Below are 55653 nucleotides of genomic sequence, written 5' to 3'. Positions count from 1 at the left end.
TGGCCTTCGCGTTCATGGTCCAGGGCGGGCATCAGTCCCGCCCGTTCCTCGATGGCTTGTTGCTGGTCGGCGGTCCGCTCGGTCCACCGCAGGCCGGCGGCGCTGGCGGAGGCCTCGATGTCGATCAGTGCGTCCCGCAGGAGACGCGGGGTGGCCGAGACGTCGTCGACGATGACGCTGACGCCGAAGACACCGTGCAGGCCGACCTCGCCGAGCATCTGGCCCAGCACCATCTCCGGATGGGTCTGCCACCAGGTGTTGAGCCGCACCGGCTCGCCGTCCGCGGCCGCGCCGGCTTCCAGGCTCGACTCAGGCGTCGGCAGGACGACGGGCGAGGTTGAACCCCACACGTCGAACGGTCCGGGGGTCCGGTCGGGTTCGCGTCGACGCAGGATCAGCAGATCAGTGACCGCCTCGGTGCCGGCGGAACGACGGTGGGCACCCGTGGGGAGCCTGACGGCGCCGACCAGGTCACCTAGCTCGTGGATCGCGCGGCGTCCCGACGGGTTCTGCGCATCCATCGTGTAGCGGCTGGTCAGGACGGCGACGAGCCCGCCTGGACGGGTCAGGGCGAGGCTCTTGACGATGAAGTGGTTGTGCATGGGCAGCCGGCCGGCGTTGTGGAGCGGGTCGTGCAGCACGACGTCGGCGAACGGGACGTTGCCCACCACGGTGTCGAAGCTGCTGTCGGCAAGGCGGGTCTGGGCGAACGACTCCGCACGGACCTGGGCCTGCGGGTAGAGCGCTGCCGCGATCCCCGCGGTGACCGGGTCCAGCTCGACGCCGGTCATCTGCGCCGCCGCCGGCGCACGGCCGATGAACACCCCAGAGCCGCATCCAGGCTCCAGGACCTGCCCGCCAGTGAATCCCAGCCGTTCCAGACTGCCCCACACCTCTGTGACCACGCCGAGGTCGGTGTAGTGCGCGTTGATCGTCGTACGCCGTGCCGCGGCGTACTCGTCGTCGTTGAGCAACCCTCGAAGGGTGGCTCGGTCGCCGGCAAACTCGGTCCGGGACTCGTCCAGGACCTGCGCCAGCCCTGTGGCGCCCCACGAGCCCCAGCGGGCGAGGGTGCGTTGTTCCTCAGCGGTCGCGGCCCTGGACTCGTCCTGCAGCGTGCGCAAGACGCGGATCGCGGCCACATTCGCCTGGAAGCGTGCCCGCGGCCCGGACGGTGCCAGGTCGTCCTGCGATGACGGTTGGAAGCGGGTGGGAGGTTCTACCTGGGTTCGTTCGTCGGTGGGCTCGCGTGGTCGGTCGTCCAGTACGTCACGCCGTGCAGGATCTCCCACACCTCCGTCAGGTCGTCCCGACCCGGATCCAGGCCCAGGTCCTCCGACTCCGCTTCGTCCTCTCGGATCTCCAACGGCGGAATCAGCAGTTCCTCCCTGACGATCTCCTCCGCGCGAAGCTTCGCGTTCTCGATCCGGCCGACCTTCTGGAAGTAGGTCTCCCCTGGGACCTCCGGTCCCGTCAGCTGGATCGTCAGATCCACCACCTGGCCCTCCGCTTCCTCCCCCAACGTCGAAAAGTGACGGTTGGGGTCCTCGATCGCGGCCAGTGCTGCCGGGGCGAGTTGCTGCCACATCTGCATCGCCTGGGTGCCGTACCTGTTCATCCCGGACCTCCTCCGGCTCAGACCACCAGTCCTCCAGGGTCGGCTGATGATCGTGACCGCGTCGACGTCGAGCCATCCCACACTCCTGGAGGAGAAACTGTGGTGCTCACCATAAAGAGTCTGCGGTTTCACGAAGCACCCCTTCCCCCAGACTGCCAACACGCTTCGGTCACGGCAGAGGAACCTCAGACGTCGCCCACCTCAAGACATCGAGGGATGCATGACGGGTTCAGCCGCCGTTCTCAGCGGTTGGCGGGAGGGGCGTGAGCTCGCCGCGTTCGCTCAGCCAGCGGTAGTCATACGTCGTATCGATCTGCACGCGATTCGCCCACGGAAAGAGGCTTGCTGCCGCACCCTTCACCAGTCCCTCGAAACCGGCGATCGCCGCCTCAACCCGCTTCATGCGGATGTTGGACGCCAGGCCCGGCTGGACGTGGAAACTGACATTGAACGACAGCACCCGCGGGGTGGCGTATGGGTTGGTCTCGGCTATATCACTCTGGTCAGTTGCAGACATGTCAGTGACATTACACGATCTCAGCGAGATAGCCTGATCTCGCCGATATTTTCGGAGCCGGGCGCTGGCGGTTTCGCGGGGCGACCCTTCATCGCGAAAGTCATCCAGGCTCTCCGGTGCCGGTTGCGGGTGACTACGGGCGCCCACGGGCGGCGATCGGGCAGCGATCTTCATCGAACTGCGTCTGTGGCTCGCTACTCCAGCGGCAGTCATTGCCGCACCTGAGACACAACTAGGGTTCTGGGCATGACTCTCCAGCCCGAGCCGGTCCGCCCTGAGAGTGGGCTGCACATGCACTGGCACGGCCGGCGCTCCTACCGCAGCCGGGTCCCGGCGCCCCGCGTCCTCGAGTCCGTGCCGGAACTGTCGCACGGTCCCGCATCGGGGAACATGGTGATAGAGGGCGACAACCTGCAGGTCATGCTCTCGCTGCGCTCGCAGTACAGCGACAGCTTTGACGTGGTCTACATCGACCCCCCGTACAACCGCGGCGGCAACGATTTCCGCTACAGCGACGCCCGGTTCCACGACCCCGACGCCGACCCCGACGACGCCGAGTACGTCAGCAACGAGGACGGTGAGAAGCACACCAAGTGGCTCAACTACATGGCGCCACGGCTGGTCGCGATCTGGAACCTGATGGCCGACAGCGGTGTCATCTTCATCTCCATCAACGACGTCGAGCTGGGCCGGCTGATGATGCTGGCCGACGAGATCTTCGACGAGACCAACCGCATCGGAGTGATCGCGTGGAAGGGCTCCTCGGACAACAACCCCTCGCGCATCGTCATCGAGCACGAGTACGTCGTCTGCTACGCCAAGAACATCAAGAAGGTCCCGCAGCGCTGGCGCACTCCAGAGGACGAGGTGAAGGAGGCCCTGCTCGAGCAGTACGACGAGCTGAGCAAGGAGACCCCCGACCTGGCCGCCCGCGCCACCAGGTGGCGCGCGCTGCTGCGGGCCAATGAGGAGTCCCTGGGGCGCCTTAAGGCCTACAACCTGCTCGACGAGAAGGGCCCGTACCAAAGCGCCCGACGCGTCCACAACCCCAAGCCGGGCGGCTACCGGTACGGCGTGAGCAAGCGGGGCGTCGTCGAGGCGTCAGCCAAGACCGCCTACGCGATGCCGCTGAACGGCTACCGGTTCCCGCCCGAGACCATGCAGCGTCACATCGACGAAAGCCGCGTTGTCTTCCCCGACAAGCTCAGTCAGATCGTCCAGATGAAGGACCACCTGGTCGACTATCGGGGCTCGCTGCGCAGCGTCATCGACATCGACGCACGTGCCGGGGCCTACCGGCTGAAGGCTCTGTTCGGGTCCGATTTTGAGGGCTTCCGGTTTCCCAAGCCGATGGAGCTGATCGAGCTGCTGGTCGGAGCTGCGGGCGGCAAGGACGCCCTGGTCCTGGACGCCTTCGCCGGCAGCGGTACCACTGGGGACGCCATCCTCCAGTTGAACAGGAAAGACGGCGGTAACCGCCGGTTCGCTCTTATCGAGGAGGGGAACGGCGAGGACCAATACGCTCGGACCCTGGTGGCTGAGCGCTTGAAACGTGCCATCGAGATGGACTCTCTCGCCACGGGCTTCACCTTCATGCGCACCGGCGCGCAGCTGGACCGCAAGGCGATCCTCAGCCTGGAACGGGAGAAGATCGCCGCCGTGATCTGCCAGACCGACAGGTCAGGCGCACGATCGGGCATTCGTGCGGTCACAGGGAGCAAGTTCATCATCGGCAGCAACCAGCGCGGCGAGGCGATCGCGCTGCACTGGCTCGGCCCGGTGGACAGCGAGGTCAACATCGACATCATCAACGCCGCCATCACTGAGGCGAAAAGCCTCGGCCTCAAGACCCCGGTGCGGATCTACGGCACGACGTGTCGGCGCAGCGAGACCAAGTCGTTCGTCTTCTGCCAGATCCCCGACGAGATCTTGGCCCAGCTCCACATCGAGGAAGAGGAACTCCTCGAGGCGGTAGAGGCATGAGCACCACGATCCGACTCTTCGACTTCCAGGAGCAGGCCGCGAGCCAGCTCTCCGAGGCGATCGAGGAATGGGTGCAGATCTGCGCCGAGCACGGGCCCCCCACCCTCGGCAGGACCCCGATTCCGTTCGTGGGCCACCTCAAGGCGGTCACGGGCGCCGGCAAGACTCCGATCCTGTCCACTGTGGTCGGCGACCTCAAGCACGGCCTGGTCCTATGGACATCTAAGTCCAGCGCCGTCGTGGATCAGACCGCCCGCAACCTGCTCGGCAAGTACCGCCATCTCCTCCCCCGCGACACCGTCGTCCTGCGTGAGCGGCCCAGCAAGAGCGAGTGGGAGCAGCTCATCGAGAACAAACACGGCCTCACCATCTGGGTGACCACGGTGGGGTCGTGGAACGAAGCCGACGCCGCCGAGGCCGGCGGCAGGGCCGACGCACGCCTCAACATGCACCGGCCACAACAGGACTGGGGAGGCGACCTGTCTCCCTGGGAGCAGCTGCGCACCACACTCCAACGACCCCTCTACGTCGTCTACGACGAGAGCCACAACCAGACCCCAGCCCAGCTCGACCAGCTCATCGGCCTCAACCCGGTGGGGTTCCTCATGGCCTCCGCCACCCCACCCGAGGGCCGCTTCGAGCAGTTCGCCGACGTGGTGCGCAAGGACGAGCTGCTCGCCGACGTCGCGGAGAAGGCCAACGTCCGGGTACAGACCCGCGACGTCGTCGAGGCCCAGCTCCTCAAGCACACGATCTCGGTGGAGAACTTCGACTCCGACGCCGACACCCTCCTCGCCGAGACCGTGGCGCTGCACCGTCAGCTGGTCAGCAAGGCCGAGGCCGAGCAGCTCGACGTGAACCCCAAGGCGCTCTACGTCGTCGAGCGATCCAATCCCTCGGCTGCCAAGGGCGAGGTGGTCTCGCGGCCCGAGGCGATCTGGCAGTTCCTGCGCGCCCATGGTGTGCCCGCTGAGGAAATCGCGGTCTACACCCAGACAAAGGTGCTGCCCGACGACGCCGTGCGAGTGAGCTCGCTGGCTCAGCTGCAGCCCCACCACCGCCACATCATCTGCAACCGCGCTCTGCAGGAAGGGTGGGACGACCCCGAGGCCTACATCGAGTACTTCGACGACGAGTCGAACTCGTTCGTCCGGATCTCCCAAGTCATCGGGCGAGCACTTCGGCAACCCGGTGCCGGCCACTTCGAGGACGACGACCTGAACACCGCGACCCTCTTCGTGCGCGTCGCCAACACTCAGTTTGAGTCCATCGTGGAGGGGCTGAAACGCGAGCTCTCCTTGTACGCCGTCGACGACGAGAACGGCGGGTCCAGCCCCGCGATCAGGCTCCGCACCCGCAAGGAGCCACTAGACCCCATCGCGGTCAAGCCCGCCCTAGTAGGCAAGCTAACGCTCCCGGAGTACCAGCTGGGCGACGCCTCCCTCGACGACGAGCTCGCCGAGATAGGCATGACCTCACGACGCACCTACGCCGACGTCGACCTCGAGGCCCCCGGTGCGCGCACCACACGCCTGATCTCCCTGCGGGGCAACGACGACGTCACCCGGTACAAGGAACTCGCCGCGAGCATGCGGCGACCCAACGGCGAGTACCTCCGCCGACGGATCGTCATCGGCAGCAGGCACTGCGCCCACCTCATCGAGCCCACCACCTTCACCGGTCCGGCGTTCGAGCAATGGGCCTGCGCAGGATCGAACGCTCAACGCCAGCTGGCCGCCCTGGCCGACAGGGTCGTACGCCAGTTCGAAGCCACCGTCGACCTCGTCCCCAACGAGATCCTCGGAGAGGAGACCTGGCAACCACGGGCTCACGTCCCTAGCAAGAGCAACATGGAGTCCTTCGGCAACGCGGTCCACCCGACCTACAGTCGAGCTGCCTTCAACGACGAAGAGTTCGAGTTCGCGAAGACGTTGGACGCGCTCAACGAGGGCACCTGGATGCGAAACCCGGTCCGCGGCGAGGGCTATGGCATCCCCCTACCGATGAAGGTTGGCGGCTCCAGCACGTTCTACCCAGACTTCCTCTGGTGGGTCGCGGGAACCTGCTTCGCCCTGGACCCCACCGGCAAGCACATCCTCGACGAGAAGGTCCGAGGCAAACTCCTCAGCATCGACCTGCCGAAGATCGTGCTCCTCATCAAGGGGCGCCTCGCCCCGGACCTCGTCACTCACGAGAAGAGCGATAACGTGACGATTCTGAGGCCCAGGGCTGGCCGCCCGTCGGCACCAGAGGTCTACCCCGACCTGACGACCGCACTCAAGCGCATCGCCGGCCTCACCTGACTTCACCACGTTCCGCCCTCAGTTCGGCTATGGAACGATCTTCGCCATGACGAGCCCAGACCCCCTCCCCACGACGGTGACTGCTGTCGCCCAGCTATATGCCGCCGAGCGGACAGCAGGTCAGGACACCCAGCGTCTCGACTTCATGATCTTCAGCATCTTGCTCGCCTACATCGGCGTCGTGACGGGCTGGTTCGTCAACGCCGGCGCCCTGCCACCACTCGTCTACGCTGTCGTTCCTCTCCCCGCCGTGGGCCTCGTCGCCTACCTGGTCCAGCTGATGGATCTCGCGAAGGTACGAAGCACTTCGATCGACTACCTGGAGAGTCGTATTCGCGCCTATGCCCAGGTCGACGTCGATGCGGCGGCACCGGCCATCGGCTCTGCGGCAGAAAAATCGGTCACCGACTTCGGCAAGGTCGACGGGGGCTTCGTCGTCAGGCTGCTTCGGCGCGGCCAGGCGGTCGTGCTTTACGGCGTCGCCATTGTGGCATCGTCCGCCTGGGTCGTCGGGTGCCTCGTTTACTTCCGGCAGTCGGCAGCTGCGCAGACCGCGCAGCCGTCTCTGCTCGCAGCGCTGGGGGAGATCTTCTTCTGGCTCACTGTCGCGCTCGGCGGGCTTACCGTCCTCAACATCATCCGTGTGACAACCATGTTCGGGGGGACAAGGCACGTTGACGGCGCGACACAGGCTGATACCACTGCGCCGGCTGGGTCGACACCTGACGGTACCGACCAGGCTGCATCTGGCGCACCAACCGGGTCGGGCTAGGCGGTGCGGGAGGACACACCTCGAGCTGCGTCTGGATTGCGTCAGACCCTGTCAGAAGACCTCGGTACATCCCCGGCGGCGTCAGGGCGCATCGAGGCCTAGCTGGTCAATGTAGGGAGGCTCCCCTATGCGAGCACCCTAATCGTCTTCTTCATCCTCGTCATCGTCTGGGAACCTCTTGAAGTGCCGCTCAAGTTCTTCAAGGGTGACTTGTTCATCCTCAATCTGTGCAATGAGGTACTGGAAGAACGCCTCGTCCGCCAACCGAAGATCTCGCACGGCCTCGCCGAGCAGCGGTAGCTCTTGGCTCGTGTAGTACGTCAGGACGTCGAGAGTTGAGGCGACCCAACTTGCCTTCCGGTAGAGGTGGAGCGCAACTCCGATGGACGGTGCGTACATTCGGGCATCGATGGGCTCAAGGATGGCGAACGCTGACGCCTCGAGGTCGCGGTCAGTGGAGATAGTTCGCATGGCGCAGATGACGGCCTCACGGATTGAAAGCAGATCCCGCACTCGCTCCGAGGTTGTGACCTGACCACAGAGCGTGGTCCACGTGTCGAGCGTGGTGACGTCTGTCTGATCGTTCCAGAGGACGTCGAGATGTTCGTATCGACCAGCACCGCTCGCGAACCGTTCGAGAGCCTCGGTAAGAGTTGGATCTAGTTCATCGTTTGGGCGTTCGACCGGCGGCGGGTGGATTTCCGAGGCCTTGCTGAGGGTGCTGAGGTCCAGGTGCTGCACCGCGTCCAGCAATCCGCCAATTTTGTGGCCAAACGGCTTGAGCGCTGGGAAGGTCCCCGTAGCCACGAAGCCGTGGCAGGCGATCGTGAGCTTGCACAACCGTTCCAGCCCGCTCGTGTAGGAGTGCATGCCAAGGTGAAGCGGGTAGGTCTGGTCGTGGCTCACTGGCCAGGGCCAGTCGCCTTGGACTGGCACGGTGGAAAGCTTGCGAAGTCCCGCCACTACCAGCTCGGTAGCGAACTGGGTCTCAGCGACGAGGTAGTTCCATCGGTCCGGCATCAAACCTTCATTTTGTGACGATCGTGACGCTGCACGGTTCGAACTGTACGAGTGACCGCTGGCGGTCCGACAACAGGGACGACTGAGCGGCGGCCAGCATACGAGCGGACCAGGTGCCGATACCGTCCCGCGTGCATCGCCCGGCGAGAGAGCGTCACGCGGCACTTCTATTGCTGGTAACAGCACGTATTCGAGAGGGGCGAATGCTCCCTCGGCGGAGTGACTGACGCATCGGCCGAACCGCCTATAGGAGATCCGGCGACGGTCAGCATTGCGCGCACGCCAAAGCGCTGCGCCGCCGGGCCGCCGACGCTACGCTGACGTCACGCTGGGCCCGGGTGGACAGGGCCCACCTCGCGATATCTCACGGGTGGTCGATATGGGTGGTCGGTCCGAGCCGGACATGTTCGGCGAAGGCGTCAGGTTCTACGACGAGTCCGGCAAGTACGTCGGACGGTCCCACCCCGACAGCTGGGGAGGCACCAGCTACTACGACGACGGCGGCCAGTACATCGGTCGCTCTCGTCCTGACTTCTGGGGCGACGGGACCTCCTACTTCGACTCCTCCGGACAGCACGCTGGCCGTTCCTCGACGGACTTCTTCGGAGATAGCCAGACGTTCTACGACGCATCCGGTAGCCGAGCAGGCCGCACCAGCGATCAGATGTGGGGCGATGGCACCAACTTCCACGGATCCGGCGGTTTCTACGGCTTGGCCGGTGGTGACCCGCCCGAGGCATGGGCACCGGTCGCACGAAGCTATGGCTACGTCGGTTACCGATCCCGCGTCAAACGCAAGGTCCTGGGGTCCAGTTGGCCAGACACGGCTCTCGGGATCAAGATTGCGATTCCTCTCGGTCTTGCCCTCCTAGCTTGCTCCTTCTATTTGATGTACTTCGATCAAGATCCCGCAACCAAGGTGGCTTGGATCTTCTCGCCTGATTGGGTGAAGGGCATGCTGCAGATCCTTCCAGTCCAGCCCACGGTCGGCACACTCCTGCTCGGTACTCCCCTGTGTCTCGCGGTGACGATCGGTTTCCCGGTCTCAGCGGTCGCCATCATCGCGCGCCGCAAGCCCAAGCGCTGGCTACTGATCTATGGAGCGGTGGCGATCGTGGTATCGGTGGCGTCGTATGGGGTCGCGTCGCTGCTGTGACGAGCCGGCCGGCCCCCAACGCGTGGCCCCGTGTCGATCGCGACTCGACAGCTCGCCGCGAGTCGGAACTCCGACGACCGCGGCCACCGCCACCCTGCTCCACCAACTCAATCTGCACTGCCGTATTGCTGGTAACGGCACCTATTCGAGGATGGCGAATGCTCGTCCTTCGGGAGGGCTGGCGCGCGGTGCGATGGTTAGGCAGTGGAACCAGATCTGAGCGACAAGCTGGCAGAGTGGACCGCCTGGCTTCCCTTCGCCGAAGCGGTTGCCAACGCACCGCGACTGCCAGGCGTGTACATGGCACGAGACGACATTCAGGTCGTCTACGTCGGCATGGCTGCTGAGCGCCGCGGCCAGGGCATCCGTGGGCGGCTCACCGTCTACAGCCGGGGCCGGGCCGCGGTGTCCGGTCTCGGTGAGGCCGCGATGGACCGCGCCTTGGCAGACCCAGACTGGCTGCGCGCGCGACTGGCGCGGGTGGAAGACGGCACTGTGTGGCGAACCCGGGATTGGGCGACTGCGGCGTTGGACCGTGCCCAGTTGCGCGTGCGGTGGGCCACGACTGAGACGGGACTGCAAGCTCGGCAACTGGAACGCACGGTGCTGGCTGCCATGTCGAGTGTGGAACTGTGGAATCGAGCCCGATAGTCGAACAAGCAGCGGTCCTTGCGTCAGGGGGTGGACGCCATCGCACGGAGGAGCACCTGGGTCTTCCGGAGCTCGGTGTCGATCATGCCGAGGGTCGCCGTCGCCGGGATCTCGAATCGCGCGCCGAACAGGCTTGAGCGGGTGCTGCGGGCAACCTTCATGCCCCACCCCTGCCCGAGCCACCGCGGGGCACCCGACTCCACCATTTCCAGCCAGTTCTGCTTGTCGACGGAGTCGCTCGGTCTGGCTGACGTCGTACGCCAGGAACGTCCGTCGGCGGGTTGTCCGGTGTCGTCGAGGATGTGCTGGACGAACATGCGATGCAGCAGAGGCCAGTCGAAGCCCTCAGAGGTGTCGGGTCCGTCTTCCCGCAGGCCCACCAAGACAACGGGGCCTCGGACTCGCTCGCGGTAGGGCCGGGTTGGGTCGTACCGCCACTCGTAGGCCGTCATGCCCTCCTGCATCTCGGCCGTGACGAAGTGACCGGGCGAAGTTGTTTCGTGCCACATCCGCACAGCCCAGTTGCCACCTCCTGAGGACTGGGCGCTGTCGTGGGGGAGGGTGCTCCAGGCATGCATCTGTGCCGTCAACCAGCTCACTCGCGCACGGAGGGCGAGTTCGAAGTCGGCCGGTTTGTCTGGGACGTCGTTCCACACGGTGTCGGCGTCGACGGGCGGGACCAGCTCACCGAGCTGGTTCAGCCATGCCCGCGCGGTGGCGTTAACCCAGAGGTGGTCGCTGGCCGCGTAGGCAGCGAGTGCATCCTCCCAGGCCAGTGATCGCCACGGGTCCGTGTCCTGGACGTTCACGGGTAGCGAGGCGAGATGCAGCACGAAGTACGCCTCGAGGTTCGGGAAGGCTGCCTGGTACCGGGTGAGTTGGTCGACGCCGAGGTCGGACAAGACCTTGACCTCGACAGCTGCCACAGCAGCCCCCGCGCGGGTCAGAAGCAAGTCCAAGCGATCGGACTTCCTGGCTGCCGCCGCAACGGCCACCTCGCGGCGGACGTCGTCAACGCGAAGGCCCAGCACACGCCCCATGGGTGTTGGGTCGGTGGCGATCAGAGTGGCCAACAGATCACTCCACCTGTTCTCAGCCCAGCCCGGCACGACGAACCGAAGATCCGGACTGGAACTCAGACCAGAGAGCGCCGACGGATGGTCGAGAGAGCTCAACGAGACCGCCGTGCTGATGACCTCGCCGCCTGCCAGATCGCGTGGTCGAGCTGGCTGTCGGGCACGCTCAGCTCGGCGGCGGCTGCCGACACCAGCGCCTCCGCTTCGGTCGGGGTCACCGACCGTCCGACGGCGTCTCGGACGAACCGTACGATCCAGGTATCGGCCTTGACTCCACTCACGCCGAGCAACATCCCGAAGTACGTCCACGTCACAGGCCCACTCCCGCGGACAGAGAGGTACGCCCGGCGCTGGTCAGGATGACCCGTGAAGTCGGCTGCATGGATCAAGCCGGCATTCGCCAAGGCGCCGGCCGCTTCGACGACGATGGCCGCCTTCAGTCGTCGGCTCGCCTTCGCTCGGTTGCGCACAATGTCGGCCACAGCCTCAGGATCGGCTGCAGCAAGCTCGGCGAGATCGTCGACCTGTCCGCCGCGGTGATCACGCCACCGCGCCACCACCGCGCGCACACCCGTCGTCGAACCACCGTAGCGAGCCTGCATCGAGAACACCGCGTCGAATAGAGCGGCCTCGATCTGCCCTGGCCAGCCACCTGGCCACGCCGGAAGGTCCTGACCGACCCTGCGGTCAATGCTCGCCAACAACCGATCAACGTCGCCATCGCCACCCACCACCGGAGTCTCTCACTGACCGGCTTCTCATCTGATCGAACTCGTTCCTATTGGTGGTAACAGCACCTATTCGAGAGAGGCGAAAGGTCCGCCCGACGAGTAGGCGTCGACCTGCCCTCTCGGCTTCAGGTGGTCTTGTCAGGGGTGCCAGCGCCTCCGCGCTGGATCGCGCGGTACACCGTCGCACGGCTGACGGAGAACAGCTCGGCCAGTTCAAGCGTGGAGTGCTCGCCACCTCGCCAGAGCTTGACCAGGTGCGCTTCCTGCGTGGGCTTGAGCTTGGGCGGCTTCCCCCGCAGGCGGCCCTTGGCCTTGGCGACGGCGAGCCCCTCGCGGGTGCGGGCCCGGGCGAGGTCGGCCTCGATTATGTGGACAACTCTGGCCTGTCAAGCCGCATGAGGGGAACTGACCGTATTCAGGCCGTGGTGTGGCCGGTCGCGGGGAGAGTGCACCCGAACCAGTAGTTTCGCGCGGAATGCCGCAGATGAATGCGGACGATGGGCGCACATCGGGCTATGGTCGCGCGTGCCCGTATCCCGTCAAGATGAGGCCGAGTCGTGACCGATCGCCCTGAAATCGTCTGCATCTGTGGCTCGGCGCGATTCATGGCCCAGATGCGGGCGGCGAACCGCGACTTGACCGTCGCCGGAGTCATCGTTGTGGCCCCGAGCGAAGCGGACGAGTCGCCCACCCCCGAGCAGAAGGCTGTCTTGGACGCCCTTCACCTGCGCAAGATTGACCTGGCCGACCGGGTCTTGATCGTCAACCCGGGCGGGTATGTCGGCGAGTCGACGCGCAGGGAGATCGCTTACGCCCAAGCCGTCGGTAAGCCGATCACCTTCACTGATCCCATCTGACGACATGGGCAGCGCTCATCTCGCCCATGTTGGCACGGATTGGCTCCGGCGTTCGCCGGCATATCAACAAGGCGGCAGGTGTCAGCCGAGGTCGAGGAGGAGCTGCGTTAGGCGCCGTTTGGTTGCTTCGTGTCGCTCGATCTCGCGTGGCCAGTCGCGGGCGGTAGCGTCGTCGATGAGCTGCTGCTCGACCTCCAGGCGCGAGCGCAACCTGGGTGCGTAGTCGCTGGTGGTGAGGAACTTCGAGCAGGTGAGCATCAGGTCGCACTCACAGGGTCCCTCGGCGGGGGTGCGGAGGCAGTGGCCGAGTTCGAGTTCGGTCTTGAGGAAGTTGGTCTGCAGCCAGGACACCGCTTCGGGGTCGAGGCGGTGCTCACGGAGGGCGTCGGCGGCCGGCCCGGCAAGGTTGACTTCGGGCCCGAGATGTCGATCGAGGGCGTCGTGGTACTGCTGCTTGACGGTCGGGTCGGACAGGGTCGCGTAGATGATCGACATGTTGGGCGTCGTGTGGCCGAGGACGGCCATGATGGTCTGGATCCGGGCTCCGCCTTCGGCGAGCTGGGTGCCGATGGTGTGTCGGAACCGGTGCGCGGTGATCGTCGCTTTGCCGGCCGAGTCGACCAACCCGGCCGCGGTGCAGGCTTCGGCGAGGGCCATGTCGAACAGCAGCGACTTGGATAGCAGCTTCCCGCGCATCATGAAGATGTGTTGGACCTCCCGTCCTGCGCTGGAGTCGTAGCGTCGGCGGCTGCGTTGTTGTCGGGCCAGGTCGATCAGAGGTTGCAGCGCGTTAGCGGCCTGGGGATGTAGAGGGATGCTGCGTTCTGTGTATCCCTTGCCGACCGGGATCCGCAGCCGCGGGTGCCCGTCAGGGTAGGTGTCGAGGCAGTCGACGGCGAGTCGGCGGATCTCGTCGCGGCGCGCGCCGCTCCAACGGGCCACGATCAGCGCCGCCCGCTGGAAGGGGTTAGTCAGCTGGTCCACGGCGGTCATCAAGGCGGCGAGCTCGTGGTCGGGGATGAAGCGGGGCAGCGGCTTGTTGATCTTCGGGATGTCTGCTCGGGTGAACAACACCCGGGCCGGCACGTCGTCCCAGTTCCAGGCGGCGGTCTCGGTCACGAACCGGGTGATCAGCGTGACCACGGATCGCCGGTAGCTGACGCTCAACGGTGCGCCTGTCTGCTGATTGGTCCGCGTGCCGAGCCAGCGAAGGAACGCCTCAGCGTGCTCGCGATGCAGGTCGGCAAGGCTGGTCATCTCCGGATGGGCTTGGGCCATCCAGGTCACCAGCCGGCGCAGCGCATCCCGGGCATGGCGCACGGTCTGCGGCCGGTCGAGGTTGGCGTCCAGGTGCAGACGCAGGTAGCGCTCGAGGACGGCCCGGATCCTCGGAGGCGCATCGGACGGGGCGAGCTGGTCCATCCAGCCGCCGGCGGTGACTCGTCCGCTGGGTTCTTGGTCGACTTGGCCCAGATCGAAAAGCAGCACGTGCACCGCGTGCAGACGAGCGATCGCCGAACGCAGGTAGCCGTCGGCCGTCACCTCAGGCGGCCGCTCGACCGGTGCGCGGGAGTAGAACTCTCGCAGCGGATCCAGGCGCAAGCGGGCGGTGAAGGTATTGATCGCAGCGCGCAGACCTTCGAGGTCCTCTACGCTCAGCGCGGTCAGGTCCGGATCGCCGCGGTGCAACAGCATCCGCCCGAGCGTCCACACCAACTGGGTGCGGGCCGTGGTGTAGCCGAGCTCAGTCAACCGAACAACGTGTCGGTCGAACAGGTCCGCGTCTACTCCAAGCCCGCCGTGCCGGGCCTGGTGCTTGAACGGGCTGGTGAACGTCCGAGCCAGCAGCACCGGATAGTCCAGACCGACGCCGTGGACCAACGACAGGTAGCTCAGGTAAGGCATGATCACACTCGCACCGCCGTGCGGCTGTTGCCCGCGGACAGCATTCTCCTTGTCCAGCAGCCGCAGCCGCAGGGGCGCGTCGAACCAGTCCTGCAACAAGGGCCACCGGTCGACGAACCGGTCGTAATCGTCCAGCCTGGCCCAGCGCACCGCGTAGCTGCCACAGTGCTGATCGATCCAGGCCTTGTAGGTCGCTCGGTCGGCGTGCACGCGGCGGACCACGGCCCGTGCCGGCACCCGCGCAAGCCTGATTGGTTGCGACGTGATCATGGCCGGTCCCGAAGTGCGTGGTCGTAGTCGGCGAGTACCTGCTCATCCGAGACCCGGGTGTAGATCCTGATCGATTCCGGCGAGGCATGCCCGAGCCGCTTCTGCAGCGCCAACTCCCGCATCCCGCCTTCCCACATCGCCGTCGCGTGCGTGTGCCGCAAGGCGTGCGGCGTCGTCTCTGGCGTGCGGATGCCCAACCGGTCCAGCCGGCGAGCGAAGCCCCGGGCGAGCGCCGGATAGCTCAACGGCTCACACCGGCGCGTTCCGCGGCCGCCGACCAGGAACACGAACGGGCTCTCGGTATCGATCGGACGTTCGTGCAACACGTACCGGTTGACCGCATCCAGAGTGCGCGGCTCGTGCAGATCCACAACCCGCTCATGCCGGCCCTTCGCCCGGGCACCCCGCGGATGGTCGTCGCTCTTGCGGATCGTGACACGCCGGCGACCGTAGGAGACGTCGGGCAGTTTGAGGCAGAGCACCTCCCCCGGACGTAGTCCGCCATCGAGCATCAGCAAGTAGATCGCCAAGTCCCGCAAGCTCGTGATGCTGGCCAGCAGTGCATCGACGTCCTGGTCCGCCATCGGCCGTGGCAGTCGCAGCGGAAGCCGCACCCGCACCGTGCGGCGTACCGGCTGCTGTCGGCTCGCCGCGCCGACGAACGGTTGATGTCGATCCGGCACCTTGCCCAGCGCATGATCGACCCGGCGCTGCATCGGATTCTCTCCCGCCGTGTACTGCTCGGCCGCGATCGCCCACTCGAAGAAGCTCGAAGTCGCCGCCAATACTCGCTGCACCGTTGCCGCCGACAGCAACCTTCCCTGCACGGCGGCGACCGTCAAACCGAGGCGCTGCGCCGGCCGGCGGGACGGCACCCGCCGCAAATACGCCAGAAACTCCAACGACGTCGGCGGGCGGAAGTCGTTCCATTCAAGCCCACGCTCATCGAGGAACACCGCCAGGTGGCGCAGGTCGTAGGCGTAGGCGCAGACCGTGTTCGGGCTGTAATTGGAATCGATCAAGTGCGACAGGAACCGGTCCACCGGAACCACCACATCACCGGCGCCGTCGAGCACCCTCACCCGCCGAACGACCCCATCCTCGAAGTCCTTGGCCACCCGCACACCGGCTCCCTTCGCCGGTGCTCACTGCATCAGGCAGCAGCCCTCACATCGGGGAGGCAAGCATCACGGCGTGTCCAGATAACAGAGAACTCGGCGATCATCGACAGCACAGTGAACAACAGCCGGCCGATCGGATCGGTGGGGTCGTGAACCGAGCCGCCGACGTTGAGCCGGACGCCACGGTTGGTGAGTTCGTCGACGATGTCGCGGGCGTCTGGCACCGAGCGGGCGAGCCGGTCGAGTTTCGTGACGACCAGAGTGTCGCCTTCCCGGCAGGCGGCGAGAGCTTCGCGAAGTCCGGGTCGTTCACGGTTCGTGCCGGTCAGGCCGTGGTCGACGTAGACCCGCTTCTCCTCGACGCCGAGAGCAGCAAGGCCGGCCCGCTGGGATGCAAGGTCCTGATTGACGGTGGAGACTCGCGCGTAGCCGATCAGGAGTTGCGTCACGAAAACCCATTCTCACATGAACCCCTTTGACCGGGCATTTTCCCGTGCGGGTCTTACGAGAATCCATCTGAGCGTCTGGTCGATGCGCTTCTGCTCAGTGGGCGCGTTGTCGGTGGACGGACGCTCAATGGCGACGAACAAAACGCGCCGCGCCCGCCGTAGCAGGCCTGTGTCGGCAGCGTCGGCAAGGATCACCACCATGCCGCTCCGGATCGCGATCACTCAGCCACCTGCAACGTCGAACCCTCAGGAGAATGGTCGGGTCGCACGCCAGCTGATGCGAAAAGCCGCGACCCAGAATGCTCGTCTGATCGTGTTCCCCGAGGGCCACCTGTCCGGCTACGCCAAAGAACAGGTTCCTGGCTGGGACGACGTCAACTGGGCGCTCGTGCGCGACGAGCTCAAGCTGACGTGTGAGCTGTCCCGTGAGCTAGGTCTGTGGACGGTCCTGGGTTCCGCGCATCGCCTCACACCACCGCGCTGGCCGCATAACAGCATGTACGTCATCTCCGACCAGGGCAGGATCGTCGACCGCTACGACAAACGATTCTGCTCCAACACCGAGGTCAGCCACTGGTACACGCCCGGCTCGCAACCCACCGTGTTCGACCTCGACGGGTACCGCTTCGGTGTTGCCACCTGCGTCGAGATCAACTTCCCGCACTTGTTCAGCGAGTACGCCGACCTCGGCGTCGACTGCCTGCTGCTACCGACCTACCCCGTTGATTCGATCTTTCGGACCAAGGCCGCCGCCCTCGCTGCCATCAATACCTACTGGATCGCGGTCTGCTCGGTCGCTCAGCGACGAGACCTGTTCGCCTCAGAACTCATCGCTCCCGATGGCTCATCGCTGGGCACAACCGAGCATGAACGCCTTCCGTTGATCGGCGAACTTGACCGTGACGACCCGGCCTTGACGGGTGCGTTGCAGTACGCCCGACCGTGGCGAGCCCGCGCCAGAGAAACTGCGATCTACAACCACCACATACCCGTCGACGATCCAAGATCCCTGGACAGAACCAGCCTGTAGACCGCGCCTCCAAGATCATCTCTCATGTCCCACAAGTCGGTCGTTCACTCAACGCGGCTGGCCGTCGTCGCTCGACGGTAATGACTCTGGTGGACTAGCGCCGTGGATTCAGCGACAACGCAGGAGATGATGAGGGAACGCGACCCGAGCGCGGCTCAGGCAACCGGTGCCAACTCCGGGGCGGACTGGGTGATCGCGCCGCGCGAGTATGCGCGGATGGAATCGCGGCGCGGCCGCCGCCACGCCTACCAGCAGCTCACGCCACGCACGACAGCGCTGGTCGTGGTCGACATGGTGCCGTTCTTCGTCGACGCCAACCCGCCCTGCCTCACTGCGGCCGAAGGTATCGGCCACCTCGCGGCTCAGCTGAGACACCTTGGCGGCACAGTGGCTTGGGTCGTGCCGTCGCTCGGCGAGCCGACATCGCACGCCATCGGCTTCTACGGACCCGACGTGGCCGCCCTTTACGCAGGATCGGGCGGATCCGGCGAAGCCCGTGGCCGGATCTGGTCCGGCTTCGACATCGATACCGACGACCTCGTCGTGGAGAAGACAGCGTCCAGTGCGTTCTTCCCCGGACGGTGCGACCTGCACCTCCAACTCATGGCACGCGGGATCGACACGGTTTTGATCACCGGGACCGTCACCAACGTGTGCTGCGAATCATCGGTGCGCGACGCCTCGACGCTGGGCTACCGGGTCGTCATGGTGGCCGACCTCAACGTCGGCGGCGATTTCGCCACCCGAAGTGCAACATTCACCGTCGTCTACCGCTCCTTCGGTGACATCCGGACGTCCTCCGAGGTCTCGAACCTGCTCCAGCGCGGACAGTAGCGGACGACGCCCTTCGAGCGATTGGCAATCGCACTCAGTCGACGGACGTCCTACGACCATTGAAGTACGTCCCGAGATTGAGGCGCTTGGCACACATGCCAGGTGGGCGGTAGAAGATGAGTGCGTGAGCGAGCGTCAGGATCTAGCCAAGGACATTGACCAGGCTTGTCGGCTAATCGGCGAGTTCGAGCTCCGCTCGGGACAGATCGCGAGGGAGTACTTCGACAAATATCTGTTTGAGACTCAGCCAGCCCTGCTGCACCGAGTCGCCCAGGCGATGGTCCCTCTACTTCCCGAGGACGCAGACCTTCTGGGCGGGCTTGAACTGGGTGGCGTACCGATCGTCACCGTCGTCAGCGCCATCACCGACCGGCCAGCGTTGTTCGTGCGCAAGCAAGCCAAAACCTACGGCACGTGCAAACTCGCCGAAGGCGGTGACGTCCACGGCAAGACCGTCGTCCTGATCGAAGACGTCATCACAACCGGCGGCGCAGTCCGAGACGCCGCGCTAGCCCTTCGCGGGCTGGGCGCAGCAGTCGAGGTCGCCATCTGCGCCATCGACCGCAGCCCAATCGGAGTGACGCCGCTGGCAGACTTCGGAATCGAGCTCAGATCGGTCCTGACGCGAAAAGATCTCGACCTGGCGGCCGCCGCTGAGCGATGATACCGCGATCCATCGCCCGCGTTCTCGATCGAGGTCCTCCTACGGCGACGATCTGCCTCGCTGAGCGGTCTCTTTATGATCTCGGCGGGCGGAGTGGCCGCCCCGTGGTACCGGCTTACGTTGTCGGCGCCTTGACTCCCCACCGGTAGCCGTCTGGATCGGTGACGATCGCGTAGGTCTGCCCCCAGGGCATCGGTCGCGACTCGGCCACAACGGCGCCGCCCGATCTCTGGACGGCCCCCAAGAATTGGGCAGCCTCACTCGGATCGTCAAAGGTCAGATCCAAGGTTATCGATCCGGGTGCAGACTCCGGCTGAGATGAGTCCCACCAGCTAGCGAAGGATCGGCTGTGCAGAGTCACCGGAGCTGGACCGCTGGTCGTTAGCCACGCCTGAGGTTCATCGCTACCAGGAAAGGTGATCGACCGCAGCGTCCAGCCCATTGCCGTGTAGAAGCTGCGACTCACCGCCAAGTCCTCGACCACGAGATTGATCTCCGTCAGCATGTCGACAGTCAAGCAGGCCCGACAGGCCTGGATCGCCGCTGAGGGTCCTCTTGGGGCGACGATCAGCCTCGCTGAGCGGACGGCTTGCGGGACACCGACGTGGGCCGGAGTTGATGCCTTGGAATAACCTTCTCTCTCATGAGGTTCACCGCACGTGAAGTTCTTTGACGTCGTGGTGGGGTACGAGATCGCGCTGTGGAACGCTGTCGACGAAGTGCTGGCTGCCCGAGGGATGGTCCGGCTCGGACATCTGCATGCACTGCGAGTGCTCGACGCCCACGAGGGTCAGGCGCGGGTGCAGGAAGTCAGCGAGGACGTCGGGATCACGGTCGGGGCGGCGAGCAAGCTGGTGGACCGGCTCGAGCGTGATGGCCTGGCGGAACGCCAGCCGAACCCCGCCAACCGGCGGTCGTCCCTGGTTCGTCTAACTCCCTGGGGGCAGCGTTCGCTGGCCGACGGGATGGCGGTGGCACAGGAGGCTCTTGACCAAGCGGTCGGTGATGAGGACGTCGAGCAGGTGGTGGCGGTACTGGAGCGGCTCCGTGCCCGGCTGGCGTCCGGTGCAGTGGCCAGGAGTGCGGCATGACCGGCGGGATGCGTGCTGTTGTGATCGACCGGCCCGGTCCACCGGAGGTGCTGGAGATCCGCGACGTGCCCGCGCCCCAGCCAGAGGTGGGGGAGGTGCTGGTCCGAGTGAAGGCGTTCGGCCTGAATCGTTCAGAGCTGCACTTCCGCTCGGGCGCCGCGTCGAGCGGGTCGTTCCCTCGGGTGCCGGGTATTGAAGCCACCGGAGTCGTCGAGTCAGCCCCCGGTAGAGAGTTCGAGCCGGGGACGCAGGTCATGACGATGATGGGAGGAATGGGACGGGCCTTCGACGGCGGCTACGCCGAGCAGGTCGTCGTCCCTGCCGGCCAGGTCATTTCGTTTTGCAGCGACCTTCCGTGGGAGCAGCTCGGCGCGGTGCCCGAGATGCTGCAGACGGCGTACGGCTCGCTGGCCGTCGGCGTCCGCGCGGAGCCCGGCGACACCCTCCTCGTCCGCGGCGGCACGTCCTCGATCGGCCTGGCGGTCGCCGTGCTGGCCAAGCAGCAGGGAATGACGGTGCTGTCGACGACCCGACGCGAACAGGCGAGGGCCCAGCTGGAAGGACTCGGCGTCGATCACGTGCTTATCGATCGCGGCGACCTGGCCGACCGGGTCCGTGAGATCGTCCCGGATGGCGTCGACGGCGCGGTCGAGCTGGTCGGGGTGAACACGCTGCGCGACACCTTGCGGTCGATGAGGTCCGGCGGGACGGTGTGCTTCACCGGGATGCTGTCGGACCAGTGGACGGTCCCGGAGTTCTACCCGATGGACTGGCTGCCGAACGGCGTCCGGCTGACGGCGTATTCCGGTGAAGCGGCCGACCTCACACCGCCTGTGCTGCAGGCCTTCCTCGACGCCGTCGCCGCCGGCCGGGCCACGATCCCGCTGGGCCGGGTCTACCGGCTCGACGACATCGTCCAGGCCCACCGCGACATGGAGGCCGGGACCGTCGGAGGCAAGGGCGTCGTCCTGCTGTGACCTCCCGACTAACAACCCCCCTGACCTTGTGGAAGGACCTCCCATGATCACCATTCACCACAGCCTCGCCGACCTGCCCGACGGAGCTCGGCCCCATCGGGTGACCGCCCGACCGGCCGCCATTGAGGGACGCCCATGCGTTCGGGTTGAGCTGCCGGACGACGTCACCTTCCACGGTCAGCCCGGCGTCGACTACGTCGACCAGCCGACCTTCCTCGTCGTGCCGGGTGGCTTCACGACCGGCACCCTCTCAGTTGACGTGTGGAGCCGGTTGAACGGCAAAGGACCTGCCGACGCGCGCGCCTTCGCAGGACTCGCCTACCGCATCAACAAGCAGAGGGACGCGTTCGAGAGCGTCTACCTCCGGCCGCTGAACGGCCTGAAGACCGACCCGCCGCCGCCGCGCGACCAACGAGCGATCCAGTACTTCTCCTACCCCGACTGGCCATTCGACCGCCTGCGGGAGACCTATCCAGACGGTCGCTACGAGGCCGGCCTCGACATCGGCCCAGAAGAGTGGATCACGCTCAAGCTCAGCGTCACGGCCGACACGATGACCGCGACCGTGAACGACAGCTACGCCCTCACAGTCGACCGCCCCCTGGGTAGCCATCCAAGCGGCGACATCGGCCTGTTCGTCGACATCGGCACCGAAGCCTTCTTCGCCAACCTCACTGTCACTGCCAGCTAGGCCCGCGCGTACAGGGGTCCGCTTGCGGACGGCCCTGAGGCTGGCACCGGCACCCGCGCCAACGGCCTGTGATGCCGCCACGTCGCACATCACCAGATCCGGCGCCTCAGAGCGTGCGCTGAGGGGACGCCCTACGGCCCACCGTGAGAGAGCCTCCCGTGGACTTGATCTCGCGAACGGCTGCGGGTGGCAGCTTGGGACCATAAAGTCGCCGTGTGGGGTTCGAGGAGGAGGTTCATCATGCGCAGGAGATTGACGCCGCGAGACGACGGAGAGCCGGAGAGCCTGACCTGATCCCACCACTCCCAGAGTGGCATCTCATCCTGGTGTCGGAGCTGGTCAAGCACGGCATTCGCAAAGTGCCGATCTTTGTCGTCGTGAAGAGCCGCATAAAGAAGACCCTCCGGTTCGAAAGTCACACTACCGACTGGTTTACGCGCGTCGACGAAGCATGGGCAATCGACCTCCGTCAGCCCGAAGAAGGCGGCACCTTTTCCTATTTGTTCTTGATCAGCCCTGGGTCGCTGACGAGAGGATCGTGGATAAGCGCACAGACGAGCGACGTGACGAGCGGCGGAGCTCGGTACAGGCGCGTGACGCACGGGCTTCCAGGTCGCGGCGCATTCGGCGCAGGAGCTCGCGTCTTGCCCGACGACCCGGAGGCAATGTCAATGGCTATCGCTGCCGTCGCCTCGCTGCGATCGCGTGGTGCGCAGTGGACTCCCAGCGAGTCTGGGAGCTACACCGTGGATGGCCCAGGCAAGTAACTCGAGAGCGGTACCTAGCTCTCGAGGCCCTGTGATAGTCCGAGCCTGAGATGTCTCGCGATGGATGTTTCTGTGAGCGGTCCCCTTACGGTGACTCGACCGTCTTCGCGATGTTGCGACCGGCGGCGCCGGGGTAGCTGGCGTAGTCGGCGCCGGCGAGCTTGGCATGACGGGCGGCGGTGCCGCGTTGCGCGCCGAGTCCGTCGGCGAGGATCGCTGCGGGTGCTTGCTGGACCATCTGCTGCCAGGCGGTGTTGCGGGCTGCACGGGCGGATACTCCGATCTCTTTCAGCATGCCGGCGGCGCTGAACACGTGAAGGGGCTGGCCGGGCTGCAGGCCAGGGAACAGCCACCGCGGCTCAAGGTGCCCGGCTTCGTTCCGGTGGTCGGTGATGTGCGCCAGGTGATCGTGAACGACTGCCTCAACCTCGGGAGGAAGGTCGAGCGCGTGACGACCAAGCCGCAGGCTGGTCTGGCCGTCGGCGACGGCCACGGCGTCGCGGGGGAGACGGACAACTCGCGACAACGGTTGCCCGAACATCAAGACCAGCAGCCCGATCAGTCTTGGTGTGGCCGGCAGGGTGCGGTCGTGGAGCAGTCGGTTGAGCTGGTCGAGTCGTTCACTTTCGGTCATGATCGGCCCGGCGTTGTGCGTGAGCCGCGGCTGATCGATCCGGATGAGGTGTTGTTCTTGAGCCCAGCCGAGGAACCGGGAGGCGTGGTGTCGGGTGCTGGGCCCGTTCGCGTACCAGGCGTCGACATCGGCCTGGGTGACGGTCTCCAGTTGGCGGCCGCGGCCTGTCAGCCAGTTGAGGAAGTTGATCGCGACGGTGGTGGACTGCTTGGCGTTGAGGAACGCGCCGGCAGGGATGGGTTCACGCTTGGCCCGGTCGCGGAGCTGGCGGAGCAGATGCCAGCGGGCGAACGCGTCGATGTGGCGACGGGCACCAGGATCGGGGATCCGGTCGAGCTTGGTCGGCAGCCAGTTCTCGAATGCGGCGAGGTAGCGGTCCCGGCCAGGTAGGCAGCCGTGCTCGACCAGCAGCCCACGGAGGTACTCGGTGGTGCGTCCGGGCAGCTGGTCGAAGGTGGCGTGGTCGAGCGGCGCCTCGCCGGTGCCGAGCCGGCGGAGGGTGGTCTGAACGGCGGTGTTGCGGCGGATCCAGACGTAGGCGATCCGGGGCTGCGGCAGCCCGAGGAGAGCGTCCACGAACGGCTGCAAGGCCGGCCGGATGACGCCGTCAGGGTCGGCCAGGAGAGCGGTCAGCTGGGCCTGGAGCTGGCAGCGCCAGCAGGTGACGGCGAAGCCCATCGGCGCCTCTTGTCCGCATCGCCGGCAGCGGACGTCGACCGGGACGCTGCTGCACTGGACGCAGGCTGGTTGGTCGTCGATCAGGCCGGGCACGACGCCGTGGTGGCCGCAGCGAGCACAGGTGCCTTCGCGTTGCTGGGCGGCGCGTTTGCAGTAGCAGCACACCCGGCCTTCGGGCCAGGCTGAGGCGTCGCGGTAGGCCTGGCCGCAGCGTACGCACGGTGGCCAACGGTCGGGGTCGGCCGGAACCTTTCGGGCGCGTTGCTTGCGGGGGCTCATTCGTCGTCGACGATGCGGGCGCGTTCGGGTCGGTAGTCGGGACGGACGTCGATTACGTTCGTCTCACCGGCGGCGAGCCTTCGACCGCTGGACTCGACGTAGGGGTCGATCAGGTCAGCGGGGGTGCAGGACAAGATGTCGCACAACGCGGCCAACGTCTTCATCGACAGCCGGTCCGGCTTGTCACCCACCAGTCGGTAGATCTGCGCGGGCGACAGACTCACCCCGCGCTCGGCCAGAAGGGGGATCAGGTCGGTGGTCTTCCACAGGTCGTGGGCGGCCATCAGCTGCCGGAGGTTCCAGTGGAAGTTGATCTTGCGGGCCATCAGGTCTCCTTCGGGCCGGTCCGGGCTCGGGCGTCGGCGATCGTCTTGTCCAGCATCGTTCGCAGGGTCTGGGACCGGTAGTTGGCCGACACCGATGTGTAGAGCGCCGTGGTCGAGGCGTAGGAGTGGCCGACCTGCTGCTGCACGAACAGCGGGTCGTAGCCCGCCTCGATCAGGTGGGTGACGTAGGAGTGCCGAAGCGAATGCAGACTCAGCTCGACAGGCAGGTCGAGCTCATCACGGTAACGGCTGAACCGCGCGCTCAGTGCGACCTCGCTGAGGCGGCTGGACCGTTCGGTGGGCCACAACCATCCGGTCTGCTGGGCATGGTCGAACAGATCACGGTACTCGGTGACCCACTGCTGCAGCACCCGCACCGACCAGGGGAAGACCGTCAGCACGCTGCGGCGACGAGGGGCGCCGCCACGGCTGGCTTTGCCCCAGCGGATGTAGAGGACTCCGTAGGTGCCGAACTCCGGTGCCTTCGGGTTGCTGCCGATGTCGGCCAGCTCGAGCATCACTAGCTCACGGCGTCGGAGGCCCCAGGCGTAGGCGACCTTCAACGCGGCCGAGTCTCGCAGGGCCGCCAGCCAGCCCTTCCGTCCGGCGGTCCGCGCGGCCGCGACCTGCTCGTCGGCGTGGTCGAACAGTCGTTGCAGCTCCACCGGTGTCAGCGACCTTCTGGCGGGTCTTCCCTCATAGTCCGCCACGTGCACGACGGTGTTCCACTCGAAGCAGATCTGAGTTGGGTGGGTGGCGAACAGGCGGTCACACACCGTCGACCACTCGTATCGGGGATCGGCAACGAAGTCCAGGAACTGGCGCAAGGCGCCCTGATAGCTGCGCACCGTAGCCAGGCTCTTGCGATCACCCCGAAGCTCGGACGTGAACTCCTCCAGGTCCACAGGCCGCCACGACCACGGCCACTCGGCGGTGAACCGCTGAAATCGGCGTACGGACAGCAGGCGGCCGTCAATGGTCTCCGTGCGGAGGCCACGCGAGCGCTGCTGTTCTGACCAGCCCTCCAGCATGGCCTCGAAGACCTGCTCGTCGGCTCGCAGCAGCGGCGCGACGCCGGCCACGAACAGCGACGGCGCCGAGCCGGGACCGCGCCATGACCCACTCACTCTCACCTCCCAGGTGTCGCATCAGATGAGAGAATCAATCATCTGATGAGAGTGGCAGCATCGTGCCAGGTCAGAGCAAGGTTGCGGAAGACCGTTGACAGCATCAGCTGCCGCTACACCTCGGTTGGGCGGAACGAGCGCCTAGTCAGCGCCACTTATCATCAGAGTCAGAGTCTTCTCACCGGATGCAATTCGTTCTGTATTATCCGCGATAATGAACAGAATCATGAGTAATAGAGGGCGATTCGTTACGCTGCACGCATGGGTGCACTCGACGACGCGTACCGCCGCCGCGACGAGGCCGAGCACTCTCGACAGCAGCAGGTAGCGGAGGAGGCACGCCAAGCCGCCGCGGAGCTCGACCTCGGGAAGCAGCTCGCTGACGACTTCCTCCGCCGAACTCACAAACTTGGCCTGGCACCCGAGTCCACGGTCTACGACATCACCTACGAGGTGGTCACCGACATGGTCCGAGACGTTCTCGGCTCGGGCAAGCGAACCATCCCCGCGTCATCTTCTCCAAGCGAAGTTGGCAGGACCCCTGCTGGGAAGGCATACGACCTCGGATGGGGCCACTTCCATTTCTGGCTCTCCCCGACGGGACGACGTGTCGTTACCCGTAGAGGCGAGGAGCGGACCAGGCACTCGATCCTCGGAAAGCGCACTACGACCCGTTACACCGAGCACTGCACCGAAGACCCACTGCTGCCCGTCTACACGTTGTTGGACCAGTGGGGAGACGACATGGGGTTCTCCGTCGCCGACGCGATGGTCCGCTACCTGGAGAATCGCGGCCGGCGGTGACTAGTGATGGGCCACGCGACCTCATGACGGCGAGCACAGACGCAGCTGAGCTCCTCGGCGATGCGCCTCTTTCTGCCGCTGAGGCCGGATACGTGCAGGCCGCCCGGGCAGCAAACACGCTGCGCGGCTACCGCTCGGACTGGACCGAGTTCTCCAGCTGGTGCGCAGAGCACGACCACGAGCCTCTCCCCGCGGCCGCCGCGGCAATCTCGGCCTACCTGACCACCCTGGCCGGCCACGGCGCCAAGGTCGGCACCATGAGCCGCCGCCTCTCGGCAATCCGGTTCGCCCACCGGCTCCGCGACCTGCCCGACCCCACCGAGAACGCCCGCGTCGTCGCCGTCTGGGAAGGCATCCGCCGCACCCACAACACCCGACCCGAGCAGGCCGCCCCCCTCATGCCGCCGCAGTTGTGGGACGTCCTCGACGCCTGCCCCACCACCAAGACCTGGAAAACACCGAACCGACCCAAGGAACCGCACCTGGCCGGCCTCCGCGACCGAGCCCTGATCCTGGTCGGGTTCGTCGCCGCCCTCCGCCGTAGCGAACTCGTCGGCCTCGACGTCGCAGACCTGGCCGAGCACCCCAACGGCATGGTGATCCAGCTGAGCCGGTCCAAGACCAACCAGCGCGGCGACGTCGACGAACTCGTGGTCCTCCCCCGCGGCACACTCCCCCGACGCTGCCCCGTCGCCGCCCTGCAAACCTGGCTCGAGGCGGCGCACATCACCGATGGGCCTCTGTTCCGGGCCGTCAGCAAAGGCAACCGCGCCCTCGAGCGCCGGCTCACCGCCGGCGTCGTCAACACCGTGGTCCAGGCCGCGGTCGTCCGCGCCGGGCTGGTCGACGAGGCCCAGGCTGGCGGCTACTCCGCCCACAGCCTCCGAGCCGGCTTCGTCACCTACGCCCACGCCCGCGGCGCTTCCGACCGCGCGATCGCCCACCAGACCCGGCACCGATCGCTGCACACGGTCGGGACCTACATCCGCGTCGACACCGCCTGGGACGACAACGCCGCAACGGCACTCGGGCTGTAGGCCAAGTTGGGACTGTAGGCCGATGAATCGGCGAGTTATCGCGCGTCGAAGATCCACCGCTCTCCCGCCACAAGACCGTGGATCGGCCGCGGCGTGGGCATGTGGGCCATCCGGTCGTCACTTGGGTCTTGCACGGTCGTTCGGGGATTTCACACGGGAGTCAGATAGAGGGGGCTGCCGCGGCAAGTCAAAGCTGGCACATACGTTATCTCAGTGCCCCCCAAGGCGTCACAATGGTGCGTGTAACAACGACTACTGAGAGCGGGGTACGAACGGTGACTCACACCACCCCTCAACCGCCTCCCGCTCTGACACAGCAGGAGACCATCGAGGATCTCTTGACCCAGTCCAAGCGAGAATCTCTCCCTATCCGCAAGACCTTCCTCCAGAGTGGGCGAGGGAAGACCACGATCCCAGGACCGCTCGCAACGTTCGTGTCTGCTCACGATCAGCGAGGGCTTGATGCCTACCTCATCGTGCACGCTCTAGCTAGCGCGAAGCCATGGAACTGCGACTACCCCTCGGGCACCTATGTCCGTGCTCTCGATCTCGGCAGCGATGCCGAGCCTGCATCCGCACGCAGTGCCGTCTCAAAGGTGATGGGCCGACTGGAAGACCGAGGTCTCGTCAAGCGGTCCCGATCGGGTCGCATCTCCTCGATCACTCTGCTCCGAGAAGACGGCAGCGGACAACCCTACGATCATCCGCACGATCAAGGTGAGACGTGGTTGCAGCTGCCCTACTCCTACTGGACCAAGGGCTGGTACAAGAAGCTCAGCTTGCCAGCGAAGGCCTTGCTGCTTGTGGCACTTAGCCGACCTGATGGTTTTGTGCTGCCAGCCGAACGGGGACCCGCTTGGTATGGCATCTCACCTGACAGCACTGAACGCGGCCTCCGCGAGCTTGCCAACCACGGGATCCTCGACTACGGCCAGGGTTGGACCAAGAACCAGCGATCAGAAACCGGCTGGATCGAGCAGCGGCAGTACCGTCTGCTGGGGGACTTCTCCGCTGGGGCCCGCAAGGCTCTCAGCGCCAAAAGCAAGCGGAGCAGGACTCCATCCGATCAGGGCAGTGCGTCATGAGCACTCAACCACAACCCGCTCACCCAAAGCCGCTGCTCTCGCTTCGATCTTTGGTGCTGATCCTGGTGGCTCTACTCATCGGCGGTGCAGCCACCACACTCATGATCATGACTGGTGGGATTGTTTCAGTGGCAGTCTTTGCTGGTGCTGGTGCCTTCGCCGGCTGCTTGAAGCTCCTGCACGATCTCGTTGAGTAGACCGGGTCACCGAACTCGTCACCGAAACCTCTGCTCAACGCCTTCGCTGACGACGGGTGGAGAGTCCCAGAACGAACGATTCCGGTCGACTCTGTGTCACTCAAACAGCTCAGCCCAGAGTCAAACGGGGCGGCAGCCGTAGTCGGGTCCGCGTACCGACATGCACTGCCAGTCTTGCTGCCTTGACGACGTGAAGTCAGCGCTTCTGAGCTCGTACGTCCAATCGCGCGTCGTCCCTCCGCAACCGACGCTGACGGTCCAGTCCAGTCGTCGAGGCAGATCGCGCTCGAAAGAGGCTGTGGAAGGCGAGCCGGCCCTCACCCATCTGGCGAACCCCGACTCATCGGTGCCAGCCTTGACCCAGATGCCTACGACATCTTCTCCATCGACACAGGTCACCGTTCCCCGAACGGTGCGCGGAAACCCGACCACGGCGCCGTACAGCGTCGCTGAAATCAGCAGAGCGGCCAGTACCCCACCTACTACCCATCTGACCAGTCGGGCGTCGAGCCTGAATGGACCGCCCCTCCGCTGATCCGGATACGCACCTTCGACTGCTACCTGCTCGAGCAAGTCGTCTGCCGGCTCCGATGCATGTTCTAGTGAGGGATGGGCGGCGTCGGTGGCATCCTCGGTCCGCTCTGAAGCTCAGGTGGGGTCGCAGTAGGCCTCCAAGCGCGGGCCCTGTCATACCGCCCCTGCCACTCTCTCGGCCGTCCACCGCAAGCCAGAACGTATGCCTCGAGGGTGTTCCACGACGGGCAGCGATGACCTGCAGCGGCAGCGCTGAGCGCCTTGGCCTGTCGCGGGGTCGACGTGGCCTGCGTCCGGGACGCGAGCTCCTCGTAGGTAGACACCCCCGCTGATCGACGAAGCTGTCGCAGGTCTTGAGCCAGCGCCTGGACAGGGTCAGCCGCAGGGTCGATCCGCCGTTCCGGACGCCCCATCGGTCCCCCTTTTCACGCTCAGTTCTCTACGCAATTCTCCAGTACTCCACAACTTGCAGAGGTCAACGACGGCGACCTCTACAACGAGACATGGGCTCGTGTGGAGCTGCCGAACCGACGGCGGCGCGAGTCAGCAAAGGAGTACAACATGCAGAACATCGGTACCGAACCGACGCGGGCGCGGCGCCGCCTGTTGGCGGTGATCGCCACGCTGGTCCTGGCGATCGCGGCGGCCCTGCTGCCGGCTTCCAAGGCCGCCGCCGTCCCGGAGATCACCGGCAACGTGGTCGAGCACTACCAGTGGTGTTACAACCGGAAGCCGATACCTTCCTGGGCCGGGTCGTCTTGGTACATAACCGCGGTCGGCTCCAGTGGAGGCGTGACCTGCCAGTGGTGGGTCATGTACGACAACAAGTTCGTTCCCGTACGGGTCGACACCTGGTATACGTGGGACACCGTCTGCCGCAGCCTCGGCTGGCGCGGAGGCTACTGGAACGGCGTCGCCCGCTGCTACAGGTAACTGCTGGACCCGGGCAGGTGGGTCACGCGAATGCACGGACGCCTGCCCGGGCGAGTTCCTCCCGACCAGAGCCGTCCACGTTGGAATCAACCGTCTGGCTGGCGTCAATGCCGAGCAGGGTCAGGCCAAGGTGAGCTTCGGGCGGGTGTCCCCCCCACCAATCAGGTCGTGGATGCGGTCAGGCTGCCAGCGGAGTTCCGCGGCCAGTTCGCGGGGGCCCACTCCGACCCGTTGGGTCAATGCGATCGCCCGACGCAGCATCGTCGGCACCTCACCCTCATAGCGGTGAATGGGACTAGTGCCCGCAAGCTCACGTACTGCGTTCAACCGCACGTACGCCCGGCGGATGGTGACATCGGAAACCATCCGCAACTCACTCATCCGACGGATCAGAGAGTCGGGCGAGACACCCCAGGTTTGCGCGAGACGGCTGAGGGCCGCAAGATCCATTCGCGAGGGGAGCAGCGATCGCATCGCCCCCTCGGGCGTGAGAAACTCTGCGGCAAACTCGTCTGCCTGCCTTTCAGCGGCAATGTTTTCGGCCGGCTGGCCCTGGTGCAGGACCAGGTGCCCCAGCTCGTGTGCGCAAGTGAATCGATGGCGGTACACGTCGTTGGACCGGCGGGGGGTGGAAATCACGATGGGACGATCAGCGATGACAGTGGAGAAGGCATCGACCCGATCGATGCCGCTGTCCTCATGGGAGAGCACAACCACAACACCATTGAGTTCCATCGTCGCAACGAGATGCTTGACAGGCCCTCGGGGAAGGCGCCAATGCTTTCTGACGGCCTGGGCAGCGGCACGCGGCGTAGCGTCAGACACATCCGAGGGCAGGTTCACCTCGGGCAGATGCACGTGCCGCTCGAGCGCGCAGACCAGTTCCCATACCTGCTCGGCAGTGGCCAAGGCACGGTCTCTGTCGGCCGCCCGTAACGATCGCAAGCTCCGAAAATGGGCGTCACCGGTGTCGACCCGGGCGAGCGGTCTGCCGCCAGCAAAGAACCTCACGTCGTGACCCAGCACACGCGCGAGGTCCAGGAGCAGACGGGGCCGAGGATGCGTCAGACCGCTCTCGTACTGGCTGACCGCCGTTGGCGATACCCCCACGGCTGCGGCCAGCTCCTTCTTCGTCATGCCGGCCAAAACCCGCGCCTGGGTAAGCCGTGCAGGCTCGAACAAGGTGACGACATCCGCGGCCGCTTCCTCAGATTCACTGAAGAGGCTGCGCTGGAAATCCCCCGTCACGGGCCGACACGTTCATTCACGGCCGCGCGGAGAGCGATGCGTGGAGCTGGCGGGGTGCCGTGGTGGAAGTCGGCCGAGCCGACGGCGATCAACTTCGTTGATGCAACGTCGTCGAACAAGACCTCGTGGCTCAACCAATTGACCATGCCGTCGACCAGCGAAACCTCGCCCCACTCGATCCGCCGAAGCCGCTCGGCACTGGAGGTCATCGCCACCAAGACCACACGGAGGTGCCGCTCGGAAGCCTGACCGAACGCCTCCTCCACCTCTGCATCAACAGCCTCCGGCGGGGACGACGGCTCGAAGTTAAGGAGGTCTTGGGAGAGTGAGACCGACCAGAGACCCTGCCGCGTAGGAGACGTCCCGAAAGACACCTCAGACGGTTCGTGGCCGCCGGGAGGGCGCCATGGGAAGAGCAGCGCATCACCGATGACGAACACGTCATAGGGGGCTCGTCTGAGCTTGATCCGCTGGACGTCGAATCGGGCACCCAACCGGGCGCCCAACGACAGCCACAACGACCGCCAGATCAGGGCGTAGACGCCGGCACCTGGCTGCTTAGAAACGGTTTGAGCTGCTGCCAGATCCTCATGCGCCTCGGTCAACGCCTCCACCAACGAGCGGGCAAGCTCGCGCTCCTCCTCCACGTCAATGTTCAGCACGGAAGCGCCCCGATCCGCCATAGCAGTACCCTCCGAATCTTCATTCACAACCGCTACGGTAGCACCAGTGCTTCACTTTTTGACGAGTATCGATCATCTCACCAAAAAGGCTAGGCGCTAAACGCAGCAAGCGCAACCATCATACGAAAGTTGCGTTTAAGGAGAGAAGCGATGGCTACGGTGGCGCTCAAGCAAGAGACCTATCTACCCGACGACGAAGGTGATGTGGGTCGCGTCTACGACTTCCTCGCTGCTCGCGAGCGGGCAGGTATGGATCAGCCCGAACCCCGGTGCCTCCTCGCCGGTCCTGATCCGGACGATCATGTCGAGCTCCCAGCCCACGTCTATCAGGTCCTACGCCAGGTGGTCGAGGCAATGCGCGAGAACCTTGCTGTGACCGTAGTTCCTCAAACGCAGACGCTGACCACCCAACAGGCTGCGGACCTTCTAGGCGTGAGCAGACCCACGGTCATCAAGCTGCTCGATGAGGGCAAGATCCCGTTCGACAGGGCTGGTACCCATCGTCGAATTCTTCTCCACGAGTTGCTGACCTATCGAGCTCAGCGACGCGAGGAGCAGTACCAGGCGCTGGCTGCCATGGCGGCAGATCCCCTCGATGAGGATGATCCTGTCGCGGTCATGGACACACTCAAGGCGGCTCGCGAAGCTGCAGCCGCAGCCCGGCAAAAGCGATCGGCAGAGAAAAGTTCGGTTTAGGCATCTAAGAATGGCGGAGCCTGCAACACTAGCCCGGTGTTTGCCGCCGTCTTGGACACCTGCGTGCTGTGGCCGAGCCTGCAGCGGGACATCCTGGTCTCTTTCGCCATCGAGGGGATCTACCGCCCGCTGTGGAGCTCGGCCATCCTGGATGAGCTCGAGATATGTGAAACCGCGAAGCTGGTTAAGCGAGGAACGCCGTCACAAGATGCGGACCTGAACGCACAGAACCTGATCAAAGAGTTGCGGCGAAACTTCGACGACGCCGAAGTGGAAGGATGGGAGAAGCTGGAGGGCACCTTCGGGCTGCCTGACGCGAAGGACGAGCATGTTGTTGCCGCTGCTGTGGTCGGCGGCGCGGGCGCAATCGTCACTTCGAACCTCAAAGACTTTCCCCACGCTACATCACCACCGCCTCCCACCTTGGTGCCCCGCAGTATCCAAGTGATTCCGCCGGATGAGTTCGCATTGAACACGGTCAGTGTCGATCCGGTCGGTTCCCGGAGAGCGATCTATGAGGTTGCTTCTCGAAGCGGTCGGCACGGGTCGAAACTCACTGTCGACATGATCTTCGATCAAATGGAGCGCGTCTACAAGATGGGCGATGCTGTCGCCGTGCTGAAGGGGATCTGACCCCGCGCCGACGTGCAATTGATGGACGCAAAGACGGGTCGTCGACTGACTGGGTGCTGATAGGCGAACCTCGGTTGTGTCAGCAAGAGCTAGTGCACGTCAAACCCTAGAAGGGTGGCTGCCTTGTGGTCTAGCATCGGAAACGGATTGCCCCGTGCTTCGCGTGCGGGGCAATCCTTACCGCCAAGCAGGTTGGCTTCGGGTGAAAGTGACATGCCATGGGTGGAGTCCGCTCGCCGATGAATCCATCCGGTCGACCACTCTCTCGGCGGAGTCCAATACATGCCGCCGTGGCTGTCGCTGTGATCATGATGTTCGGTCTGACGCTCACCAGCTGTGCTTCCGCAAACGAGGTCACCGGAACATCAGCTGAGCTGGCTGACCACAAGCTGAAAGAAGAGATCCGGAAGCTCAAGTTCGAAACCGACCGAGCATCCAGTCCGCTGGGAGTTGTGATCGCAGTCGGCCCCTTCGTGACGGTCATCATCGCTGCCCTGACCTTCGGTCTGGCCGTCTTCAAGCAGGCCTCGGACCGTGACAAGGACCGCCTGGCGCGAGTTGACCAGCAAGACAAGGACAGGGAGTCCAGGGAAGACCAGCAGGCGAAGGACCGGCAGGCCCGGTTCGATGCCCAGTTCACCACCGCAGCAGCCCAGGTCGCGGCCACCGAAGAAGGCTTGCAGGTAGCTGGTGCGGCATCCCTTCTCCGGCTGCAGGACTCCGCTGACGATCAGATGCAGAAGGAGATCGTGCTCTACTGCGCGACCCAGCTACGGATCGGCACAACGCCGAAGGTGGGACCCATCATCAAAGAAGTCCTGGCTGCCGCGTTGCGTCGACTAATTACCGACCCGGGCGATCCTCAGCGACTGAAGGCGCTGAACCTCGAGGGTGCGAACCTGAGCGGGATCGACCTCAGCGGAGTGGATCTTCGGAACGTTCGGATCAACTTGACAAGGGCCGACCTGAGCGACGCCAACCTCAGCCGCGCTGATCTCAGACGGACCCGTGCCCCTCGCACCGTTTTCGTGGGAGCCACGTGCGAGAACACGAACTTTGGCCCCGCCAAGCTCGGCGGAGCCGACTTCCGCCGAGCACGATTAGGTGGGGCCCGGATGGCGTCGGCCAATCTCCAGGGCTGCGATTTGTCAGGTGCCAGCCTCCGCGGGGCCGAGCTGCAGTCAACGCACTTCGAACGAGCGATCCTGAATCCCACAGACTTTGCCCACGCTAACGTCAACGACGCCTACTTCTCCGGCGCCATCATGGCGGCCGCGACCCTCGAGAGCTTGAAGACAGTCAAGAACAGAGACAAGGCTCACGGGCTACCTCCTCTCGGCGGAGCAACCCCCTAGCTAAGTCGAATCCGAACCTGCCGCACGCCACGATCGCTCTTTACCTCAGTGCTGCCCCGGCCCGTTGAGAGCGCCTTGGACGGGCGTGGCGGGTCGCAACTCGGAAAATCGGGTCTCCCACATCTCACTTACCCGCCGAGGGAGCAGCAACTCCGGCCACACCACGATCAGCTGGTCCCGATTGAGGATCTGCACCAGGTCCTCGACGGTCCCCTCCGCCAGGACCGCACGGTAGGCCAGCCCGCGACCACCTGGCTCGTCAAGATCAATGCCTGCCCCACTCGGCGCCCACAGCACCGAATGGGGCAGCTTCACCACACCGCTTGCCGGTCCGCGCAGCTGGTTCAGGTCGTCGACTATCGCGTACGGCTTGATGTCGCGGAAGAACACCCGTCCGTCGCTCGGGGTAGTGCTTGACTCACTGGTCACGGCGGATCTCCTCCCCCTGCCTATCGGAAACGCTATAGATCCGGTTCTGGAGCCAGGGGATCAGGGCAGTTCTTCAACGGTGACGACTGTCCCTGGCGCGACCGAGCCCAACGAGTGGGCTGGCACCTCTAGGAGGGCATCGACGGGGCTGGGTGAGGTCCAGCGGGGGCATGCGCTCTCGCCGGCTTCGGCGCAGGTGGCGAGGGTGTCTCTTGCTACAACTCTGCCGTCAGCGATCCAGGCGATGTCGAGGGGGAAACGCATGCCAGCCATCCAGACCTGCTGTTCGCTGAGACTGCCGAACTGGAAGAGCATGCCTGTGCCGGCGGGCAGGGTCTGGCGGTTGCCGAGCCCTGCCCGTTGTTGATCGGCGGTCTGGGCGAGTTCGACCCGGTATGTGAGCGACCCAATGGTGACGGCGGCGTACGTGGTCTTGGCGCTGGCCGGGGAGCATCCGACAACAGTCAGCAGGACGGCCAGCAGGGCAGCAGCCGCCATCCGTGAATATCGCTGCACCGTTTCCCCAATCCCCCACCGCCGCTGGTCAGCGGCGTTTGCGGCCGGCGCCTTGGTGCTCGTTGCCGGTCTTGCGGAGCTGGTCGACGATCTCGTCGGCGGTCATCGTGGCGGCGAGCCGTTCGAGGGCGAGCCGCACGATCGCGCTGCGAGAGATGGCGATGCGGGGCCGGCTGGTCTTGCCGGCGTGGGTGATTTCCTCGAGGTACAGGTCGTCGCTGGCCTCGAGGTAGATCGACATCTTGATCGTCGGCTCCTGCACAGTGGACTCCCCCGCAGCGGGCTTCTCCTTCGCCGCCGGCGCGGGCGTCGGCGCTGGCACCGCTGCAGTCGTCGTCTCCGGCTCGACGGCCGGCGCCGCGGCCTCGACCGGCGCCGACGGTGCGAGCTCGGCGACCTGGACGGGGGTGGAGCGGGGTGGGTTCCGCGGGCTGGGGATGCTGCGGCTGCGGCTCTTCCGCTTCTCGTCGAGCATGCTGAGACCGTCAGGCATTGACGTACTCCTTCACGAAGGCGGCGAGGGACTGCATGGCGGTGGCGACGGGCTGGAGGGCTTTGCTGGGTGGGTCTTCGCTGGTGATGGCCATCCGCTTCTTACGGGTTCCCACGGCGAGGGCGGCGGGGATGGGGGCGGCGACCTGGACGGGGGTGCCGGCGATGATGCTGCGGAGCCGGCGCACCTCGGCAGCAGGGGGTACGGCGGGCACGAAGTTGGGGACAAGGACGACGGGGTAGTCGGCGAGCTCGTTGACCATGTGCTCGGTGCCGTCGAGGTCGGAGTTCCGCAGCGGGACGGGGGTGACGATGACGTTGGCGATCGACAGGGCCCCGTTGGTGATCTCGCTGGCCCCGGGATGGGTGTCGATGACCACCCACTCGCGGCCCCACTCCCCCGCCCACTTCGCCAGCGCATCGGCGGTGTCTTCAGCGGTCGGCTGCATGCTCTCCAGGTCGGGGTGGCCGGGCAGCAGGTCGGGCTTGTTGAACCCCTTCAGCAGCCTGGGCGGGGTGCCTTTGGCGAATGCGGTCAGGATCGGTGAGGTGGCGCGGTCTTCGTACCGGTAGCCCCACTTGCGGGTCACTCCCCCGGACTCCCATTCCAGGTCGACCAGCGGCGCGTTCAGCAGCCACGCCAGCTCGTAGGCGACGGTGGACTTTCCCACCCCGCCCTTGCGGGAATGGCAGACGACGAACTTCGTTCCCATACGCCTGATTCTCAGACGCCACGGCGTTGTGCAGCTGCAGGCGCGCAGCGTTGGGCGTGTCGAACGCTGAAACGCTTGAGCGGTGTAACCGCGCAACGCTTTGCTGTTGAAACAGCAGAGCGTTGAGGAGTTGTCGACGTTCAACGCTCCAGCGTTGTGGCGCTGCGGCATTTGAGGAGCGGAGCGTTTTGCCGTCTGGCGGTTTAAGCCCTGCGACGCTTCACAGTTGCGCCTCCACAGCGCCGTAACGTTTGGTCGTTACAGCGTTGTGCTGTTGTAGCGCTATAACGCTGTCAGTCAAGGAGGCGGTCGAGCTTGTCTGGGGTGGTTCCGCGGGAGGGGTCGCGCCAGCGGAGGTCGACGGGCCGGTGGGTAACGCGGGACCAGAGGGCGGCCGCTCGTCGGAGTCGTTGGATCATCGTGTCCTCCACGTGGTCAGGGTAGGGGAGTGGGCAGCGTGTGGGCGGGGGTGGGCTCGATGCCCCTCCCGTCCGCCAACCGCCACTGGGGGGTGAGAGTGACGCGGTCTCACCCTCCGGTGTCGGGTCAGGGTTTGGTCAGGTGTCGGGGCCTCCGGCGCAGTCGGCTTCCCACCAGGCGTCCATGCGGTCGGCGTAGGTGGGGGAGGGGTCGTCGTGGGTGTCGGCGTGCGCGGCGCTGGCGTCGTGGGCGTCGCGGCGGTTGTCGGCTTCGGCGGTCCAGTCGCAGACGTCGCAGTCGGCGTAGTGGGTCCAGTTGTCGCGGTACGGCATCGGTGCGTCCTTCCTGGGGGTGTGGGGGCTGGTGGGTCCGGGGTGGGGGGCCTGTGGTCATCCCCCATCCCCGGACGTCTGACGGCGGCCTACAGGTCCCGCCGCAGGTCCTCCCACAGCGACGGGTGGACCTGCCGGATGAGGAGTTCGGCGGCGAGGTCGCGCAGGCTGGCGCCGGGTCCGTCGCCGAGGGACCGGGCCCGGTCGAGGGCGACGTTGGCGAGGGCTCCGTCTCCGGCGATCCAGGCGGTCAGGCCGAGGCAGGCCAGGACGGGGAGGGCGTCGTCGTCGGGGGTGAGGGCTGCGACCGCCTGCCACATGGCGGCCATGGCGGCACCGTTGCCCCGGTTGACCAGGGTGAATACGGCGTCGCGGGGCTGGACGAGGCGGATGCGGGCGGCGATGTAGGCGGCTTCCTCGGCGATCACGGTGGTCGGCTGCTGTAGGTAGGCGGCGATCCAGCGGACGACGTCCTCGGTCAGGGTGACCGTCTGCTCGGGGGTGGGGTGAGCGGGGATCGGGTCGAGGGACCGGCCGAGGGCGTAGTCCTCGGTGGTGGCGGCGTCGGGGGCGGCGATGCTGTCGGCGAGGTCGGCGCGGGTGCCGAGCGCATAGGTGCCGTGCTGGGCGAACTGGGCGGCGACGGTGCCGGTGTGGGTGGGGTAGGGGTTGGTCCAGTTGATGGTGTGGGGCTGGTCGGGGTCGACGGTGGTCCAGCCGGGCAGGGTGGCGAGGACGGCGAGCCGGACCTGGGTGGGGTCGAGGTGGCTCAGCAGGGCTTGCATGGTGGTGCGGGCCTCGTCCTGGTCGGCGGTGTAGAGGACGAAGACGGCGGCGTGGTGGCGGGTCAGCATCTCCACGATCTGGCTGGTCATGGTGTGGCTGTCTGTGGGGGTGTCGGGGAGGTCGAACCGGGCGGTGACGGCGAGCAGAGTGCCTGCGGGGGTGTGCTCGAGGAACAGGCCGACCAGGCTGTCGGTGGGGTAGAACCGGAGCAGGGCGGGGACGGCGTCGAGGACGTCGGTGGGGGTGGCGATGCGGATGTCAGCCATGAGGGGCTCCTGGGGTGAGTCGGCAGGGGAACCGGTGTCGGGTGCTCTATCTCGCCCCGCCCGTTTTTTTCCCCTTCTGGGTGGCTGTGAAGTGCCCGGTGAGGCCGGCGGAGGCCACCCTCGAAGACCTGGAGCGAAGTTTCCGGGGCGGAGCCGGACCCGGAGGGCCGGAAAGTTCGTGGAGGGCGCGGAGCTCGCGGAGCGGGGTTGCCGAGCCGGCTGTCCGGGCACGATGGAGACGCCAGAAGGGAAAAGGTCAGCTCTGTGACAGCGCCGGCCGTGGCCGGCTCGATGTCCGACGCGTCAGCGTTCGGTGGTCTGTTCCGGGGGCCGCCGACTCACTGGCAGGGGCGTGCAGCTGCAGCTGCAGCTGCACGCCACGGTGCGGGGACGGTCGGCGGCCGCCGTGAAACCCGCTGTGACCAGGGAGGGAGTCCCGGTAGATGGTCCGGGACTTCCCTCCGCGGCGGGGCTAGTCGGTCGGGTCCTCGTCGGGGCTGGTGAGCATCCGGTCTTCGAGGTCGCTGGTGGGGTAGCCCCAGTCCTTGAGCCGGGCGAGGGTGTCGAGGTCGTGGCTGCTGGGGTTGCGCCAGGTGTTCGGGTGGGTGCGTTCCTCCCACATCGCGACGGCGACGGCGAGGCCGATCTGGAGGGCTCGTTTCGGGCTGGCGGTGCCGGTGGCGTCGGCGGCGGCGGCGCGTTGTTCGCTGGCGGCGGTCCAGCTGGTGGTGTCGTCGCGGCCCGGGAATCCGGCCAGGGTCAGGGCCTCGTGGCTGGCGGTCTCGTGGCCGTGTCCGCCGATCAGGACGCGGGCCAGGTAGGCCTCGGCGCCGGTGGGGGCGGTCTTGCGCTGGGCGAACGTCGTGATCCAGGTGCGGCGGACCTGGGTGGCGGCCTTCCACGCCTTGTTCGACTCGATCACGTTCCGTCGGGCGGCGGTCGCGGCTTCCCGTTCGGTGTCGGTCATGTCCGCAACGCGCTTCGTCCCGGACGGGCTGGCGTTGGTGCTGGCGTAGCGGTCGTGGTGGCCGTGGGCGGCGAAGTCGGTGCACACGTACCCGGCGACCAGCACCTGCACCTGCTGTGGCCAGGACTCGTCCTCGTCGCCGTCCTGGTTGTCGTCCTGGTCGTCGACGTCGTCGGCGGGCTCTTGGTCGTCGGTGGTGGGGGTGCGCCAGGCGGTGGTGATGTAGGCGGCGTGGCCGGGGCACTGGGCGTGGGTGTCGGGGGTGAGGTCGGTGCCGTCGTCGTCGGTGAGCCTGCTGAGGCGGCGGATGGGGGTGGTGTCGCCGTAGCCGGGGTCGTCGATGACGGTGAGGCTTTGGTCGGTGAGGACGGCGGCGAACTCGGCGCGGTGGGCCGACTCGGCGCGGTCGTCGCGGAGCCGTTGGGCGAGGTGGTCGAACCGTCCGGTCGCGGCGGCGGCGAGGAGGGCTTCGACGGCGTCGGGGTCGTCGTCGAACTCGGTGAGGGCGGCGGCCTGGTCGAGGGTCAGTTGGTCGGCGTACTCCCTCAGGGCGGGGGCCTGCGCGGCGGCCTTGGCGGCCTGGACGGTGGCTTTCGGGGTGGCGGTCCGCTTGGCGATCTGGTGGTCGGAGAGTCCGGCGAGGGCCATCTGTTCGATGGCGGTGATGCGTTCGCTGTTGGTGAGGGGCGCGCGGTGCTCGTTCTCGACGTACTGGTCGACGAGTCGGTCGGTGTCGGCGGGTGGGGTGTCGCTGACGAGGGCGGGGATGGTGTCGCGTCCGGCGGCGCGGGCGGCGAGGGTGCGGCGTTGTCCGACGAGGACGGTGAGGGTGCCGTCGCCGTCGCGGTACAGCAGGACGGGCTCGAGGACGCCGCGTTCGCGGATGGAGGCGACGAAGTCGGTGTCGAGGCGGGGGTCGAGGCGGACGTTGTCGCCGATGGTGATGTGGGTGGGGTTGATCTGCTCGTAGGTCTGGGTCACGGGTGGTTCCTTCCGGCACGTGGGGGACGGTGTCGGTGGCTGTGGTTGCCCCGCCCGTCGTTTTCCCCTTTTGGGTGATCGGGTGAGGGCCCGGTGAGGCCGGCGGAGGCCACCCTGGGACACCCGGAGGGGAGTTTCCGGGGCGGAGCCGGACCCGGAGGGCCGGAAAGTCCCTGGAGGGCGCGTAGCGGGGTTGCCGCAGTCGGCTGTCCGGGCACGATGGAGACATCCAGAAGGGGAAAGGCCGAAAGCCTGGGAGTGGCTGTCCCGGCGGAGCCGGGTCCCTGCAGGTGGTGTGACCGCTGGTCAGCCCGGTAGTGCCGGCGGGCCTGGTTCTACCGATGGGGGATCGGCCGGCGTAAGGGGATCGTCCGGTGGGCTGGCGTGGTCGTCGGGTCGGGTGTGGTGGCGGAGGCGGTCGCGGAGCCGCCGGAGGTCGTTGAGGGCTTCGGCGACTTCGTCGGCGAGCTGGTCGGCGTGGGCGGGGTCGAGGTGGTCGATGTTGACCCGGCGGGAGGAGTGCGCGTTCTTGACGATCTCGGCCAGCAGCTTCTCCACGCTCTGCCAGCCGTGGGACCGGCCCGGGGTGCGGGGGACAGCGGCTTGGCCGGAGGCGACAGCGTGCAGCTGGTCGGTGTCGTCGAGGTCGGCGTCGGCGCGGGCGAGGAGCAGGAACTGGACCTTCCGACCGTCAGCACGGGGGCTCCACAGGTGCAGAGCTTGGACGTTGCTGCTGCGGGCGTAGGTGTTAGCAGCGCGGTGGGCGGAGTTGAGTTCAGACCGGGTCGGTCGGCGGCCGACGTGAGCTTCGACGACCTGACTGACCGCGATCACCGGCCTGCTGCTCAGGGCGTCGTCGAACACCTCGTACCACGACACATGCACAACAGATGAGCCTAGAGGTGTTGTCCACTCGCCCTGTTGGTGCGGGCAACCGAGAGCAGACCGGTCCCATCATCGATTTCCTACGATTCACGAAATCATGGCGGGTGATGTCCTACTGTGCGGTCATGACACAGACGCCTCAGGATCCTCGTTCAGCGATCTGGCGACCCGGTGATGTGTGGGTCGCGGTCGGGAAGCCGCTGACGGGGATGGGTGCGCACAAGGTGCGTCTGAACGAGGAGTTTCTGTTCTTCGAGAAGGGGACGCTGCGCACTGACTCCCAGCAGGTGCCCTTGGCGCAGATATGGGACGTCGACGCGATGCAGTCGATGGTGCAGAAGAGCCGGGGTGTCGGCAGCATCCGCGTGCACGTCGGTCGAGGCAACCGGATGGAGTTCGTCCTCTTGGAGGACTTGCCCGACTTCCGGGAGGGCGTCGACAAGATCAACGAACTGTCTCGACGTGCACGGCAGGCGGAGCAGCAGCGGCGGAACACGCAACACATCACCTACCAAGGGCAGCCCGCCCACCAGCCGTACCCGTCGGCGCCAGCACCAGCGGTCGAGCCAGCACCCCAGAAACCGTCGTCAGAGGAGATTTTCGGTCAGCTGGAGCGGCTCGGGGATCTTCGCGACAAGGGCTACATCACCGACGACGACTTCAACGCTAAGAAGGCGGAACTACTCAGCCGCCTCTGACGAGTCGCCGGCGCGGCGCATGAGGACCAGATACCGGCTCGCCCGGTCGTGCCAGGTGAGCAGCTGGTGGTCCAGGGTGGCGTCGCCGGCACGGGCGAGATCGCGAGCAGCTCGGCGGGCGGCGTGGGCCTCGTTGCTGGTGGGCCGGCGGCCGAGGTGGTCGGCGGCGGTGGGCAGGACTGCAATCGTCGGTTGCTGCTCGAGGGCCTGCAGAAGGACGTGATGCCAGGGTCCGCGCCGGGTGAGGCCGCGCTGGGACCGGATCTCGTGGTAGCGGGTGCGGGCAGCGTCGGGATGGATCCCGAGGCGGGTCGAGATCTCCTCGAAGCTCACCCCGGCCTCGTACAACTTGGCGATCGCCTCCGACGACACGGCCAGGCGGGGCCGGCCGGTAGGGCGGATCGGTTCGCCGGCAGCGTGGAGGATCCGTCGGATCGTGTGGCGGGAGGTGTGGTGCTGGTCGGCGAGCGTGAGCATCGACGCGCCCTGGCGGTAGCGGGCGATGATGGCGTCGACGTCCACAGCGCGGAGCCTAGGACGCGGTGAGCGGGCGGTCGACGCGGTAGGCGGTGACGATCCACCCGTCGCCGAGCTGCTCGTGCACGGCTTGGCGGGCACGCTCGTAGGTGTCGGCATCGACTTCGACCTGTTCGAGCTCGTCATTGTCGGGTCGGCGGATGGTCGCAGTCAGGTGCAGCACGACTTCAGTGTAAATCGTACATCTGTTCTACTTCGGTGGGTGGGTGGACGGTCGGGCTGGAGTCAGCAGAAGCGGGACCGGATCCTGCAGGCGGAGTGCCACGGCGAGGCGTGGCGGCGGGTCGTCAACGGTGAGCCGATCGCCGAGATCGTGGCGGAGGTCCGTCGCCTCGTCGGGGACCGCGGTCGGGTGCTAATCGAGACGGCCGGCATCGGGGTGGGGGCCTGGTCGGCGCGGCCGAACCGGCGGTCCACGGAGCTGCTGGTGGCGGGGATCCTGCTCGAGGCGGCCGAGGGCCGGGGGTATGAGGAGCTGGCGTACTGGGTGGATGTCGGCCGGGATCGGGCCCTGCAGCCGCCGCATACCGCATCCGCGGGAACAGAACCCATAGGTGAGCAACGAATCGATGTATCAGGCGGCGCTGATCGCCCTCCTCCCTGACCCTTGACCTGAGCCGGAGGAGTCGGAACGCATGACGTGGATAGAGACCTTCGAGAACCCCTCCAAGAGTTGGTTCGCCACCGGAGGGGCCGGATTCGACTACGGCAAAGGCTTGGCGTTCGACGGGAAGGGCAATGGGTGGATTCGGGGCAGCAGCGGCTGGAACGCGCTGAACCTGTTTCACCTGGTCAAGCCGAACACCGACTACCAAGTTTCCGCCCTGCTCCGGCTGTCGCCAGGCCTCACCGACGGGTACTTCTCAGTCCGCGAAGCTCGCGAGCTCGTCGGCAACGGACGGATCCTCAACGAGGTCAAACTCGTGGGGCCGTCGCCGTACAACACGTTCAGCTTCAAGTTCGCCACGGGGAACGTAGACCGGGTGTTGTTCTACATCGGCTTGTGGGGCGTCGGTCGCGACGTGTGGATCCAGGTGGACAACTTCGTCCTCGATGAGCGCGGCGGGTCGTCTTCCTCACCGGGCGGGTCAGTCCCTTCGTGTGGCGTGGAAGTCACCAACGCCGGGTTCGGTCAGTCTGCGGAGGTGCGCGTGTACGGGCAGGGCTTCTCCCCGGGAGAGGGTGTCGAGATTCTGCGCAACGGCCAGTTCGCGTCCTCCGGCTTTGCCGACAGCGGGGGTCGGTACTCGGTGACCTATGGCCAGGCGGCGACGGCACCGCCCACGGCGTGGACGGTGTATGCCCGGGGGACGCGGAGCCAGAAGAGGTCCAGCAGCGCCGGTTACCAGCTCTGACATCCGGGCTGGGGGTGGGGTGGCCACCCCCAGCCGGACCGGGTTACTGGTCGTCGACGGTGTCGGTCTTGGTGTTGCGCTCGAGCCCGGTGACGCGGGCGAAGGTGAGTGAGGCGCCAACGGACTGGGCGAGGACGCGGTCGGCGTAGCGGTTCTCGCCGGTGGTCTTGTCCTTCCAGGTGTCGGTGACGACGGTACCGGTGACCAGGAGCCGGTCGCCCTTGTTGAGGTTGGCCATGTTCTCGGCGGTGCGGCCGGTGATGCGGACGGCCCAGCGGGTGGCGGGTCGGTCCTTGCCCTGGTTGACCAGGACCACGGCGTCGACGTAGAGGCCGCCGGCCTGGTTGGCCTTGATCTCGAGGTCGGTGGCGAGGTTGCCTTCGAAGGTGATGGTGGTTCCGTACATGGCTGGTGCCTCCTGGCTGTGGTGCCGGGGGTGGTTCCTCCCGGTCTGTCCCTGTCTGGGATGGCAGGCGTGGCTGGCGGGCCGGGTGAGCGGTCAGGGCCTGGAGCCGGGGGAGCGGAGCAAGTTGTCGGAAGTGGAGCGCAGTGGAGCCGTCCCGCAGGGCCGAGAAGTTGTGAGCACCGGAACGGTCAGCGCAGCTGGGGCCTTGACGGCTCACCCGGACCGTCCAGACGGTCGGGTCAGTCCAGAGGGGGCAGTCCGGGGTGGTCCCTTGTGCGGCCGAGCTGAGGGCGGCGGTCGTGTGCGGCGGCCTCGTCGTCGGTGGAGGGCGGTCGGTAGCGGAGGGCCTCAGGGCTGTCGGGCCGGCGGTCAGCTCGTCGCGAGGTGGAGGTGCGGCGGCCACGCCGGTTCGGGCTGGTGATCACGCCGACGGGCGGTGATCGGCGCGGGACTGGGGACTGCACGCGGGACAGGGGTGGAGGGGTTGGCGGTCGGCGGTCTCGATCCACCGGTAGGTGTCGGAGACGCACTGGCCACACCAGGGGATGACCGGGATCAGCGGCCGGTCCAGGGCGGGGTGGTCGGCGACGGCGTCGATCTGGCGGAGGTACCAGGCCAGCAGCGCCCATGAGGCGGTCTTGGCGTGGGCGGGGGCGTTGATGTTCAGCCGTCGGTGGAGCGCGTCCATGGCCTGGACCAGCCGGTTCGCGGTCCAGGGGAGGTCGGCGTGGGCGTAGCGGTGCAGCTGACCGGTGATCCGGGTAGGGGAGCATCGGCTGAGCCACGGCACCCGGCGGGTCATGTCGCAGGCCAAGTCCCATGCTGGGCCGGCTCGCCGCCGCTTGGGCCTTTGTTGGTGCCGGGCGGAGCGGAGCGGAGCACGTGTCGACCCTGCGTAGCTCTGTTCGAAGGCAGGTAGATCTCTAACGTAGGCACTTAAAGACCTACCTCTGGTAGGGGTGACATGTTCCACAGGGCGACGCATCGATGTGGGGACCACGAAGGCCGAGACTGTGGACAACCCCCGCTGCGGGGAGCCTGCCTTCCGGGCTTTGTAGGTCTCGATCTCGGTGAGCATCCGGCCTGGGATGGTGACGATCTCCAGGCCGATGTCGCGGGCGACCTTCTGGCAGCGCTGCACGGTGCGCACGTCGCACTGCAGCAGGCCGGCGAGGGTGTCAGGCCGAACGATGACGGTGCGGCCGCAGCGACGGTCCTGCGCGTACAGCGACTTCACGGCCACCCAGCGCTGGAAGGTGTCGGGGGCGACGCCGTGCCGCTTGAGGATGTCGCGGTGCAGGCCGATGGCGATGGGGACGGTGACAGCCAGGTAGTGCTCGCGGGACGTCCAGCCGACGGTGCCGGTGTACCGGCCGGGGTCGGCGCCGTGGTCGCGGATGGGGGAGTTGATGCCCCAGCGGGGCAGCACGCACCGATTCCTTGGCGCGGCCGCGAGAACGCGGCCGGCGTGGGCGGCGTCCTCGATGCGGCGGGGACGGGCGGGAAGTGCCTGCGACAGGCCGACCAACAGAGGGGTCGCCAGCGCAGCGCGATGCGCTAAAGTGATAGCAGCTCCTGAGCAGAGCTAGGCACGACAGAACCCGTGGCAGGGGACTTCGTGAAGGTGGACCGGCTGTAACCGGCTCTACAAATGCTTGAGACAACCAGCCGCCGCTACCAACGGCGGCTGTTGTCGTCTCAGGGCACTGCCCTGATGAGGACTAGGCGCTGATGTCGAGTTCCTCCTGGACTTCTCGTCGTCGCTGAGGGACTGGTCCTGGACGGCGCGGCGGCGCGGGGTCGTAGCCGAGCGCGACGTGCTCGAGGTAGCCCTGAACGGTCATTCCGGCCTCTTCGGCTCGCTTCTTGAGCCGGCGCTTGTCTTCGTGGCTCATGCGGAACGGGTAGCTGGTGGCACGCTCGCTACTTCGACGTTCATCGGCCGCTACGGACATGAGCCAATCGAACCAGTAGCGCCCTGGAGATCCGATCTCCTGTGATACCTCGGCGTGTCGCACCGCCATGGCGATCACTGCCCGACGGCCTGACGACAGAGCCGGGCCACGATCGCGGCTGCGGTGAGTCCAGCCCGTTGGGTGCGTGGCTGCAGCTGCCGGCGGTCGATGATCGACCCTGCGTGGAGATGGGGGTCGGTGGGGATCTCGGTGATCGGGTGGTTGGGGCTGAACCTGTCGTAGACGGCGCGGCGGGCGTCGGTCTGGAAGTCGCCGGGCCCGTTGGTGCCGACCAGCAGGGTCCGCTGCAGGAGCGGGTTGCCTTCCTCGGCCATGGTGGCGAGCATCCGGTTCGCGACCAGAATCGAGTCCTGCCGCCACTTCATGGGGACGACGAGGCAGTCGGCGAGGTCGCGGGCGGCGAGCCAGTTGGGGGCCTTCTCGTTGTTGCCGGTGTCGATGACGATGACTTCGAAGAACCGGCTGAGGAGGCGGTGGACGCGGCGGACCTGGTCTTGGTCCATGACGACACGACCGGACTGGTCGCTGGAAAGGACGTAGTACTTCCCCTGGGTCTGATGGGCGAGGTAGTAGGCGAGCTCGGTGAAGGAGGAGTCAGGCTGCTCGAGGCGGTCGGCGGCGTCGAGGAGGTCAGCGACGCTGCGGGCGTGGGGGCTGTAGGAGCGGTCGCGGGCGTTGCCGCGGAGCTCGTTGTTGTCCCACACGACGATGCCGCTGCCGCGGGCGTGGCCGAGCTCGCCGGCGATGACCAGGGAGGTCGGGGTTTTCCCGCCGCCGCCTTTCGGGTTGGCCACCATGACGGTGACGGCGCGGGGGAACACGGTCCGGACGTCGGCCAGGTCGTTCTGTAGGGCCTGTTCGCGTTTCGACGGGCCGAGACCGAACCAGGACCGCCATCCGGTCTGGGCTTTCGTCTTCGCCGCTGGCCGCAGCTGCTGCAGCAGGTTCTCTGTGGAGTACGTCGACGCCGAGGGCTGCGTGGCGACAGCCGGGGGGGTCGTCTCTGGTGGCGTAGCGGCCGGCACCGCCGCGGGCTGACCGGGCGTCCGTGGGCTGCCGGCCGGCTGATCGGGCTGGTCGGGGCTGCTGTGGTTGTCTGCGTCGCGGCTGGGGGCCGGGCCGGCGGGTGTGGAGGGCCGGGACTCGTCAGGTTCGATGGTGCCGTTGGGGTGGACGATGATCGGCCAGTTGCCGTCGGGGCCGGTGGTGGTGAGGCGGACGGGCCGGTTCATCTTCACGGCGGTCTCGATGACACGGCGGATGATCTCGCGGCGGGCGGCGGCAGTGGTGTTGGTGTCGATCGGGTGGCTGGTGCCGTTGATGGTGAGTTCGCCGGAGCCGTCGGGGCGGGTGAGGGCTTCGATCTTCGGCCAGGTCGGGATCATCGTCTGATCGTTCATGGTGGTTCTCCTACGGGTTGCGGGTGTCAGCGAGTGGGGGAGCGGGAGGTGGTCAGGCTTCCCACTTGTCGTAGGCGTAGATCTGCCAGCCGGTGCCGTCGGTGATCAGGTACAAGACCATGGCCCAGCCTTCGCGGTAGGTGACTTTGACGGCGAGGTCGTAGTCGCTGCTCTTGAGGACCTCGCGTCCCTCGTAGCGGCCGTCGGGGACGTTGCGGATGTCGACGGTGTCGAGCTGCTTGGCGACGTCGGTGGTGACGTTGGGGGCGGCGGGGTTGCCGATGAGGCGTTGCCGCCACGCCTTCTTCCCGCCGTCGGTGTTGGTGAAGTTCGTGGCGAACCGGTCTACCACCGGCCCCCAGGCCGCTTCCTGGACTTCGGCGGGACCGTTGGCGTGGTCCTCGGCGCCAGCGTCGCCGGCGGACGGGTTGAAGCTGGTGGGGGAGGGCGCTGGGGCGGAGGGCGTGGTGACCGGCGTGACCTGCTCGGCTGGGGTGAGGAACGTCCACGCCAGGACTGCAGCAAGCACAGCGATGATGGCCGCGAGCGCGGCGACGAGGACAACGGCACGGCGGCTCATGCCCGGATCGCCTTGCTGCGGAGGAAGGCGGCCGGGTCGACGGAGCGCCCATCTTGGGTGATGGCGAAGTGCAGATGCGCTCCGTCAGGTCCTAGAGGGGCGACGTTGCCTTGGTAGCCGACGGTGCCGATCACCTCACCCGCGTGGACGGTGTCGCCGACGGCGACGTGGCGTTCGGTGAGGTGGGCGTACAGGGCCTGGATGCGGTCCCCGCCGGCCAGGTCGATGACCACCAGATTGCCGTAGCCGGTCAGCTCCGGGCCGCCGCAGCTGGGGAGTGCCTCGCAGCTGCTGGCGCCGGTGATGGATTCGGAGCGGGTCACGGTCCCGGCGTGCACAGCCGTGACGGGTGTTCCGGCCGGGGCGGGGTAGTCCAGGCCCTGGTGCTGCCGCGGGACCAGGCTGCGGGTGGGGCATCCGACCCCGTTGAAGCCGCACCCGGGCGGGTAGGTGTCGGCGATGGGCGGTGACCACGTGGTGAGCTGGTGGTTCCAGATCGCGAGTCCGACGCCGCCAAGAACGACGACTGTGCTCAGCAGACCGACCAGGGGGATCAGCCAGACGGGTCGCCTCGTCGCGGGCTTGTCGGTGCTGGGGTCGACGAGAGCGGAGGTCATGACTGGATCCCTTTGCTGCGGAGGTAGGGGAGCGGGTTGAGCGGGGTGCCGCCACGGCGGATCTCGAAGTGCAGGTGGGAGCCCCGGGGCCCGGTGGGTCGGACGTTGCCCTGGTAGCCGACGGTGCCGATCACCTGGCCGGTGCGGACGGTGTCGCCGACGGCGACGCGGCGTTCGGTGAGGTGGGCGTACCAGGCGGTGACCTCACCACCGCCGGCGAGCCGGATAACGACCAGGTTGCCGTAGCTGACACGTATCCCGCCGCAGATCGGCAGGGTCGTGCAGGTCTGGCCGCGGGCCAGGATCGACTCCGACCGGGTCACGGTGCCGTTGTTGACCGCGTACACGGGGACACCGGGCGGCGCGGGGTAGTCCTGGCCGGTATGGCCGGAGTAGCAGCCGAAGGCGCAGCCGACGCTGGACGGTTGCCCGACGGGGGTGTGCCAGGCGCCGGCGCTGATGTCGGCGGGCCCGTCGGGTTGGGCCTTGTTGCCGAAGACGGTGACGTGGACGTGGTTGTAGTGCAGGGAGGAGTCGTCGCCCTGGCCGTCGGCGCGGTAGGTGCGCCAGCCTTCGTCGTCGCGGGCGATGTTCCAGATCTTGTTGTCGAAGATCAGGTACTCCACGCCGAGCTGCCGGTGGTTGGCCTGCAGCCAGCGGGCGACCGTCCAGCCGAAGGCCTTCCCGGCCGCGGTCTGGTAGTTCGGGATCATCAGGTCGACGGCCCGGCCGGACGGGTGGTCGGGCAGTGCGTCGGCGCGGACGCCGCCGATGTCGGTGATCGTCGGGTACTGCTGCTGCACGCACCGGAGCACCCGGAGGGCGTCGGGGGTGAGACTCTTCTCGGCGGCGAGAGCGGTGACGGGGCAGTTCCCGGTCGCCCCGTCTGCTGGCTGGTCGGGGCAGGCGTCGCCGGCGGGGGCGGCGGTGCCGTCGACGAGCCCGGCGAGCTGGCTGACGAGGGCGCGGGCAGCGGCTTCGTGCTTGGCGTACGCCGACGGGAACGCGCTGACCTGGACGGCCTGGGCGGCTTCGGCGATCGTCATCTGTTGCCAGCCGTCGATGTCGGTCAGGCCGCGGTTGTTGGTGTGGGTGGCGACGCCGTAGAAGGCCATCGTGGCCAGCCGGATGTCGCGGATCTCGGCGACGGTGCCCCAGCCGGACGACGGTCGCTGCTGCTGCCATCCGACGGAGTCCCGGTCACCGCCGGCGAGGTTCCGCAGCCCGGACTCCTGCATCCCGGAGGCAATGGCGACGATCCAGCCGCGTTCGGGGATGTTGAACTCTTTCCCGACCTCGATGGCGGTGGCGGCGATCTTGATCTGGTCGGCGTCGAGCTTCCAGCCGGGCACGGTGAGGCTGGCGGGCAGGGCGGCCTGGGAGGGCTGGGGGACAGCGCTTGCGGTGTTCGGGGCCGCGCTGGTGGTGCCGCTGGCGAAGGCGGCGACGACGGCGTGGTGGTCGGAGCCGTAGGCGCCGAGGATCTTCTGGGCGAGGAACCGGCCGGGGGATCGGGTGAGCCACACGTAGTCGATGAGGCGGCGGCCGCTGGTCTGGGTGCCTGCTTTCGGCGCGCCGAGGGCTGACCAGTTGGAGGTCATGCCGGCGCTGCGCATCAGCATGTACGGGAAGGTCGGGTTCTTGACCTTCTGGTCGGCGCGGGCGTCGACGTTGTGGTCGCCGGTGACCGCGACCGGCCCGTAGGGGCGGAGCTTCGTCACTACCGACAGCATCGCTGCCATCTGCGTCCGGTACACCGAGAGCCGCTTCGGCGCCCCCGGTCGGGGGTGACCCTTGCGATCGATGTCGGGCACGAGGTGGTGGTTGACCACGAAGAAGACGCCGCCGGTGCCGCGGTCCTGCAGTTGGACCCACTGCACCGACTTGGGTCCGATGCTGGTGCCGGCGGTGCCGGACTCGATCCGCACGACGTCGATGACTTTCTCCGAGCCCTGCGCGAGGAGCTTGTACTTGCCGGCGTTGTAGAAGATCTGGACGGCGTTGTTGCCGTCGGAGACTGCCCAGCCTTTCTTGGCCATCACACGTGCGGCGTCGGCGCGGCGGCTCGGTGAGGAGAGCTCTTGGACCCCGATCACGTCCGCGGTGCCGGCGATGGTCTCCAGACCGTTGAGGACTCGGCCGGTGGAGTTGGAGAACAAGGTGTTCCAGCTCGCGACACGGGCGGTGACCGGTGCGCGCGTGGTGACAGCCACAGGCTCGGCGGGCACGTCGACACCGGGGAGGTCAGCGGGGAGGCAGTCCTCCGGTTCGGTGAGAACGAGAAAGACGAGCATCGAGAAGATCAGGATCAGCGGAAGCCCCAGGGCTAGTCCGACCGTGACTCCCGGACGTGATGGCATGGCTACGCGCCTGCAGCGGTCGAGGAGTGACCGGTGGTCTGAGCAACGAGAGCCGACATACCGGCACCTCCTGACGGCTGTTGGGGGTCCACGCGGGTCTGTCACCGCGGAGGATCCCGGACTGAGATGCCACAACTATAAATTAGATTGTGCGTCAGGCGAAAGACTACAGTTGAGAAGTGCGGCTGCTAGTCCTCGTCGCGGTCAGGCGAGGCGGAGGCGTGCCGGCGAGACATCGCGGACTCATGCTCCTTGACGGGGGTCTCCAGTCCGTCGTCGAGCCCTTCCATCAGCCGCAGCTGTTCCAAGATCGCAGCAAGGCTGGCGAGCCCCGCGTCGCTGACTCCCACGCTACGAGCGACGATCCCCCGGACGTTGGCGCTGCGGATAGCGACCAGCCCGTCCAGCTGATCCGTGATGCGTTGGGCCTGGGCCTCGTCGAAGAAGTAGGTGACGGGGACGTCGAACAGCTCGGCAATGCCGGCCACGAGACGGGCGCTGGGGTTGCTCTTCTTGCCGGAACGAAGCTGGCCGAGGTAGGCCCCGGTGACCGAGACTCCTGCCGAACTCAGTTCCTCAGCCGCGCGGTCATTGCTGTACGGCTGGACGGTGCCCGGCCGCGGTACGCGTGCGAACAGCTCGTTGAGCCGGTCGGCAAGGTGCGGGAGGCCTCCGCCGTCCTCGTCGGCCATCGTGTGGACGCCTCCAGCGGCTCGTTTCACGGTCGAAGGTTGAATCGTTATCAGCATGTCACACCTCGCTGCGACGTTATCGACAACCACGATCAGGCAGTGACAGAGCGCCTTCGTGGCCCTAGTTCGCAGGCACAATGCCTCATGCCCCGTTGACTCTGACGAAATCCTAGTCATATGCTTCACCCATCGCACAAACTAGAGTTTCGGAATTAGGGTTTCCAGTCTTGTCGCTGGAGCGGAGCAGTAAGTGACCAATGGTGTGACGAATCCATGGCTGCCGTCCGGTGGCGTACAAGAGCCAGCGCAGGCCCCGATCGCATCGGTGCCTCGCGCGACAGGGCCAGAACGGCCGCAACTGTCGGTGCCCGCACCCGACAAGGTCGACCAGCTGCCGACCCGGCGCGTCCACGAGTCAACTGGGCTCTGGATCGTCGGCGCGCACGGTGGCGCCGGCGAGTCCACCCTCGCTGCTCTCGTCGATGCGTGGAAACCTGCCGGGCGCGCGTGGCCGACCCTCGAGCCCGCTGAGGCCGTCACCGCCATAGTGGTGGCCCGCACGAACGTCCGTGGACTCACCGCCGCCAAGGCGGCCGCCAAGCAGTGGGCCTCCGGCCTGGTCCCCGAAGTGCAGCTCCTGGGACTGGTGCTGGTCGCAGACGCCCCGGGCCGGCTGCCCCGACCACTCCGCGACCTGAGCCGCGTTGTCGGCGGTGGCTATCCCCGTGCGTGGCAGCTTCCGTGGGTCGAGTCCTGGCGGCTCGGCGACCCCGTAAGTCTCGACACCGCCCCACGAGAAGTCCGTCGCCTCGTCGACGACCTGAACATCCTGCTCCCCAACGGCGCATCCCCCGGCGCCACCAACTGAAAGGACGACCGACGATGGCGCTTCCCGAGCTCATCACCGCGACCACCCACCTGCTGGGGGTTCTCCCTCTCCAGATCCCCAACCCCGATCCCGTCCAACCACCCGGAACCCAGGGTGTCGAGACGATCCTCGCCTGGCTCAAGTGGATCGGCTTCGCCGTCGTGGCCGGCGCGATCATCGTCGGCGGCATCGGCATCGCCGTTGCGCTTCGCCGTGGCGAAGCCGGCGACGCCCTCCCCAAGATCTTGTGGCCGATGGCCGGCGCCATCGTCATCGGCGGCGGGATCGGCATGGTCAGCGCACTCATGGGCGGCTGACGCCGATCACGGCTCGAAAGGAACACCGTGACTAGCCAACAGGGCCCCGGCACCGACCCCTCGGAAACGCAGAACCTGCTCGCCAGACCTGCGTTCCTCGTCGCTGGGGTCTTGGTGTTGGTGATTGCTGTCCTGGGCGTCGTAGTAGGAGTGCGAGTTGCGCGTAGCAACGACACAACTCCGCCGCCCAGCACATCAGCCACTCCGATTCCAAGTCTGAGCGCTTCCACGTCTGCGGATCCATCCGCCAGCGTCTGCGGCCTACCGGCATCAACCGCCGGCAACACGCTTGATGCGCCGCCGGCCGTCACTTGGTCTTACCAAGGCTCTACGGCGTACCCCCAGTCCCCAGAGTTCGGTGCGGGCAAGACGGCTTCAGAGGGCTACAGGTACTGCTTTCAACACTCGCCAGCAGGTGCCGTGGTGATGGCCGCTAATGCTCTGGTCCAGGGATCCGATCCAGAGACTGGAGCTGCTTGGGCCAAGTACGTGCTGAGCGAGGGGCAGTACCGGGATGAGCTGATGAACAATCTCGGCGGCGCCGCCGGAGCCGAAGGCACCCGAATGACAATCGCCGGATTCCGGGTTCTCAGCTACGACGAGGCTTCCGCACGAGTGGATCTAGGTGTCCGCGTCTCTTCTCAGAACCAGAACCTGATCATCTCGGGTGTCTACGAACTGGTCTGGCAGGAAGGCGACTGGAAGATCAGCGCTGACGTCCAGCGCCCTCTAGACACGGCATCGATTCCTGACCTCAACGCCTACGTCCCTTGGGGGGAGTGACTCCTCTATGAATGAGGATGAGTGCGGACCCCTGGACTTCGGATGCAAGGCGGGCCAAATCGCCTCAAGCGCTGTCGGTGATGCGATTCAGAACTTCGCAAACGCGGTGATGGAGATGGTCGGTACGGCCGTCACCTCGCTGGGGACGGTGTGGCTCTACATCGGGACGCCGAACCTGACCAATGGGTCGACCGGTGGGGCATCGATCCCTGCGGGATCGGCGCCGCCGAGCGCGGCCGGCCTGGTCACGGCACTGGGCTATGTGACCTGGATCGGCCTGGCAATCGCTGCGATCTCGATGGTGTGGCTGGGCGTGCTGATTGCGGCCAGCCTGCGCCGCGGCGAAGGTGCGTTGAACGTGGGTCGCTTCGGCCTGCTGTTGGGTGGTGTCGTGTTGATCGCCGGCGCCGGCTCGCTGGTCGCCGGGCTACTACCGGCCGGCCCCCGTGGGGTGGGCGGTGCGACGCTGTTCATCCAGAGCGGGCTGTGGTGGTACATGGCAGCGTTGGCGGTGTTGTCGGTGATCATCGCCGGGATCCGGATGGCGTGGGAGAACCGCGCCGATCCGGGCAAGGACCTGATCAAGAGCCTGTTCACGCTGCTGGTCGTCGCCGGCGCCGGGGTGACGTTCACCCAGCTGTTCATCACCGCCTCGGACACGTTCTCGGTGTGGCTGCTGCAGGGCTCCCTGAAGTGCGACGTGGCCACCGACAAAGCCTGCTTCGGCAAGAACATCACCACCCTGCTGGCATTGGGCGCGAACCCGGCCACGGGCGGTTCGCTGGGGGCGATGTTGGTGATCATCCTGGGGATCATCGCCAGCCTCGCCGCGTTCGTGCAGATCGTGCTGATGGTGGCGCGCAGCGGGATGCTGGTCATCCTCGCGGGGATCTTGCCGCTGTCGGCCGCCGCCACCAACACCGAGATGGGCAAGGGTTGGTTCCGCAAGTGCCTCGGGTGGCTGATCGCGTTCCTGCTGTACAAGCCGGCGGCGGCGATCGTCTACGCCGCGGCTTTCCAGCTGGTCGGGTCGAACATCTTCGCCGACGACGACGCCCTGGTCTCGATCCTCACCGGTCTGATGTTGATGATCTTGGCTGTGCTGGCGATGCCGGCGCTGATGCGGTTCGTCACCCCGCTGGTGGGTTCCTTGGCCAGCGGGGCGGCCGGCGGAGCGGTGGCGGCCGGGGCGATGGCGGCGTTGCCGAGCGGTGCCGCCCAGCTGGGCCGGCTGATGGGCGGTTCGTCGTCGGGCGGTCCGAGCGGCAGCCAGTCTCAGCCGTCGGGCGCAACCTCGACGGGCAACTCGTCGGGTCCTGGCGGACAAGGGTCGAGCGGAAGCAACGGATCGAGTGCGCCGTCCGGCTCCGACGGCTCCAGTGGCACGCCGGGCAGCAACGGGCGCGGCACGCAGGGCGCACCGGGCGCGGGTAGCGGTGGCGCACCCGGCGCTGCCGCGTCCAGCCCTGGCGGCGGCGGGACGCAGGCGGCCGCGCAGGCAGCCCAGGGCGGCGGCTCCGCCGCGGGTGCCGCGGGCGGCGCGGC

62 protein-coding genes (1 of these 62 only partly in view) are annotated in these 55653 nt (G+C 66.6%); 28 read left to right on the top strand and 34 right to left on the bottom strand.

All coding sequences use genetic code 11. The features are described from left to right. From ABD714_RS13550 to ABD714_RS13540, 3 genes are all read right to left on the bottom strand, one after another. Positions 1-1124, bottom strand: the beginning of a protein-coding gene (locus tag ABD714_RS13550; RefSeq protein WP_344812910.1) for a DEAD/DEAH box helicase family protein. Its footprint begins 3937 nt before the window's first position; 1124 of the gene's 5061 nt are visible here — the first part of the coding sequence; its start codon is at positions 1122-1124; the stop codon falls past the left edge of the window. A 95-nt stretch (positions 1125-1219) separates the two neighbouring features. Continuing rightward, a complete protein-coding gene (locus tag ABD714_RS13545) occupies positions 1220-1780 on the bottom strand; it encodes a hypothetical protein (RefSeq protein WP_344812909.1) in 561 nt (186 codons plus the stop codon). Between the two features lie 67 nt (positions 1781-1847). Further along, positions 1848-2135, bottom strand: a complete 288-nt coding sequence (locus tag ABD714_RS13540; RefSeq protein ID WP_344812908.1) for a hypothetical protein — start codon at positions 2133-2135, stop codon at positions 1848-1850. 246 nt (positions 2136-2381) lie between these two features. On the opposite strand from ABD714_RS13540, the gene ABD714_RS13535 reads away from it, so the two are divergent. The 3 genes from ABD714_RS13535 to ABD714_RS13525 are packed head-to-tail and all read left to right on the top strand — an operon-like array spanning position 2382 to position 7193. Next, the gene (locus ABD714_RS13535; protein WP_344812907.1) at positions 2382-4118 is read left to right on the top strand and encodes a site-specific DNA-methyltransferase; all 1737 of its coding nucleotides are present in this window, start codon (positions 2382-2384) and stop codon (positions 4116-4118) included. Further along, positions 4115-6421, top strand: a complete 2307-nt coding sequence (locus tag ABD714_RS13530) for a DEAD/DEAH box helicase (RefSeq protein WP_344812905.1) — start codon at positions 4115-4117, stop codon at positions 6419-6421. Before ABD714_RS13535 ends, ABD714_RS13530 begins: the two co-directional genes overlap by 4 nt. A 46-nt stretch (positions 6422-6467) precedes the next feature. Further along, entirely contained in the window at positions 6468-7193 is a 726-nt protein-coding gene (locus ABD714_RS13525; protein ID WP_344812903.1) for a hypothetical protein, read from the top strand. Positions 7194-7331: 138 nt separating this feature from the next. On the opposite strand, the gene ABD714_RS13520 is transcribed toward ABD714_RS13525, so the two are convergent. Continuing rightward, on the bottom strand, positions 7332-8213 hold the full coding sequence (locus ABD714_RS13520) for a hypothetical protein (RefSeq protein WP_344812902.1): 882 nt from the start codon (positions 8211-8213) through the stop codon (positions 7332-7334). A gap of 379 nt (positions 8214-8592) precedes the next feature. Between ABD714_RS13520 and ABD714_RS13515 the strand changes: the two genes are divergently transcribed. Both ABD714_RS13515 and ABD714_RS13510 read left to right on the top strand, forming a co-directional pair. Further along, complete coding sequence (locus ABD714_RS13515) at positions 8593-9369, top strand: hypothetical protein (RefSeq protein ID WP_344812901.1); 777 nt, start codon at positions 8593-8595, stop codon at positions 9367-9369. A gap of 204 nt (positions 9370-9573) precedes the next feature. Beyond that, positions 9574-10020 (top strand): hypothetical protein, encoded by a 447-nt coding sequence (locus ABD714_RS13510; RefSeq protein WP_344812900.1) that lies wholly within the window; start codon positions 9574-9576, stop codon positions 10018-10020. Positions 10021-10043: 23 nt separating this feature from the next. On the opposite strand, the gene ABD714_RS13505 is transcribed toward ABD714_RS13510, so the two are convergent. From ABD714_RS13505 to ABD714_RS13495, 3 genes are all read right to left on the bottom strand, one after another. Then, complete coding sequence (locus ABD714_RS13505) at positions 10044-11195, bottom strand: hypothetical protein (RefSeq protein WP_344812899.1); 1152 nt, start codon at positions 11193-11195, stop codon at positions 10044-10046. Beyond that, entirely contained in the window at positions 11192-11827 is a 636-nt protein-coding gene (locus ABD714_RS13500) for a hypothetical protein (protein WP_344812898.1), read from the bottom strand. The genes ABD714_RS13505 and ABD714_RS13500 overlap by 4 nt, the downstream gene beginning before the upstream one ends. Positions 11828-11952: 125 nt before the next feature. Continuing rightward, positions 11953-12126, bottom strand: a complete 174-nt coding sequence (locus tag ABD714_RS13495) for a helix-turn-helix domain-containing protein (protein ID WP_344812922.1) — start codon at positions 12124-12126, stop codon at positions 11953-11955. A gap of 258 nt (positions 12127-12384) precedes the next feature. On the opposite strand from ABD714_RS13495, the gene ABD714_RS13490 reads away from it, so the two are divergent. Next, positions 12385-12684, top strand: coding sequence for a hypothetical protein (locus ABD714_RS13490; RefSeq protein WP_344812897.1), 300 nt, complete (start codon positions 12385-12387; stop codon positions 12682-12684). Positions 12685-12765: 81 nt separating this feature from the next. Here the strand turns inward: ABD714_RS13490 and ABD714_RS13485 are convergent, their stop codons facing one another. From ABD714_RS13485 to ABD714_RS13475, 3 genes are read right to left on the bottom strand one after another with little or no spacing between them, the layout of a single operon-like run. Beyond that, positions 12766-14859 carry a tyrosine-type recombinase/integrase gene (locus ABD714_RS13485; RefSeq protein WP_344812896.1) on the bottom strand — a complete coding sequence of 698 codons (2094 nt, stop codon included), beginning with the start codon at positions 14857-14859 and terminating at the stop codon, positions 12766-12768. Then, positions 14856-15983: a tyrosine-type recombinase/integrase gene (locus ABD714_RS13480; protein ID WP_344812895.1), complete on the bottom strand. Its 1128-nt coding sequence runs from the start codon at positions 15981-15983 to the stop codon at positions 14856-14858. Before ABD714_RS13480 ends, ABD714_RS13485 begins: the two co-directional genes overlap by 4 nt. 29 nt (positions 15984-16012) lie before the next feature. Then, the gene (locus ABD714_RS13475; protein WP_344812894.1) at positions 16013-16429 is read right to left on the bottom strand and encodes a recombinase family protein; all 417 of its coding nucleotides are present in this window, start codon (positions 16427-16429) and stop codon (positions 16013-16015) included. A gap of 199 nt (positions 16430-16628) precedes the next feature. On the opposite strand from ABD714_RS13475, the gene ABD714_RS13470 reads away from it, so the two are divergent. From ABD714_RS13470 to pyrE, 3 genes are all read left to right on the top strand, one after another. Next, positions 16629-17459, top strand: a complete 831-nt coding sequence (locus tag ABD714_RS13470) for a carbon-nitrogen hydrolase family protein (RefSeq protein ID WP_344812893.1) — start codon at positions 16629-16631, stop codon at positions 17457-17459. Between the two features lie 102 nt (positions 17460-17561). After that, positions 17562-18293: a cysteine hydrolase family protein gene (locus ABD714_RS13465; RefSeq protein ID WP_344812892.1), complete on the top strand. Its 732-nt coding sequence runs from the start codon at positions 17562-17564 to the stop codon at positions 18291-18293. Between the two features lie 124 nt (positions 18294-18417). Then, positions 18418-18957 carry an orotate phosphoribosyltransferase gene (gene pyrE, locus ABD714_RS13460; RefSeq protein WP_344812891.1) on the top strand — a complete coding sequence of 180 codons (540 nt, stop codon included), beginning with the start codon at positions 18418-18420 and terminating at the stop codon, positions 18955-18957. Between the two features lie 115 nt (positions 18958-19072). Here pyrE and ABD714_RS13455 read toward each other — a convergent pair whose 3' ends face one another. Next, positions 19073-19462, bottom strand: coding sequence for a VOC family protein (locus tag ABD714_RS13455; protein WP_344812890.1), 390 nt, complete (start codon positions 19460-19462; stop codon positions 19073-19075). A 172-nt stretch (positions 19463-19634) separates the two neighbouring features. Here ABD714_RS13455 and ABD714_RS13450 point away from each other — a divergent pair, with 172 nt between their 5' ends. The 4 genes from ABD714_RS13450 (at position 19635) to ABD714_RS13435 (ending at position 22483) form a co-directional block, all read left to right on the top strand. Continuing rightward, a complete protein-coding gene (locus ABD714_RS13450; RefSeq protein ID WP_344812889.1) occupies positions 19635-20048 on the top strand; it encodes a MarR family winged helix-turn-helix transcriptional regulator in 414 nt (137 codons plus the stop codon). Then, on the top strand, positions 20045-21025 hold the full coding sequence (locus ABD714_RS13445; protein WP_344812888.1) for a zinc-binding alcohol dehydrogenase family protein: 981 nt from the start codon (positions 20045-20047) through the stop codon (positions 21023-21025). Before ABD714_RS13450 ends, ABD714_RS13445 begins: the two co-directional genes overlap by 4 nt. A gap of 43 nt (positions 21026-21068) precedes the next feature. Further along, positions 21069-21716, top strand: coding sequence for a hypothetical protein (locus ABD714_RS13440; RefSeq protein ID WP_344812887.1), 648 nt, complete (start codon positions 21069-21071; stop codon positions 21714-21716). Between the two features lie 215 nt (positions 21717-21931). Further along, positions 21932-22483 (top strand): hypothetical protein, encoded by a 552-nt coding sequence (locus ABD714_RS13435; protein ID WP_344812886.1) that lies wholly within the window; start codon positions 21932-21934, stop codon positions 22481-22483. A gap of 85 nt (positions 22484-22568) precedes the next feature. Here the strand turns inward: ABD714_RS13435 and ABD714_RS13430 are convergent, their stop codons facing one another. The 3 genes from ABD714_RS13430 to ABD714_RS13420 form a co-directional block, all read right to left on the bottom strand. Continuing rightward, entirely contained in the window at positions 22569-23795 is a 1227-nt protein-coding gene (locus tag ABD714_RS13430; RefSeq protein ID WP_344812885.1) for a hypothetical protein, read from the bottom strand. Positions 23796-24070: 275 nt separating this feature from the next. Continuing rightward, on the bottom strand, positions 24071-24400 hold the full coding sequence (locus ABD714_RS13425; protein ID WP_344812884.1) for a helix-turn-helix domain-containing protein: 330 nt from the start codon (positions 24398-24400) through the stop codon (positions 24071-24073). Further along, positions 24400-25527 carry a tyrosine-type recombinase/integrase gene (locus ABD714_RS13420; RefSeq protein ID WP_344812883.1) on the bottom strand — a complete coding sequence of 376 codons (1128 nt, stop codon included), beginning with the start codon at positions 25525-25527 and terminating at the stop codon, positions 24400-24402. The genes ABD714_RS13425 and ABD714_RS13420 overlap by 1 nt, the downstream gene beginning before the upstream one ends. A 261-nt stretch (positions 25528-25788) precedes the next feature. Here ABD714_RS13420 and ABD714_RS13415 point away from each other — a divergent pair, with 261 nt between their 5' ends. The 5 genes from ABD714_RS13415 to ABD714_RS13395 all read left to right on the top strand — a co-directional run bounded on the left by ABD714_RS13415 (position 25789) and on the right by ABD714_RS13395 (position 30117). Then, a complete protein-coding gene (locus tag ABD714_RS13415) occupies positions 25789-26331 on the top strand; it encodes a hypothetical protein (protein WP_344812882.1) in 543 nt (180 codons plus the stop codon). A 92-nt stretch (positions 26332-26423) separates the two neighbouring features. Beyond that, positions 26424-27368: a site-specific integrase gene (locus tag ABD714_RS13410; RefSeq protein ID WP_344812881.1), complete on the top strand. Its 945-nt coding sequence runs from the start codon at positions 26424-26426 to the stop codon at positions 27366-27368. A gap of 338 nt (positions 27369-27706) precedes the next feature. Then, the gene (locus tag ABD714_RS13405; protein ID WP_344812880.1) at positions 27707-28453 is read left to right on the top strand and encodes a hypothetical protein; all 747 of its coding nucleotides are present in this window, start codon (positions 27707-27709) and stop codon (positions 28451-28453) included. Then, positions 28450-28650, top strand: a complete 201-nt coding sequence (locus tag ABD714_RS13400) for a hypothetical protein (protein ID WP_344812879.1) — start codon at positions 28450-28452, stop codon at positions 28648-28650. The genes ABD714_RS13405 and ABD714_RS13400 overlap by 4 nt, the downstream gene beginning before the upstream one ends. Positions 28651-29745: 1095 nt before the next feature. Beyond that, a complete protein-coding gene (locus ABD714_RS13395; protein ID WP_344812878.1) occupies positions 29746-30117 on the top strand; it encodes a hypothetical protein in 372 nt (123 codons plus the stop codon). A 120-nt stretch (positions 30118-30237) separates the two neighbouring features. On the opposite strand, the gene ABD714_RS13390 is transcribed toward ABD714_RS13395, so the two are convergent. Both ABD714_RS13390 and ABD714_RS13385 read right to left on the bottom strand, forming a co-directional pair. Beyond that, positions 30238-31365: an XRE family transcriptional regulator gene (locus ABD714_RS13390; RefSeq protein ID WP_344812877.1), complete on the bottom strand. Its 1128-nt coding sequence runs from the start codon at positions 31363-31365 to the stop codon at positions 30238-30240. Continuing rightward, entirely contained in the window at positions 31362-32048 is a 687-nt protein-coding gene (locus ABD714_RS13385) for a hypothetical protein (protein WP_344812876.1), read from the bottom strand. The genes ABD714_RS13390 and ABD714_RS13385 overlap by 4 nt, the downstream gene beginning before the upstream one ends. A 150-nt stretch (positions 32049-32198) precedes the next feature. On the opposite strand from ABD714_RS13385, the gene ABD714_RS13380 reads away from it, so the two are divergent. From ABD714_RS13380 to ABD714_RS13370, 3 genes are all read left to right on the top strand, one after another. Continuing rightward, entirely contained in the window at positions 32199-32744 is a 546-nt protein-coding gene (locus tag ABD714_RS13380; protein ID WP_344812875.1) for a helix-turn-helix domain-containing protein, read from the top strand. 36 nt (positions 32745-32780) lie between these two features. Next, positions 32781-33377: a PIN domain-containing protein gene (locus tag ABD714_RS13375; RefSeq protein ID WP_344812874.1), complete on the top strand. Its 597-nt coding sequence runs from the start codon at positions 32781-32783 to the stop codon at positions 33375-33377. 308 nt (positions 33378-33685) lie between these two features. Beyond that, positions 33686-34732, top strand: coding sequence for a pentapeptide repeat-containing protein (locus ABD714_RS13370; protein WP_344812921.1), 1047 nt, complete (start codon positions 33686-33688; stop codon positions 34730-34732). A gap of 45 nt (positions 34733-34777) precedes the next feature. Here the strand turns inward: ABD714_RS13370 and ABD714_RS13365 are convergent, their stop codons facing one another. The 8 genes from ABD714_RS13365 to ABD714_RS13330 form a co-directional block, all read right to left on the bottom strand. Further along, complete coding sequence (locus tag ABD714_RS13365; RefSeq protein ID WP_344812873.1) at positions 34778-35161, bottom strand: transcriptional regulator; 384 nt, start codon at positions 35159-35161, stop codon at positions 34778-34780. 60 nt (positions 35162-35221) lie between these two features. Beyond that, positions 35222-35659 (bottom strand): DUF192 domain-containing protein, encoded by a 438-nt coding sequence (locus ABD714_RS13360; RefSeq protein WP_344812871.1) that lies wholly within the window; start codon positions 35657-35659, stop codon positions 35222-35224. 46 nt (positions 35660-35705) lie between these two features. Next, positions 35706-36170, bottom strand: coding sequence for a hypothetical protein (locus ABD714_RS13355; protein ID WP_344812869.1), 465 nt, complete (start codon positions 36168-36170; stop codon positions 35706-35708). Then, on the bottom strand, positions 36163-36882 hold the full coding sequence (locus tag ABD714_RS13350) for a hypothetical protein (RefSeq protein WP_344812868.1): 720 nt from the start codon (positions 36880-36882) through the stop codon (positions 36163-36165). Before ABD714_RS13350 ends, ABD714_RS13355 begins: the two co-directional genes overlap by 8 nt. 557 nt (positions 36883-37439) lie before the next feature. Beyond that, on the bottom strand, positions 37440-37634 hold the full coding sequence (locus tag ABD714_RS13345; RefSeq protein ID WP_344812867.1) for a hypothetical protein: 195 nt from the start codon (positions 37632-37634) through the stop codon (positions 37440-37442). Positions 37635-37723: 89 nt separating this feature from the next. Then, positions 37724-38686 (bottom strand): DUF4192 domain-containing protein, encoded by a 963-nt coding sequence (locus ABD714_RS13340; RefSeq protein WP_344812866.1) that lies wholly within the window; start codon positions 38684-38686, stop codon positions 37724-37726. A gap of 472 nt (positions 38687-39158) precedes the next feature. Beyond that, positions 39159-40634 carry a ParB/RepB/Spo0J family partition protein gene (locus tag ABD714_RS13335; RefSeq protein ID WP_344812865.1) on the bottom strand — a complete coding sequence of 492 codons (1476 nt, stop codon included), beginning with the start codon at positions 40632-40634 and terminating at the stop codon, positions 39159-39161. Positions 40635-40940: 306 nt separating this feature from the next. Then, on the bottom strand, positions 40941-41519 hold the full coding sequence (locus ABD714_RS13330) for a hypothetical protein (RefSeq protein ID WP_344812864.1): 579 nt from the start codon (positions 41517-41519) through the stop codon (positions 40941-40943). Between the two features lie 125 nt (positions 41520-41644). Between ABD714_RS13330 and ABD714_RS13325 the strand changes: the two genes are divergently transcribed. Next, complete coding sequence (locus ABD714_RS13325; RefSeq protein WP_344812863.1) at positions 41645-42217, top strand: SHOCT domain-containing protein; 573 nt, start codon at positions 41645-41647, stop codon at positions 42215-42217. Here the strand turns inward: ABD714_RS13325 and ABD714_RS13320 are convergent. Both ABD714_RS13320 and ABD714_RS13315 read right to left on the bottom strand, forming a co-directional pair. Then, on the bottom strand, positions 42200-42739 hold the full coding sequence (locus tag ABD714_RS13320) for a hypothetical protein (protein WP_344812862.1): 540 nt from the start codon (positions 42737-42739) through the stop codon (positions 42200-42202). The two genes, ABD714_RS13325 and ABD714_RS13320, sit on opposite strands and share 18 nt — an antisense overlap. Positions 42740-42749: 10 nt before the next feature. Further along, positions 42750-42917 carry a hypothetical protein gene (locus ABD714_RS13315; protein WP_344812861.1) on the bottom strand — a complete coding sequence of 56 codons (168 nt, stop codon included), beginning with the start codon at positions 42915-42917 and terminating at the stop codon, positions 42750-42752. 39 nt (positions 42918-42956) lie between these two features. Between ABD714_RS13315 and ABD714_RS13310 the strand changes: the two genes are divergently transcribed. Then, on the top strand, positions 42957-43358 hold the full coding sequence (locus ABD714_RS13310) for a hypothetical protein (protein WP_344812860.1): 402 nt from the start codon (positions 42957-42959) through the stop codon (positions 43356-43358). A gap of 31 nt (positions 43359-43389) precedes the next feature. After that, on the top strand, positions 43390-44109 hold the full coding sequence (locus tag ABD714_RS13305; protein ID WP_344812859.1) for a hypothetical protein: 720 nt from the start codon (positions 43390-43392) through the stop codon (positions 44107-44109). 43 nt (positions 44110-44152) lie between these two features. Here ABD714_RS13305 and ABD714_RS13300 read toward each other — a convergent pair whose 3' ends face one another. The 8 genes from ABD714_RS13300 to ABD714_RS13265 all read right to left on the bottom strand — a co-directional run bounded on the left by ABD714_RS13300 (position 44153) and on the right by ABD714_RS13265 (position 52140). Continuing rightward, positions 44153-44515, bottom strand: coding sequence for a single-stranded DNA-binding protein (locus ABD714_RS13300; protein WP_344812858.1), 363 nt, complete (start codon positions 44513-44515; stop codon positions 44153-44155). A 421-nt stretch (positions 44516-44936) separates the two neighbouring features. Then, positions 44937-45944 carry a hypothetical protein gene (locus tag ABD714_RS13295; RefSeq protein ID WP_344812857.1) on the bottom strand — a complete coding sequence of 336 codons (1008 nt, stop codon included), beginning with the start codon at positions 45942-45944 and terminating at the stop codon, positions 44937-44939. A 292-nt stretch (positions 45945-46236) separates the two neighbouring features. Next, positions 46237-46410: a plasmid mobilization protein gene (locus tag ABD714_RS13290; RefSeq protein WP_344812856.1), complete on the bottom strand. Its 174-nt coding sequence runs from the start codon at positions 46408-46410 to the stop codon at positions 46237-46239. A 134-nt stretch (positions 46411-46544) separates the two neighbouring features. Continuing rightward, positions 46545-47891 (bottom strand): hypothetical protein, encoded by a 1347-nt coding sequence (locus ABD714_RS13285; protein ID WP_344812855.1) that lies wholly within the window; start codon positions 47889-47891, stop codon positions 46545-46547. A gap of 52 nt (positions 47892-47943) precedes the next feature. Then, positions 47944-48471: a hypothetical protein gene (locus tag ABD714_RS13280; protein ID WP_344812854.1), complete on the bottom strand. Its 528-nt coding sequence runs from the start codon at positions 48469-48471 to the stop codon at positions 47944-47946. Then, complete coding sequence (locus ABD714_RS13275; protein WP_344812853.1) at positions 48468-49088, bottom strand: M23 family metallopeptidase; 621 nt, start codon at positions 49086-49088, stop codon at positions 48468-48470. Before ABD714_RS13275 ends, ABD714_RS13280 begins: the two co-directional genes overlap by 4 nt. After that, entirely contained in the window at positions 49085-51448 is a 2364-nt protein-coding gene (locus ABD714_RS13270) for a VldE C-terminal domain-containing protein (protein WP_344812852.1), read from the bottom strand. The genes ABD714_RS13275 and ABD714_RS13270 overlap by 4 nt, the downstream gene beginning before the upstream one ends. 188 nt (positions 51449-51636) lie before the next feature. Then, on the bottom strand, positions 51637-52140 hold the full coding sequence (locus ABD714_RS13265) for a helix-turn-helix domain-containing protein (RefSeq protein ID WP_344812851.1): 504 nt from the start codon (positions 52138-52140) through the stop codon (positions 51637-51639). Positions 52141-52504: 364 nt separating this feature from the next. Between ABD714_RS13265 and ABD714_RS13260 the strand changes: the two genes are divergently transcribed. The 4 genes from ABD714_RS13260 to ABD714_RS13245 all read left to right on the top strand — a co-directional run. After that, a complete protein-coding gene (locus ABD714_RS13260) occupies positions 52505-53008 on the top strand; it encodes a DUF6668 family protein (RefSeq protein ID WP_344812850.1) in 504 nt (167 codons plus the stop codon). Between the two features lie 14 nt (positions 53009-53022). Continuing rightward, positions 53023-53325, top strand: coding sequence for a hypothetical protein (locus tag ABD714_RS13255; protein WP_344812849.1), 303 nt, complete (start codon positions 53023-53025; stop codon positions 53323-53325). 27 nt (positions 53326-53352) lie between these two features. Next, positions 53353-54108, top strand: a complete 756-nt coding sequence (locus ABD714_RS23155; RefSeq protein WP_486348152.1) for a DUF8175 domain-containg protein — start codon at positions 53353-53355, stop codon at positions 54106-54108. Between the two features lie 7 nt (positions 54109-54115). Beyond that, the coding region (locus ABD714_RS13245; RefSeq protein WP_486348151.1) for a TrbL/VirB6 family protein at positions 54116-55653 on the top strand (1538 nt) is incomplete at its 3' end.

The sequence above is a fragment of the Microlunatus aurantiacus genome (genome assembly GCF_039536605.1).
Classification (GTDB): domain Bacteria; phylum Actinomycetota; class Actinomycetes; order Propionibacteriales; family Propionibacteriaceae; genus Microlunatus; species Microlunatus aurantiacus.
Note: the sequence above shows the minus strand (reverse complement) of the source record. Positions and strands in the feature narration are given on the sequence as shown.

Coding starts and splice junctions, on each gene's coding strand:
- ABD714_RS13540 (WP_344812908.1), bottom strand. CDS start 2,135: ATGTCTGCAACTGACCAGAGTGATATAGCCGAGACCAACCCATACGCC.
- ABD714_RS13535 (WP_344812907.1), top strand. CDS start 2,382: ATGACTCTCCAGCCCGAGCCGGTCCGCCCTGAGAGTGGGCTGCACATG.
- ABD714_RS13530 (WP_344812905.1), top strand. CDS start 4,115: ATGAGCACCACGATCCGACTCTTCGACTTCCAGGAGCAGGCCGCGAGC.
- ABD714_RS13525 (WP_344812903.1), top strand. CDS start 6,468: ATGACGAGCCCAGACCCCCTCCCCACGACGGTGACTGCTGTCGCCCAG.
- ABD714_RS13520 (WP_344812902.1), bottom strand. CDS start 8,213: ATGCCGGACCGATGGAACTACCTCGTCGCTGAGACCCAGTTCGCTACC.
- ABD714_RS13515 (WP_344812901.1), top strand. CDS start 8,593: ATGGGTGGTCGGTCCGAGCCGGACATGTTCGGCGAAGGCGTCAGGTTC.
- ABD714_RS13485 (WP_344812896.1), bottom strand. CDS start 14,859: ATGATCACGTCGCAACCAATCAGGCTTGCGCGGGTGCCGGCACGGGCC.
- ABD714_RS13470 (WP_344812893.1), top strand. CDS start 16,629: ATGCCGCTCCGGATCGCGATCACTCAGCCACCTGCAACGTCGAACCCT.
- ABD714_RS13455 (WP_344812890.1), bottom strand. CDS start 19,462: ATGCTGACGGAGATCAATCTCGTGGTCGAGGACTTGGCGGTGAGTCGC.
- ABD714_RS13445 (WP_344812888.1), top strand. CDS start 20,045: ATGACCGGCGGGATGCGTGCTGTTGTGATCGACCGGCCCGGTCCACCG.
- ABD714_RS13440 (WP_344812887.1), top strand. CDS start 21,069: ATGATCACCATTCACCACAGCCTCGCCGACCTGCCCGACGGAGCTCGG.
- ABD714_RS13430 (WP_344812885.1), bottom strand. CDS start 23,795: ATGGGCTTCGCCGTCACCTGCTGGCGCTGCCAGCTCCAGGCCCAGCTG.
- ABD714_RS13425 (WP_344812884.1), bottom strand. CDS start 24,400: ATGGCCCGCAAGATCAACTTCCACTGGAACCTCCGGCAGCTGATGGCC.
- ABD714_RS13415 (WP_344812882.1), top strand. CDS start 25,789: ATGGGTGCACTCGACGACGCGTACCGCCGCCGCGACGAGGCCGAGCAC.
- ABD714_RS13400 (WP_344812879.1), top strand. CDS start 28,450: ATGAGCACTCAACCACAACCCGCTCACCCAAAGCCGCTGCTCTCGCTT.
- ABD714_RS13395 (WP_344812878.1), top strand. CDS start 29,746: ATGCAGAACATCGGTACCGAACCGACGCGGGCGCGGCGCCGCCTGTTG.
- ABD714_RS13385 (WP_344812876.1), bottom strand. CDS start 32,048: ATGGCGGATCGGGGCGCTTCCGTGCTGAACATTGACGTGGAGGAGGAG.
- ABD714_RS13380 (WP_344812875.1), top strand. CDS start 32,199: ATGGCTACGGTGGCGCTCAAGCAAGAGACCTATCTACCCGACGACGAA.
- ABD714_RS13370 (WP_344812921.1), top strand. CDS start 33,686: ATGATGTTCGGTCTGACGCTCACCAGCTGTGCTTCCGCAAACGAGGTC.
- ABD714_RS13360 (WP_344812871.1), bottom strand. CDS start 35,659: ATGGCGGCTGCTGCCCTGCTGGCCGTCCTGCTGACTGTTGTCGGATGC.
- ABD714_RS13355 (WP_344812869.1), bottom strand. CDS start 36,170: ATGCCTGACGGTCTCAGCATGCTCGACGAGAAGCGGAAGAGCCGCAGC.
- ABD714_RS13350 (WP_344812868.1), bottom strand. CDS start 36,882: ATGGGAACGAAGTTCGTCGTCTGCCATTCCCGCAAGGGCGGGGTGGGA.
- ABD714_RS13345 (WP_344812867.1), bottom strand. CDS start 37,634: ATGCCGTACCGCGACAACTGGACCCACTACGCCGACTGCGACGTCTGC.
- ABD714_RS13340 (WP_344812866.1), bottom strand. CDS start 38,686: ATGGCTGACATCCGCATCGCCACCCCCACCGACGTCCTCGACGCCGTC.
- ABD714_RS13325 (WP_344812863.1), top strand. CDS start 41,645: ATGACACAGACGCCTCAGGATCCTCGTTCAGCGATCTGGCGACCCGGT.
- ABD714_RS13305 (WP_344812859.1), top strand. CDS start 43,390: ATGACGTGGATAGAGACCTTCGAGAACCCCTCCAAGAGTTGGTTCGCC.
- ABD714_RS13300 (WP_344812858.1), bottom strand. CDS start 44,515: ATGTACGGAACCACCATCACCTTCGAAGGCAACCTCGCCACCGACCTC.
- ABD714_RS13290 (WP_344812856.1), bottom strand. CDS start 46,410: ATGAGCCACGAAGACAAGCGCCGGCTCAAGAAGCGAGCCGAAGAGGCC.
- ABD714_RS13285 (WP_344812855.1), bottom strand. CDS start 47,891: ATGAACGATCAGACGATGATCCCGACCTGGCCGAAGATCGAAGCCCTC.
- ABD714_RS13280 (WP_344812854.1), bottom strand. CDS start 48,471: ATGAGCCGCCGTGCCGTTGTCCTCGTCGCCGCGCTCGCGGCCATCATC.
- ABD714_RS13275 (WP_344812853.1), bottom strand. CDS start 49,088: ATGACCTCCGCTCTCGTCGACCCCAGCACCGACAAGCCCGCGACGAGG.
- ABD714_RS13270 (WP_344812852.1), bottom strand. CDS start 51,448: ATGCCATCACGTCCGGGAGTCACGGTCGGACTAGCCCTGGGGCTTCCG.
- ABD714_RS13265 (WP_344812851.1), bottom strand. CDS start 52,140: ATGGCCGACGAGGACGGCGGAGGCCTCCCGCACCTTGCCGACCGGCTC.
- ABD714_RS13255 (WP_344812849.1), top strand. CDS start 53,023: ATGGCGCTTCCCGAGCTCATCACCGCGACCACCCACCTGCTGGGGGTT.